This is a genomic window from Novosphingobium capsulatum NBRC 12533 (assembly GCF_001598375.1).
Taxonomy (GTDB): Bacteria; Pseudomonadota; Alphaproteobacteria; order Sphingomonadales; family Sphingomonadaceae; genus Novosphingobium; species Novosphingobium capsulatum.
This window is the reverse complement of the sequence record NZ_BCYV01000019.1, coordinates 1-56,671: the sequence shown is the minus strand read 5'-3', so window position 1 is coordinate 56,671 and position 56,671 is coordinate 1. Positions and strand designations below refer to the sequence as shown.

General features: G+C 66.9%; 49 protein-coding genes and 1 tRNA gene (1 of these 50 cut by a window edge). 25 read left to right on the top strand and 25 right to left on the bottom strand.

The annotated features are described in order from the left end of the window. The 3 genes from SCA01S_RS17015 to SCA01S_RS17005 form a co-directional block, all read right to left on the bottom strand. Window positions 1-1,277 carry the 5' portion of a sensor histidine kinase gene (locus SCA01S_RS17015; protein ID WP_062787757.1) on the bottom strand. The gene continues 88 nt to the left of window position 1, outside the view, so only the first 1,277 of its 1,365 coding nucleotides appear in the window; its start codon is at window positions 1,275-1,277; the stop codon falls past the left edge of the window. Next, a complete protein-coding gene (locus SCA01S_RS17010; protein WP_062787755.1) occupies window positions 1,274-1,948 on the bottom strand; it encodes a response regulator in 675 nt (224 codons plus the stop codon). Before SCA01S_RS17010 ends, SCA01S_RS17015 begins: the two co-directional genes overlap by 4 nt. Window positions 1,949-2,186: 238 nt before the next feature. Then, window positions 2,187-2,261 (bottom strand) — tRNA-Val (locus tag SCA01S_RS17005). A 112-nt stretch (window positions 2,262-2,373) separates the two neighbouring features. On the opposite strand from SCA01S_RS17005, the gene SCA01S_RS17000 reads away from it, so the two are divergent. Then, the gene (locus SCA01S_RS17000) at window positions 2,374-2,712 is read left to right on the top strand and encodes a DUF3297 family protein (protein WP_022675621.1); all 339 of its coding nucleotides are present in this window, start codon (window positions 2,374-2,376) and stop codon (window positions 2,710-2,712) included. 25 nt (window positions 2,713-2,737) lie between these two features. On the opposite strand, the gene SCA01S_RS21895 is transcribed toward SCA01S_RS17000, so the two are convergent. Next, entirely contained in the window at window positions 2,738-3,586 is an 849-nt protein-coding gene (locus SCA01S_RS21895; RefSeq protein ID WP_171793898.1) for a CHAP domain-containing protein, read from the bottom strand. A gap of 219 nt (window positions 3,587-3,805) precedes the next feature. Here SCA01S_RS21895 and der point away from each other — a divergent pair, with 219 nt between their 5' ends. The 7 genes from der (at window position 3,806) to SCA01S_RS16960 (ending at window position 10,662) form a co-directional block, all read left to right on the top strand. Further along, window positions 3,806-5,185: a ribosome biogenesis GTPase Der gene (der, locus tag SCA01S_RS16990; RefSeq protein ID WP_062787753.1), complete on the top strand. Its 1,380-nt coding sequence runs from the start codon at window positions 3,806-3,808 to the stop codon at window positions 5,183-5,185. After that, complete coding sequence (locus tag SCA01S_RS16985) at window positions 5,182-5,634, top strand: DUF983 domain-containing protein (protein WP_084391097.1); 453 nt, start codon at window positions 5,182-5,184, stop codon at window positions 5,632-5,634. Before der ends, SCA01S_RS16985 begins: the two co-directional genes overlap by 4 nt. Window positions 5,635-5,824: 190 nt before the next feature. Then, on the top strand, window positions 5,825-6,130 hold the full coding sequence (locus SCA01S_RS16980; RefSeq protein WP_062787751.1) for a hypothetical protein: 306 nt from the start codon (window positions 5,825-5,827) through the stop codon (window positions 6,128-6,130). A 54-nt stretch (window positions 6,131-6,184) separates the two neighbouring features. Next, window positions 6,185-6,922: a response regulator transcription factor gene (locus SCA01S_RS16975; RefSeq protein WP_054132086.1), complete on the top strand. Its 738-nt coding sequence runs from the start codon at window positions 6,185-6,187 to the stop codon at window positions 6,920-6,922. A 13-nt stretch (window positions 6,923-6,935) separates the two neighbouring features. Beyond that, window positions 6,936-8,321 carry an ATP-binding protein gene (locus tag SCA01S_RS16970; RefSeq protein ID WP_022677422.1) on the top strand — a complete coding sequence of 462 codons (1,386 nt, stop codon included), beginning with the start codon at window positions 6,936-6,938 and terminating at the stop codon, window positions 8,319-8,321. Window positions 8,322-8,428: 107 nt separating this feature from the next. Next, a complete protein-coding gene (locus SCA01S_RS16965; RefSeq protein ID WP_062787749.1) occupies window positions 8,429-9,124 on the top strand; it encodes a carbonic anhydrase in 696 nt (231 codons plus the stop codon). Continuing rightward, entirely contained in the window at window positions 9,121-10,662 is a 1,542-nt protein-coding gene (locus SCA01S_RS16960) for a SulP family inorganic anion transporter (protein ID WP_062787747.1), read from the top strand. The genes SCA01S_RS16965 and SCA01S_RS16960 overlap by 4 nt, the downstream gene beginning before the upstream one ends. Window positions 10,663-10,865: 203 nt before the next feature. Here SCA01S_RS16960 and SCA01S_RS16955 read toward each other — a convergent pair whose 3' ends face one another. From SCA01S_RS16955 to SCA01S_RS16945, 3 genes are all read right to left on the bottom strand, one after another. Continuing rightward, the gene (locus SCA01S_RS16955; RefSeq protein WP_062787745.1) at window positions 10,866-11,744 is read right to left on the bottom strand and encodes a TorF family putative porin; all 879 of its coding nucleotides are present in this window, start codon (window positions 11,742-11,744) and stop codon (window positions 10,866-10,868) included. A gap of 212 nt (window positions 11,745-11,956) precedes the next feature. Then, window positions 11,957-12,853: a pirin family protein gene (locus SCA01S_RS16950; RefSeq protein ID WP_062787743.1), complete on the bottom strand. Its 897-nt coding sequence runs from the start codon at window positions 12,851-12,853 to the stop codon at window positions 11,957-11,959. A gap of 96 nt (window positions 12,854-12,949) precedes the next feature. Continuing rightward, window positions 12,950-14,314, bottom strand: a complete 1,365-nt coding sequence (locus SCA01S_RS16945; protein ID WP_245652733.1) for an APC family permease — start codon at window positions 14,312-14,314, stop codon at window positions 12,950-12,952. Between the two features lie 159 nt (window positions 14,315-14,473). Between SCA01S_RS16945 and SCA01S_RS22730 the strand changes: the two genes are divergently transcribed. Together SCA01S_RS22730 and SCA01S_RS16935 are read left to right on the top strand one after the other, a co-directional pair. Then, on the top strand, window positions 14,474-16,867 hold the full coding sequence (locus SCA01S_RS22730; RefSeq protein WP_062787739.1) for a TonB-dependent receptor plug domain-containing protein: 2,394 nt from the start codon (window positions 14,474-14,476) through the stop codon (window positions 16,865-16,867). Then, window positions 16,864-17,748 carry a homocysteine S-methyltransferase family protein gene (locus SCA01S_RS16935; protein ID WP_062787737.1) on the top strand — a complete coding sequence of 295 codons (885 nt, stop codon included), beginning with the start codon at window positions 16,864-16,866 and terminating at the stop codon, window positions 17,746-17,748. The genes SCA01S_RS22730 and SCA01S_RS16935 overlap by 4 nt, the downstream gene beginning before the upstream one ends. Before the next feature lie 35 nt (window positions 17,749-17,783). Here SCA01S_RS16935 and SCA01S_RS16930 read toward each other — a convergent pair whose 3' ends face one another. After that, window positions 17,784-18,455, bottom strand: a complete 672-nt coding sequence (locus tag SCA01S_RS16930) for a helix-turn-helix domain-containing protein (RefSeq protein WP_022675447.1) — start codon at window positions 18,453-18,455, stop codon at window positions 17,784-17,786. A gap of 113 nt (window positions 18,456-18,568) precedes the next feature. On the opposite strand from SCA01S_RS16930, the gene SCA01S_RS16925 reads away from it, so the two are divergent. After that, window positions 18,569-19,756, top strand: coding sequence for a cupin domain-containing protein (locus SCA01S_RS16925; protein WP_062787820.1), 1,188 nt, complete (start codon window positions 18,569-18,571; stop codon window positions 19,754-19,756). 6 nt (window positions 19,757-19,762) lie between these two features. Beyond that, entirely contained in the window at window positions 19,763-20,305 is a 543-nt protein-coding gene (locus tag SCA01S_RS16920; protein WP_062787736.1) for a pseudouridine synthase, read from the top strand. A gap of 188 nt (window positions 20,306-20,493) precedes the next feature. Here the strand turns inward: SCA01S_RS16920 and SCA01S_RS16915 are convergent, their stop codons facing one another. Further along, the gene (locus SCA01S_RS16915) at window positions 20,494-23,757 is read right to left on the bottom strand and encodes a DUF3857 domain-containing protein (protein ID WP_245652731.1); all 3,264 of its coding nucleotides are present in this window, start codon (window positions 23,755-23,757) and stop codon (window positions 20,494-20,496) included. A gap of 270 nt (window positions 23,758-24,027) precedes the next feature. On the opposite strand from SCA01S_RS16915, the gene SCA01S_RS16910 reads away from it, so the two are divergent. The 6 genes from SCA01S_RS16910 (at window position 24,028) to SCA01S_RS16885 (ending at window position 29,471) form a co-directional block, all read left to right on the top strand. Further along, on the top strand, window positions 24,028-24,678 hold the full coding sequence (locus tag SCA01S_RS16910; RefSeq protein WP_062787734.1) for a hypothetical protein: 651 nt from the start codon (window positions 24,028-24,030) through the stop codon (window positions 24,676-24,678). Between the two features lie 417 nt (window positions 24,679-25,095). Continuing rightward, window positions 25,096-27,090: an SPFH domain-containing protein gene (locus SCA01S_RS16905; RefSeq protein ID WP_157089026.1), complete on the top strand. Its 1,995-nt coding sequence runs from the start codon at window positions 25,096-25,098 to the stop codon at window positions 27,088-27,090. Window positions 27,091-27,225: 135 nt separating this feature from the next. Beyond that, window positions 27,226-27,852: a TetR/AcrR family transcriptional regulator gene (locus SCA01S_RS16900; RefSeq protein ID WP_062787732.1), complete on the top strand. Its 627-nt coding sequence runs from the start codon at window positions 27,226-27,228 to the stop codon at window positions 27,850-27,852. A 54-nt stretch (window positions 27,853-27,906) separates the two neighbouring features. After that, the gene (locus SCA01S_RS16895) at window positions 27,907-28,350 is read left to right on the top strand and encodes an SRPBCC family protein (protein WP_062787731.1); all 444 of its coding nucleotides are present in this window, start codon (window positions 27,907-27,909) and stop codon (window positions 28,348-28,350) included. A gap of 22 nt (window positions 28,351-28,372) precedes the next feature. Next, entirely contained in the window at window positions 28,373-28,801 is a 429-nt protein-coding gene (locus SCA01S_RS16890) for a VOC family protein (RefSeq protein ID WP_062787729.1), read from the top strand. A 1-nt stretch (window position 28,802) separates the two neighbouring features. Next, window positions 28,803-29,471, top strand: a complete 669-nt coding sequence (locus tag SCA01S_RS16885) for a glutathione S-transferase family protein (protein ID WP_062787727.1) — start codon at window positions 28,803-28,805, stop codon at window positions 29,469-29,471. Between the two features lie 51 nt (window positions 29,472-29,522). Here the strand turns inward: SCA01S_RS16885 and SCA01S_RS16880 are convergent, their stop codons facing one another. Then, window positions 29,523-30,005, bottom strand: coding sequence for an Lrp/AsnC family transcriptional regulator (locus tag SCA01S_RS16880; RefSeq protein ID WP_022678075.1), 483 nt, complete (start codon window positions 30,003-30,005; stop codon window positions 29,523-29,525). Window positions 30,006-30,186: 181 nt separating this feature from the next. Here SCA01S_RS16880 and SCA01S_RS16875 point away from each other — a divergent pair, with 181 nt between their 5' ends. Both SCA01S_RS16875 and SCA01S_RS16870 read left to right on the top strand, forming a co-directional pair. Beyond that, complete coding sequence (locus tag SCA01S_RS16875) at window positions 30,187-31,494, top strand: aminotransferase class V-fold PLP-dependent enzyme (protein ID WP_245652729.1); 1,308 nt, start codon at window positions 30,187-30,189, stop codon at window positions 31,492-31,494. Beyond that, on the top strand, window positions 31,491-32,480 hold the full coding sequence (locus tag SCA01S_RS16870) for an ornithine cyclodeaminase family protein (protein ID WP_062787725.1): 990 nt from the start codon (window positions 31,491-31,493) through the stop codon (window positions 32,478-32,480). The genes SCA01S_RS16875 and SCA01S_RS16870 overlap by 4 nt, the downstream gene beginning before the upstream one ends. Window positions 32,481-32,555: 75 nt before the next feature. Here the strand turns inward: SCA01S_RS16870 and SCA01S_RS16865 are convergent, their stop codons facing one another. Then, a complete protein-coding gene (locus SCA01S_RS16865; protein WP_062787723.1) occupies window positions 32,556-34,823 on the bottom strand; it encodes a TonB-dependent receptor in 2,268 nt (755 codons plus the stop codon). Between the two features lie 284 nt (window positions 34,824-35,107). Here SCA01S_RS16865 and SCA01S_RS16860 point away from each other — a divergent pair, with 284 nt between their 5' ends. Next, window positions 35,108-36,646, top strand: coding sequence for a M61 family metallopeptidase (locus SCA01S_RS16860; protein WP_157089025.1), 1,539 nt, complete (start codon window positions 35,108-35,110; stop codon window positions 36,644-36,646). Continuing rightward, on the top strand, window positions 36,643-38,121 hold the full coding sequence (locus tag SCA01S_RS16855) for a S10 family serine carboxypeptidase-like protein (RefSeq protein WP_157089024.1): 1,479 nt from the start codon (window positions 36,643-36,645) through the stop codon (window positions 38,119-38,121). The genes SCA01S_RS16860 and SCA01S_RS16855 overlap by 4 nt, the downstream gene beginning before the upstream one ends. Here the strand turns inward: SCA01S_RS16855 and SCA01S_RS16850 are convergent. The 14 genes from SCA01S_RS16850 to SCA01S_RS16790 all read right to left on the bottom strand — a co-directional run bounded on the left by SCA01S_RS16850 (window position 38,052) and on the right by SCA01S_RS16790 (window position 54,940). Further along, the gene (locus tag SCA01S_RS16850; RefSeq protein WP_062787719.1) at window positions 38,052-39,356 is read right to left on the bottom strand and encodes an APC family permease; all 1,305 of its coding nucleotides are present in this window, start codon (window positions 39,354-39,356) and stop codon (window positions 38,052-38,054) included. The genes SCA01S_RS16855 and SCA01S_RS16850 overlap by 70 nt on opposite strands. After that, window positions 39,353-40,849: a S10 family peptidase gene (locus SCA01S_RS16845; RefSeq protein WP_062787717.1), complete on the bottom strand. Its 1,497-nt coding sequence runs from the start codon at window positions 40,847-40,849 to the stop codon at window positions 39,353-39,355. Before SCA01S_RS16845 ends, SCA01S_RS16850 begins: the two co-directional genes overlap by 4 nt. Next, the gene (locus SCA01S_RS16840) at window positions 40,839-42,947 is read right to left on the bottom strand and encodes an amidohydrolase family protein (RefSeq protein ID WP_062787715.1); all 2,109 of its coding nucleotides are present in this window, start codon (window positions 42,945-42,947) and stop codon (window positions 40,839-40,841) included. The genes SCA01S_RS16845 and SCA01S_RS16840 overlap by 11 nt, the downstream gene beginning before the upstream one ends. Next, window positions 42,944-44,467 (bottom strand): S10 family peptidase, encoded by a 1,524-nt coding sequence (locus SCA01S_RS16835; RefSeq protein ID WP_084391092.1) that lies wholly within the window; start codon window positions 44,465-44,467, stop codon window positions 42,944-42,946. The genes SCA01S_RS16840 and SCA01S_RS16835 overlap by 4 nt, the downstream gene beginning before the upstream one ends. A gap of 28 nt (window positions 44,468-44,495) precedes the next feature. Further along, entirely contained in the window at window positions 44,496-46,253 is a 1,758-nt protein-coding gene (locus tag SCA01S_RS16830; protein ID WP_062787713.1) for a M61 family metallopeptidase, read from the bottom strand. 24 nt (window positions 46,254-46,277) lie between these two features. Then, window positions 46,278-47,474 (bottom strand): pyridoxal phosphate-dependent aminotransferase, encoded by a 1,197-nt coding sequence (locus SCA01S_RS16825; RefSeq protein WP_245652727.1) that lies wholly within the window; start codon window positions 47,472-47,474, stop codon window positions 46,278-46,280. Between the two features lie 337 nt (window positions 47,475-47,811). Then, window positions 47,812-48,243, bottom strand: a complete 432-nt coding sequence (locus SCA01S_RS16820; protein ID WP_022677811.1) for a lysozyme inhibitor LprI family protein — start codon at window positions 48,241-48,243, stop codon at window positions 47,812-47,814. Window positions 48,244-48,820: 577 nt separating this feature from the next. Continuing rightward, window positions 48,821-49,003, bottom strand: a complete 183-nt coding sequence (locus SCA01S_RS22340) for a hypothetical protein (RefSeq protein WP_148291817.1) — start codon at window positions 49,001-49,003, stop codon at window positions 48,821-48,823. Window positions 49,004-49,107: 104 nt separating this feature from the next. Then, window positions 49,108-50,097: a c-type cytochrome gene (locus SCA01S_RS16815; protein ID WP_167542921.1), complete on the bottom strand. Its 990-nt coding sequence runs from the start codon at window positions 50,095-50,097 to the stop codon at window positions 49,108-49,110. Between the two features lie 236 nt (window positions 50,098-50,333). Continuing rightward, the gene (locus SCA01S_RS16810; RefSeq protein ID WP_167542920.1) at window positions 50,334-51,677 is read right to left on the bottom strand and encodes an APC family permease; all 1,344 of its coding nucleotides are present in this window, start codon (window positions 51,675-51,677) and stop codon (window positions 50,334-50,336) included. Window positions 51,678-51,892: 215 nt separating this feature from the next. Further along, window positions 51,893-52,684, bottom strand: coding sequence for a hypothetical protein (locus SCA01S_RS16805; RefSeq protein WP_062787711.1), 792 nt, complete (start codon window positions 52,682-52,684; stop codon window positions 51,893-51,895). Between the two features lie 157 nt (window positions 52,685-52,841). Further along, complete coding sequence (locus tag SCA01S_RS16800) at window positions 52,842-53,744, bottom strand: hypothetical protein (protein ID WP_062787710.1); 903 nt, start codon at window positions 53,742-53,744, stop codon at window positions 52,842-52,844. Window positions 53,745-54,077: 333 nt separating this feature from the next. Further along, window positions 54,078-54,569 carry a DoxX family protein gene (locus tag SCA01S_RS16795; RefSeq protein ID WP_062787708.1) on the bottom strand — a complete coding sequence of 164 codons (492 nt, stop codon included), beginning with the start codon at window positions 54,567-54,569 and terminating at the stop codon, window positions 54,078-54,080. Between the two features lie 92 nt (window positions 54,570-54,661). Next, window positions 54,662-54,940, bottom strand: a complete 279-nt coding sequence (locus SCA01S_RS16790) for a BufA1 family periplasmic bufferin-type metallophore (protein ID WP_022677817.1) — start codon at window positions 54,938-54,940, stop codon at window positions 54,662-54,664. Between the two features lie 178 nt (window positions 54,941-55,118). On the opposite strand from SCA01S_RS16790, the gene SCA01S_RS16785 reads away from it, so the two are divergent. From SCA01S_RS16785 to bufA2, 3 genes are all read left to right on the top strand, one after another. After that, entirely contained in the window at window positions 55,119-55,655 is a 537-nt protein-coding gene (locus tag SCA01S_RS16785) for a sigma-70 family RNA polymerase sigma factor (RefSeq protein ID WP_062787707.1), read from the top strand. A gap of 1 nt (window position 55,656) precedes the next feature. Continuing rightward, window positions 55,657-56,298, top strand: coding sequence for a DUF1109 domain-containing protein (locus tag SCA01S_RS16780; RefSeq protein ID WP_062787705.1), 642 nt, complete (start codon window positions 55,657-55,659; stop codon window positions 56,296-56,298). 87 nt (window positions 56,299-56,385) lie between these two features. Then, window positions 56,386-56,652, top strand: a complete 267-nt coding sequence (gene bufA2, locus SCA01S_RS16775) for a BufA2 family periplasmic bufferin-type metallophore (protein WP_028658260.1) — start codon at window positions 56,386-56,388, stop codon at window positions 56,650-56,652. The last annotated feature ends 19 nt before the right edge of the window (window positions 56,653-56,671 follow it).

The following is a 56,671-nucleotide window of genomic DNA, read 5'->3' as shown; positions in this document are numbered from 1 at the left end:
TGGGCGATGCGCTGCACGATCGACAGGCCCAGCCCGGCGCCGTCGCTACGGCGATGGTCGGCCCGCCAGAACCGCCGCGCCAGGCGCGTGGCGTCTTCCTCGGTCACGCCGGGGCCATTGTCGGCAACGCTGATCTGCGCCGGGCGGGCAACGCTGACTTCGATCGCCGTGCCCGGCGGGGTGTGCAGCCGCGCGTTGTCGAGCAGGTTGGCAATGGCCATGGCCACCAGGCCGGGGTTGCCGTGGGTCATTACCGTCTCTTCAGCGCCGAACAGCGCGATGCTGCGCCCGCCCGCCAGCACATCGGGCGTGCGATCGGCCACGACCGCCACGGCCAGCCCGGCCAGGTCGAAACGCTCGAACGCGGGCGCGGCATCGTGCTCCAGGCTGGCCAGATCGCGCAACTGGTCGAGCACGTGGGCCATCCGCGCGATCTGCGCCAGCGCCTCGTCGCGCGCCGGCTCCGCAGCCATGCGCCCCACTTCCAGCCGCAGGGTGGCAAGCGGGGTGCGCAGTTCGTGGGCCACGTTGCCGGCAAATTCCTGCTGCAGCGCCAGGGCTGCCTCCACCCGGTCGAGCAGGCCGTTGATCGCGCTGACCATGGCGGTCGCCTCGGCCGGCAGGCCCGCCGCATCGAGCCGGGCGCCCGGGTCCTGCGGGGCCAGCTGCGTGGCGGCCCGCGCCGTGTGGCGCATCCGCCGCAGCAGTGGCCACAGCATGGTGATATTGGCCAGCGGCATCAGCAGCAGCAGCCCCACCAGCCAGACCAGGTAATGCGCCAGGAAGCTGCGCACCACATCGTCGACCACGGCGCCAGGGCGGGTCTGGTCCTGGGTCACGAGGATGCGCACGTTGTGGTTGGCAAATGCCCGCGGCACGCTCAGGCCAACCAGCGGCCCGCTGGTCAGGGCTTGCTCGTGCCAGGCCCGGGGCGGCTGCGGCCAGATATCGGGCAGGAAGAACGGGCTGTGGGCCAGAACCTGTCCGCGCGCATCGATCACGGCAAAGGCGCGCCCGTCATAGCCGGTGGCATAGATCGCCATCTCCTCGCGCGGCAGGGCCACCTGCCAATGGCCGCCTGGTGCGGGGATGACATGGCGCGCCACCAGTTCGGCCTGTTGGCGCAAGGTGTCGCGCTCGATCGCGCGGACGCTGCTTTCCAGCACAGTGCGCGCGGCAAAGGGCATGGCCAGGCTCGCCACCACAATGGTGATGCCCTCCACCAGCAGGATGCGCGTGAGCAGCGAGGTCGCCGCGCGGCGTACCAGCCGCTTCATGCGCGTGGCTTGATGATATAGCCCACGCCGCGCACCGTCACGATCTCCGCCTCGCCCTGCGCGGCATCGAGTTTCTGGCGCAGGCGATGGACATAGACCTCGATCGCGTTGGAGCCGAGCGGATCGTTGGCGCCGAACAGCTGGTCTTCAGCAAGGCGCTTGGTCACCACCTGTCCTTCGCGGCGCAGCAGGAGGCCGAGCAGCCCGGCTTCGCGCGCCGAAAGCGCAACAACCTGTCCCCCGACCTTGAGCGAGAGATTGTCGAGATCGAAGACCAGGTTGGCGCAGGCGATTTCACGGCCCTGGAACGTGCCGTTGCGGCGCAGCACGGCGCGCAGGCGGGCGAGCAGTTCATCGGGCGAAAAAGGCTTGGCCATGTAATCGTCGGCGCCTGCGTCCAGTCCGGCGATGCGCGCCTGCACCTCTCCCCGCGCGGTGAGCACCACCACCGCAAGGCCATGCCCGGCGCGGCGCAACCGGGCGAGCAGGGCCAACCCGTCGCCATCGGGCAATCCCCGATCGAGCACCAGCGCGGCATAGGTATTGGCGGCCAGGAACAGCTCCGCCTCCTCGCTGCTGGCAGCATGATCGACAGTCAGCCCGGCACCGGCCAGCCACGCTTCCAGCGCACGGGCGAGGGGGGCATCGTCTTCGACAAGCAGTATGCGCATGCAGGAACCCGGTGATGTCTGGCCACAACAACGGACAGCCCGCCCGGCCCTGCGCCGCCGCTGCCGCATCAGGCGCGCGCTTGTACCTGTGCCAAACGCACGGCGCTGCAAATCCCTGCGCGATGCATCCGGATTGGTATGAATTGGGCGGTCGCCGGCTGGCGTGCGAGAAGGCGACCAAGCGTGATGCAGGACATCACCTGCCGTGACCATAAAATCCGGATCTGTTGGGATTTTATGGTGGGCGCGACAGGGATTGAACCTGTGACCCCACCCGTGTGAAGGGTGTGCTCTACCGCTGAGCTACGCGCCCGCCGAAATGGCGTCCCCCGGTGGTCGATCGTGTCGGCCCCGGGGTGTGGAGGCGGCCTCTAACGGCGTTGCGCAACGTTGACAAGTGGGCATGTGAAGATATTTCGCTCCCCATGACCGATCCAATCGAAACGCCCGAAAACGCGGACGCCGTCGCCGCTCCTTCCACCGCACCTGCCACGTCCGGCGCCGATGTGCCGCCCGATCGCCTGGCGATCAACCCGCGCAGCGCGTTCTTTGACGCCGACAAGCTGGGCCGTGGCGTGGGCATCCGCTTCAAGGGCACTGTGCGCAACAATGTCGAGGAATATTGCATTTCCGAAGGCTGGGTGCGCGTGCAGGCCGGCAAGACCATGGACCGCAAGGGCAACCCGCTGACGCTCAAGCTCTCCGGCCCGGTCGAGGCATGGTATGAAGACCTGGGCGAAGACGCCCCGGTGGCCAAGGCCTGATCTTTGGGTTGTTCGGGTGCCGGCGTTAGCGCAGGCGCCCGATCCCCATGCCGGCGCTGCCCACCCCGGCGCCGCCGGTGCGGCTGGCAATGATGCGGCCGATGGGATCATCGTCGCGCGCTAGGCTGGCCTGATCGCGCCGCGCCGGAGCCGGCAGTGCGGCACTGGCCGCAATAGTGGCCTGCGCCATCCTGATCCGCGCCGTGGTGCGCACGGGCGCGGCCGGTTTTGGCGCTGCCGTTTCCACCGCAACGCCACTCAGAAAATCGCTATCGATCCGGCTGCGCGCCGGGGCCGTGGCGCGCGTGGCCATCAACACCTGGCGCTGCACGGCCGGCTGCATCATGCTGCGCGGCGCAGCGGTCGCACTCGCCAGGCGCAGCGGCGTGGCGGTGCCGAGGTGGCGTGCTGGCGGGCGATTGTAAATAAAGCCGTCGACCGGCCAATGCGTGGTGCCCAGGCCCTGGATCGGCGCATACCATACGCGCACCGCGCTCCAGTCGTTGGCGTCGGACACATCGACCGCGCGTACATCGTTTTCCTTTTGCCCGCGCGTGCCGTTGATCGGTGACCAGTTGGCATGGCGCAGCAGCACGGTGCGCGAATCGATCACCCGGCTGACCATGGCGACATGGCCCAGGCGCATCGCGCCATAGGGATGGAAGCTCATCACAGCGCCCGGCTTGGGCGTGAAACCGCGTTCATAGCGGCCCTCGGCCTGGTCCCACCAGGTGTGCGCATCGCCGAACAGCTGGATGCCCGAAACCTGCCGGGCATAGGGCACGCATTGCAGGTAAGGCAGCGCGCCGGCGGTATCGGCCGGTGCGCCATCGGATTGATCCGGGCCGGGAATCAGGGCGATCGGGGCGGCCATGGCAGCCCCTGGAGCGATCATCCCGGCGATCAGTGCCGCCCCCGCGGCCAGGCCCAACGGCCCTGTTCTTGTCCACCACACCATGCGGCGGTTGTGCCGGCAAATGGTCAATGGCTGCCTGACCGGCTTGGTTAATGGCGGTTTTACGAATCGCGGCCAACCGGGCCTGGTATGCAACGCCCGCTTGCCTTTGGCGCCAAGCCGGGCCAACGGGGGCCTATGCGTCCCCAGGTTATCATCATCGGACGGCCCAACGTGGGCAAGTCCACTCTGTTCAACCGGCTTGTCGGCAAAAAGCTGGCGCTGGTTGACGACCAGCCCGGCGTCACCCGTGACCGTCGCTTTGGCGATGCGTCGCTGCTGGGCCTTGAATTCACCATCGTCGACACCGCCGGGTGGGAAGACGAAGATCCCTCCAGCCTGCCCGGCCGGATGCGGATGCAGACCGAAGCATCGCTGGAAGGCGCCGACGTGGCGCTGTTCGTGATCGATGCCCGTGCCGGCATCACCCCGCTGGACGAGGAAATCGGCCGCTATCTGCGCGGGCACGATATTCCGGTGATTCTGCTGGCCAACAAGGCCGAGGGCCGCGCCGGCGATCATGGCCTGTTCGAGGCGTTCTCGCTCGGCTTTGGCGATCCCGTGGGCGTTTCGGCCGAACACGGCGAAGGCTTGGGCGACCTGTTCGAGGCGCTGCTGCCCCATTTTGCCGAGCAGGAAGCCGAGGACGAGGAAGAGGCCTCCGACGAGGAGGCCGAGTACGACCCCAAGGCTGTGCTCAAACTGGCCATCGTCGGCCGCCCCAATGCCGGCAAGTCCACGCTGATCAATCGCTTCCTGGGTGAAGATCGCCTGCTCACCGGGCCGGAAGCGGGCATCACCCGCGATTCGATCGCCATCGACTGGAACTGGACCGATCCCAAGGACGGCGAGGAACGCCCGATTCGCCTGATCGACACGGCCGGCATGCGCAAGAAGGCCCAGGTGGTCGACAAGCTGGAAAAGCTGTCGGTGGCCGATGCCCGCCGCGCGATCGATTTTGCCGAAGTGGTCGTGCTGCTGCTCGATGCCACGCGCGGGCTGGAACACCAGGATCTCAAGATCGCCTCGATGGTGCTGGAAGAAGGGCGCGCCCTGCTGATTGCCATCAACAAGTGGGACGTGGCCGAAGATGCCAGCGGCCTGTTCAACGGCGTGCGCCAGGCGCTCGACGATGGCCTGGCGCAGGTGCGCGGCGTGCCGCTGGTGGCTGTGTCGGCCCGCACCGGCAAGGGGCTGGACACGCTGCTGTCGGCCGCCTTTACGCTGCGCGATGCCTGGAGCAAGCGCGTGCCGACCGCTGCGCTCAACCGCTGGTTCGATGATGCGCTGGCGGCCAACCCGCCGCCCGCGCCAGGCGGCCGCCGCATCAAGCTGCGCTATATCACCCAGGCCAAGACGCGCCCGCCCAGCTTCGTGATGTTCGGCACGCGGCTCGATCAGCTGCCCGAAAGCTATCGCCGCTATCTGGTCAACGGCATCCGCCGCTCGCTGGGGTTCGAGGCGGTGCCGATCCGGCTGACGCTGCGCAGCCCGACCAACCCGTTCGCCAAGAAATGACCCGCAATCCCCCGCGCCGCCTGGCAGATGCCCTGTGGCGCGGGGCGCGGGGCCATTGCCCGCGCTGTGACGAGGCGCGCCTGTTTGCCGCCTGGCTGCGCCCAGTGGCACAGTGCCCGGCCTGCGCGCAGGACTGGCGCGGCCATAGCGCCGACGATTTTCCCCCCTACCTCGCGATCCTGGTTACCGGCCACGTCATGGCGCCGGTGATTATCGCGCTGGGCCTACACACCACGCTGTCGTGGCCGGTGATGATGGCCGTGTGCCTGACCATCACGGTGACGATGGTGCTGGGCCTGTTGCAACCGGCCAAGGGCGCGGTGATCGCGCTGCAATGGTGGCTGGGCTTGCACGGTTTTGCCGGCGCACCGGGCAAGGCCCTGGCGCCTGGCGCTGCGTCGACGCGCGAAAATGCCGCGATCGAGACACGCCCGCGCAACGAAACGTAATCGCTTTAACAGCTTCGTCCCTATGCCGCGGCCTGCCGCATCGGCGCTTTGCTGCGGCATGGCGCGCAGGATGGACATGAAGGCGCAATCTTTTCTTGCGCAGCAACACTTCTTCACGAAGCCGCACCCATCGCGCAAAAGGCATGGTGTTACCCCGGACGCGACCAATTTCTTGCGGAGTGTCCCCCTCATGATCCTCGCTTCCTTCCTCGCTCTGGCGACGCTTTCGGCTCCGGCTGCCCCGCTGCTGGCCGCTCCCACTGCCGCTGCTCACCCGGCCCCGGTGTGCCAGGGCGCGCCTGGCCGTCCCGCGCTGTGCCGTCCCGCTGCCGTCGCTACGCCGGTGGCAGAACGCAGTGATGCAGCCGCTGGCCGTGTCGCCGTGGTGGCCTGCCATCCCGATCCGGGCAAGAACCGTGGCTGTTTCCGCCGCACCGCGATCGGCACTGATGCTGCCCTTGCCCAGAACGCCGTGGTGCGCGAGGATGCGCGCTGAGGCGGCGGTATGACCGAGCCTGGAACCAAAGGAGCGCCATTGCGTAGCACAGCCATGCTGGCCACACGTCTTGCCCCCTCCATCGTGCTTGTCGAAGACGATGGCCCCCTGCGCACGCTGACTGCCCGCGCCTTGCGCGAGCATGGCTATGAAGTGCGCCCGGCCGCCACTGGCGCGGAAATGTGGGTGCTGCTCGATAGCGCCCCGGCCGATCTCGTCGTGCTGGATATCATGCTGCCGGGCACCAACGGGATCGAGCTGTTCCGCAAGCTGCGGCGGTTGAGCGACGTGCCGATCATCTTCATTTCCGCCCGTGGCAGCGAGGAAGATCGCGTGCTCGGCCTGGAACTGGGCGCGGACGACTATCTCGCCAAGCCGTTCGGCACGCGTGAACTGGTCGCCCGCGTCGGCGCTGTGCTGCGCCGTGGCGGGCAGGGCGGCGATGGTCTGGCTGCGGCCGAACCGGGCGAACGCGCCAGCGAAATCCGCTTCGATGGCTGGACGCTGTCGCTTGCCCGCCGCGAACTGCATGCCCCCGATGGCGTGATGGTGGACCTGACCGGCGCCGAATTCGATCTGCTCGCCACGTTCGTGGCGCAGCCGCAGCGCGTGCTGGGCCGCGAACGCCTGATCGAGCTGTCGCGCACCCGCCTGGGTGACAGTTCAGACCGCAGCATCGACGTGCTGGTGTCGCGCCTGCGCCGCAAGTTGACGGCGGCCGGGGGCGAAGCCCCGATCGCGACGGTGCGCGGGGTTGGCTACATGTTCAAGGCGCAAGTCACCCGCACGTGATGCAGCGCCGCTCATGATTTCCCGGCGCCGGCTGTCGCTGCGCCGGGCCATGCGCCGCTTCGGTTTGCCGGAGCGGCTTTTGGCCATTCTGGTGCTGATGGCGGCGATCGATTTCGGCTCCAACGCCGTGCTGTTCGATCGCGCCAGCAACTTTGCCCTGCGCAGCGATGACGCGGCGCGCATTGCCGAAAACCTGGTGATCGCCAGCCGCGCGCTGGAAGCAGAAGAGCCGGCCGACCGCCCGGCGCTGGCCGAGCGATTGTCTTCGCCGCGCTTTTCCCTGGCGTGGAAACCGCGCCTGGCCCACGGCGACGATGCGCTTTCGCTCGACCGGCTGCGCGCGCAGGTGCTCGATGCCGCGCCCGAACTGGCCTCGGGCGATCCGCGCTTTTCGCTGAAATCGCTCGCTTCTCCCGGATCGGTAAACGGGGCGATGCTGCTCAAGGACGGCTCGGGCGTGGTGTTCCGCACCCAGGCGAGCGAGGCCTGGACGCTCAATGCCGGACGGCTGGCGGTGCTGCTGGTGCCAACGCCCTTGCTGGTGGTTCTGGCCTGGGTGCTGTTTCGCGCCACGATTCGCCCGCTCAAGGCGCTGGTATCCGCCACCGGGCGGGTTGGCGCCGGCCCGCCCGAACCGCTGACCGAGCGCGGCCCGGACGAAGTGCGCCGCCTGATCCGCGCGTTCAACCGCATGCAAAGCCGCATCTATCGCCAGATGCTCGATCGCACGCAGTCGATGCTGGCGATCGGTCATGACTTGCGCACACCCCTTGCGCGGCTGCGGCTGCGGCTGGACGATGCCGGCATCGACCGCGAAACCCAGGCCGACATGGTCCACGACATTGACGAGATGATGCACCTGCTCGCCTCGCTGCAAGCCTATGTCGAAGGGGAAGGGCGGCAGATCCCGGCAGAGCCGGTGGACCTGGCGGCCATGGCGATGACGCTGGTGGACAACGCCTATGACCAGGGGGGCGATGCCACCTATGACGGGCCAGACCGGCTGGTGATCCAGGCGCGCGCGGTGTCGCTGCGCCGTGCGCTGGGCAATCTGGTGGAAAACGCGCTGCACTATGCCGGGCATGTGGAAGTGATCGTGCGCGCCGATGGCGATTGGGCCGAAGTGGTGGTGGCCGATCGCGGCCCGGGCATTCCGGTGGACCGGCTGGATGAAGTGACCCAGCCGTTCGTGCGCCTGGATGCGGCGCGCGGGCGCGATACGCCGGGCATGGGGTTGGGCCTGGCCATCGTCAAGCGCGCGATCCGGGCCGAAGGCGGCACGCTGATTCTCGCCAATCGCCGCCCCGAACCGGGCGAGACCGGGCCGGTCAGCGGCCTGGTCGCCACGGTTCGTCTGCCGCGCAAGGCCGGCTACCCTGCTGCCAAGCCAGGGAAATAGTTCCTTACAGTTGCGACGGCTGCGGGCAAAGACATCCGCGTACCTCTTGCATCAAGCGCAACGGCATTCGCCCCGCGCATCAGATATTCAAGAGGAGGTACCTCCCCATGAACGAACTTATCGGCCGGGTTTTCCGTTTCGAAAAGACCGTCTTTCCGCAGAGCAGCGAGCTTTATGGCCAGCTTTCTGCCCACGGCCAGGCGCCCAAGGCGCTGATGGTGTCCTGCGCGGATTCGCGCATCGTGCCCGAGCAGATCATGCAGGCCCAGCCTGGCGACCTGTTCGTGTGCCGCAACGCGGGCAACATGGTGCCGGCCTATTCGACGATGAACGGCGGCGTGTCGTCCACGGTGGAATATGCCGTCGTCGCCCTGGGCGTGCGGGACATCATCGTGTGCGGACACTCTGACTGCGGCGCGATGAAGGCGCTGGCCGCGCCCGAGCCGCCGCAGGGCATGCCCAACGTGGTCGCCTGGCTGCGCCACGGCGCTGCGGCCGAGCATGTCGTGTCGAGCTGTTCGCCGCACCTGCACGGCAGTGAGCGCGTGCGCGCGGTCAGCCTGCAGAACATCATCGCCCAGATCGATCATCTGCGCACCCATCCGTCGGTCTCGGCCGCGATCGCGCGCGGCGAAATGTCGCTCCATGGCTGGTTCGTGGATATCAGCGCCGGCCAGGTGCTGGGCCTGGATGGCGATACCGGTGAATTCGTGCCGCTGCGCGAAGATCGCCCGCTGCCCGTCGCCCTGGCGGCCGCACCGCGCTTTGCACGCGAACCGGCCCTGGCGGAGGCGGCCGAATGAGCCAGGCAGCAATCGCTGCATCGCCCGAGGCTGCCCCCACAAAGGGCGGCCTCGTTCGCGATTTCACCGCGTCGATCGTGGTGTTCCTGGTGGCCATGCCGCTGTGCATGGGCATTGCCATCGCCTCGGGTGTGCCACCGGAAAAGGGCTTGGTGACCGGCATCATCGGCGGCATTGTCGTCGGCCTGCTCGCCGGCTCTCCCTTGCAGGTTTCCGGCCCGGCGGCGGGCCTGGCCGTGATCGTGTTCGAATTCGTGCGCGACAATGGCCTGTCCGCGCTGGGCCCCGTGCTGCTGGTTGCCGGGCTGATCCAGCTGGTGGCCGGCGTTGCCCGCCTGGGCGGCGTGTTCCGCGCCATTTCCCCGGCGGTGGTGCACGGCATGCTGGCCGGCATCGGCGCGCTGATCGTGGTGGGCCAGTTTCACATCCTGTTCGATGCCAAGCCGATGTCCAACGGCCTGGCCAACCTGTCGATGATCCCGGCGCGCGTGCTGGGTCTTTCGCCGTTCGATTGGCGCGCCAGCGAAATGGCGCTGGTGCTGGGCCTGGTGACGATCGTGGGCATGCTGGGCTGGGACAAGCTCAAGCCCAAGGCGCTGTCTCTGGTGCCGGGTGCCCTGATCGGCGTGGTGGCGGCCACGGTGCTTGCCGCCGTGCTCGGCCTGCCGGTGGCGCGCATTGCCGTGCCGGATTCGCTCAGCGCCGCATTTGCCGCGCCGGGCGGCGCGTTCCTCGATCCGCTGCTGGCCAAGCCGGCGCTGCTGGTCTCGGCCGTGGCCATTGCCTTTATCGCCAGCGCGGAAACGCTGTTGTCCGCCGCAGCCGTCGATCGCATGCACAATGGCGTGCGCACCGACTATAACAAGGAACTGCGCGCGCAGGGCATCGGCAACCTGCTGTGCGGCATGGTTGGCGCCCTGCCGATGACCGGCGTGATCGTGCGCTCTTCGGCTAACGTCCAGGCCGGTGCGCAAACCCGCTGGTCGGCCGTGCTGCATGGCGCGTGGATCCTTGGCTTTGTCGCGCTGCTGCCCTGGCTGCTGCGCGAAGTGCCGATGGCTGCGCTCGGCGGCGTGCTGGTGGTGACGGGCTGGAAGCTGGTCAGCCTCAAGCATGTGAAGCACCTGTTCACCCACTATGGCCCGCTGCCCGCGGCCATCTGGGCGGTGACCTTTGCCTTGGTCGTGACGACCGACCTGTTGACCGGCGTGCTCGTGGGCATGGCGCTGTCGCTGGTGGAACTGCTGCCGCATGTGAAGCACCTCAACCTGGGTGTTCACGCCCACGATCATGGTGACGCCACCAACGTGGAACTCAAGGGTGCGGCCACCTTCCTGCGGCTGACCAAGCTCAACGCCGTGCTCGAAGACCTGCCGGCCGATCGCCGTGTCCACCTCGATCTCGGCCGGGTCAAGGCGATCGACCACACCACTGCCGAAACCCTGCGCGAATGGCTCGCCCGCCGCCGCCAGCAGGGCAACGCGGTAACCGTCTCGGGCCCCGAGCCGATCCTGCGCGCGGTGCCCCACGCCGCCTGATCGCGCAGAGCCCCTGTCGAACTCCTGAGCCCACCCCCATCCCGGCTCATGGATGGCGCACCACGCGCCGCTGCCCCCACGGCCTCTGGCCTGTGGGGGCAGTTTCGTTGAGCCAGGCCTGCGACAACGGCACATAAAAAAAGTCCCCCGCCAGCTTGGGGGCTGGCGAGGGACAGTCGTGCGTACCTGGTGGAAAGGGCGGGTTAGAAGTTGACCGTGGCCGACAGCACCACGCGCGAGGACGAGATCGAGGCGCCGTCCTGGACCTGATACTTGGTGAAGTTGGGCCGCAGATAGGCGGCATCGGCATCGCTGATGTTGGTGTCGATATAGGCAATGCCCAGTACCACCTTGCCCAGCGCCAGGTCGGCGCCCAGCAGCCAATCGGCATAGGAACCGGTCGGCGCCACGCTGGTGCCATTGGGGCCGAGGCCGGGATTGCCCTTGGAATAGCCGAGGTGGGCCTTGAGCGTGACCGGGGTAGTCGGGATTGCGCCGCTCACATCGCCCCAGACATAGAGGTTGTCGTTCTTGGCACCGGGATGTTCGGGCGTGCCGGCGACGTAGCTGGCGCCCGAATCATACCACTGACCCAGCGCCTGCTGCTTGGGCGCATAGGCCACGCCGGCCAGTGCCGAGACCGGGCCGACAGTGCCCGACAGCTTGACGAAGGGTTCGGCAAAGTCGGTCTTGGCCGCGCCGCCCGGATACATATACCAGGTCAGGCCAACGTCGAGCGTGGCCGGGCCGAACGACTTTTTGAAGCCGCCGATCGCGTCGAGTTCCAGGTTGGGGCCACCGAACGTGCCCCAGCCGGCCAGGTTGGAGCCCCAGGTGCCGACGTAGAAGCCGCTTTCATGGGCGATGGTGACGCCGGCCTGCAGGGCAAAGCCGTTGTTGGATTGCGACACGCCGCGCAGGCGATAGTCGGTCACCACGGCGGCGCTGCCGGAAATGGTGATGGCCGAAGGCGGCGCGGTGTCTTCCGCCTTGGCCGCGCTGGCCAGGGCCATGGATGCGCCGGCCAGCGTGGCGGCCAAGGCGATACGGCCGGCCCGGCGGCGTGCAGAGCGTTGAATCATCGGAACTGTCCTTCCCTCACGGTCATCGAGAAACGGTTCCGCCTGCGTCTCGGCGCCTGCCCGTCTCGGACGATGGCAAGGGAAAGCCCGGCCATCTCCGGCAGCAGGTTGCGCCGAGATGACCGGGGTTAGGCTGCGATGCTGTCTGTTCCTTTTCCCTTATGCAACGAAGTATTGCTGTGTTTCTGCTGTGGCTTTTGCGTCACAGCCACTTATTCGGGCAGCGGAATGAACTCGTGCTCTTCGGGAACATGGGCAAAGCGGTCTTCCTTCCAGTCTGCCTTGGCCTGTTCCAGGCGATCGGGCCGCGACGAGACGAAGTTCCAGAAGATGTGGCGCTTTTCGGGAAACGGTTCGCCGCCCATCAGCATTACCCGCGCGCCGGTCGTGCTTTCGATCACCACTTCGGCGCCGGGCTTGAGCACGATCAGCTCGCTGGTGGCGAAGCCGCCGGTCTGGCCGCCCACGCTGATTTCGCCACTCACGACATAGAGCGCCCGCTCCACGTGATCGGCCGCGACGCGATAGCGTCCGCCCGGCGCTATCACCAGTTCGGCATAGACCAGATCCGACAGGGTCTTGACCGGCGAGGTCAGGCCATCAACCTGCCCGGCGATCAGCGTCAGGCGGGTGCCATCGACCTCGCCTGTGGGGATTTCATCCGCCTTGTGGTGGGCAAAGGCGGGATCGGTTTCCTCGGCATGGGTGGGCAGGGCAACCCAGGCCTGCAGGCCGAACAGCGGGCCGCCGCTGCTGCGCATTTCCGGGCCGGTGCGTTCGGAATGGGTGATGCCGCGCCCGGCGGTCATCCAGTTGACCTCGCCGGGACGGATCGCCTGGACCGAGCCGAGCGAATCGCGGTGCAGGATTTCGCCTTCCACCAGATAGGTCACCGTGGCGAGGCCGATATGCGGGTGCGGGCGCACGTCGAGCCCTTCGCCACCGGCAAAGGCGGCCGGGCCCATCTGGTCAAAGAAGATGAACGGCCCGACCATGCGACGGTGGGCCGAAGGCAGCGCGCGGCGGACCTTGAAGCCTTCGCCCAGATCGCGAACCGGGGGCAGGAGGGCAAATTCGATGCCCGGCACATCGGGGGTGCGGATGGTCATGGCGGTGTTCCCAAAGCTGGCGCCCGTGACGGGCTGTGAGGCCGGTTTAAAGCGCGCAGCTATTCAAGGAAATACCGATAAGGCTGGTCGAATTGTTCAGCTTTGTTGGACGGCTTGGGCAGTCCTCCCGCGCCGCTGCACCAGTTGGCCCAGCACCAGGCCCAGCAGCAGAACGGCGGCCCCGGCCAAGGCACCCGGCCCCAGCTGGGTGAGCGAAGACCACAGCATGGCGGCCGACAGCGCCATGAAGGCCAGCGGAAACAGCGGGAACAGCGGCGTTCGCACCGGCCAGTCGTGCGCCTTCATGGTGCGGCGCAGGCGGATCAGCGCGGCCATGCCCAGGATCACGAACAGCCAATAGACCGGCGTCATGTAATCGACCATGGCGCCAAAGCCGCTTTGCGACAGGCCCGATACTGCCGTCAGCAGCAGGGAAAACCCGCCCACCGCCAGCGTGGCGCGCGCCGGCGTGCCGCGCGCATCGTGCCAGTTGCCCAGCGCGGACAGTGCCGGCAGGTCTGCCGCGGCAGAAGCGGTGACGCGCGAACACACGATCAGCGTGGAATTGATGCTGCTGATCGCCGAGATCGCCACGATCCCCACGGTCAGCCACGCGCCGGCCGGGCCGAACGCGGTGCGCGCCAGATCGGCGCCGGGCGCGGTGCTGGCGGCCAGGCCCGCCGGCCCCAGCCCGCGCAGCAGCGCCCAGTTCATCGCGCAATAGATCAGCATCAGCAGGGCGAGCGCGCCGATCACCACCACCAGCATGGCCCGCCGCCCGCCGCGCACCTCGCCCGACAGCGTCGCCATGTCGCTCCACCCGCCATAGGCCAGGAACACATAGATCAGCGCCACGCCCACGCTGCCGCCACTAGCCAGCGGCGCGCCGGCGGCGGGCGCGGGCACGAGCAGGCCGGCCGCAGTAACACAGGCAAAGCCGGCCGCCACCAGCGCCACCAGCAGTGCCTGGGTGAGGAAACCCAGCCTGACATGCACGAGGTTGAGCGCGGTGAGCGCCGCCACGATCGCCAGCGCCAGCACGGTGCGCCCGGCATGGCCCAGCGGCCACAGCGCGCTGGCATAGTCGGTCAGCAGATGCGCCATCAGCGCGATCCAGCCGGTGTGCATGATGGCAAAGCGCGACCAGGCATAGAGCGCCGCCACGCGCCCGCCCCAGGCCCGGCGCAGGAAACTGTATTCGCCGCCCGAATCCGGAAAGGCCGCCGCCATTTCGACATAGCATAGCGCGCCCACCATGGTGACCAGCGCGCCGGCTACCCACAGCAGCAGCACGTGCCCGCCCGGCGCATTGGCCGCCACGGTGGGCGCGGTCTTGAGGCTGTCGGTCGACATGACCATCCCCAGTGCCACCAGCATGGCGTGGCCGACGTGGAGATGGGCGCGCGGGCCTGAGGATCGGTGTCCGGACGAGGCAGGGCTGGAAGGGGGCAGATCGGTCAAGCAGGCACTTTCCGCAGGCTGGGGGCCACGAGCAGCGCACCTAGTGCGCGATTGCCACAGTCCGTGCAAGGATTGGCATGTTTTGAACTGCTCATTTGACCGAATAATACTCAAGTCATTAGGTGGATTTTTCCGACGTCCAACCGATCCGGGGTTTTCGTGGCACTTTCCGTCGTTTCCTATCGCGCGCCGCTGCGTTTGGCGCTGGTCTCCCTTGGCCTCTCGGCCAGCAGCATGGCGCTGGCCGCGCCCCAGGCACCGGCACCAGCCACCGATGCGCCGGCTGCCGACATCGGCACCAGCGGCGATGCCATCATCGTCACCGGCACGCGCGAAAGCGGCCGCCTGGCCCGGCAGAGCGCCACCCCGATCGACGTGGTCAAGGCCGATACCCTGACGGCCACGGGCCAGTCCAACCTGGTCGATTCGCTGCGCAGCGTGCTGCCTTCGTTCAATGCCCCGGCCGTGGGCTATGACGTGGGCGCCTTGGCGCGCACCTTTGCGCTGCGCGGCCTGTCGCCCAGCCAGACGCTGATCCTGGTCAACGGCAAGCGCCGGCACCTTTCGTCCAGCATCTATGCCGATAGCGATCCCTCGCAAGGGTCGAATGTCGTCGATCTCGACATGATCCCGCTGGCCGCCGTGGGCCGCGTGGAAGTGCTGCGCGATGGCGCGGCGGCACAGTATGGGTCAGATGCCATCGCCGGGGTGATCAACGTCATCCTCAAGGATGATGCCAATTCGGGCGGCGTTTCGGTGCAGGGCGGCAAGTACTATGCCGGCGATGGCACCTCGATCCAGGCCAATGCCGACAAGGGCGTCGCTCTCAAGGATGGCGGCGTGCTGCATCTGTCGGCCGGCTATCGCTATCAGGATTTCACCAACCGCAGCGGCGACAGCGGCGGCGTGCAGCCGGCCAAGGTGCAGGGCATGCCGCGCTCGGTCGTGGTCAGCGGCGGCTATGACTATACCCGCCCGCTGGGCGAAACCCTCGATTTCTACAGCTTTGGCACTTATGCCTGGCGCAAGGCACGGGCCAATGAAAACCCGCGCCAGCCCGGCTGGTTTTCCGATGCGGTCGATGCGCTCTACCCCCAGGGCTTCACCCCGCAGGAAACGCTGAACGAACACGATTTCAGCGTGACCGGCGGCATCAAGAGCCACGGCGATTGGGCGGTGGACCTTTCGTCCACCTATGGCCGCGACACGGTCAAGCTGCGCAATATCAGCACGATCAACCCCGATCTGCTGGCCGACACCGGCAATGCCCAGACCGATTTCAACGTCGGTGGCTTTGCCGCGTCGGAATGGACCAGCAACCTCGATGTGAAGCACCAGTTCGACCTGGGGCTGGCCGGTCCGGCGACGTTCGCGTTCGGCGCGGAAAACCGCTATGAAACCTATGAGATCCGTGCCGGCGAGCCGACCTCGTATTACAGCGGCGGGCCTCAGGCGTTTCCGGGCTTCCGCCCCAGCGACGCGGCCAACGTGCACCGCAACAGCGTGGCCGGCTATGCCGACCTGACGCTGCGCCCGGTCAAGGCGTGGGAGCTTTCGGGCGCCTTGCGCTGGGAGCATTACAACGGCGTGGGCAGCCGCCTCAACGGCAAGCTTGCCAGCCGCTATGACGTGACCGACCGCTTTGCCCTGCGCGGCAGTGTCAGCACCGGGTTCCACGCGCCGACCCTAGCGCAGCAGAACTATTCGGCCACCACGGTCACCACCGGCTACGCCTCGATCCAGCTGCCGCTCGGCTCGCCCGGCGCCAACCTGCTGGGCGCGCCCGCGCTCAAGCCGGAAACCTCCACCAGCGCCAGCCTGGGCTTTGTGGCAGAGCCGGTGCACGGCCTGTCGATCACGGTCGATGCCTATCGCATCGATGTGAAGAACCGGATCATTGAAAGCGCCTATCTCTATGGCGATCTGGCCCAGGCGGCGATTACCGCCAACGGCACGACGATCCCCGCCGGGCTCGATCCGGGCAATGTCAGCGCGGTGTTCTTCACCAATGGCGTCGATACCCGCACGCAGGGTGTGGACATGACCGCCAGCTGGGTGATGCCGGCCGGCGCGCTGGGCACGGTCCGCTGGGATGCGGGGCTTGCCTATGTCGATACCACGATCCGCCGCGTGCATGCTGCGCCTGCCGTCCTGGCTGACGCCGGTCTGGCGCTGGTCGATGCGGTGCAGCGCACCAACCTCACCACCGCCACGCCATCGTGGAAAGCCTCGCTGGCCGCGGCATGGAGCAGCGGCCCGTTGGATCTGACACTGCGCAACACGTTCTACAGCAATGCGCGCCAGGCGCAGGGCTATGCCGAGCCCTATTACATCATCGATACCGGTGCGCGCGTGATCACCGATCTCGACATCGGCTATCGCGTCACGCCGCAGGTGCGCGTGGGCGTGGGCGCGAACAACCTGTTCGACGTGCACCCGCGCATGATCCCCACCGACATTGGCCAGGCGCTCAACTACGATCGCTATTCCCACGTTGCGCCCTATGGCATCAACGGCGGATCGTATTACCTGCGCCTGACGGTGAACCTGTGAGCCTGGTGATCCTTGATGGCGGCACGGGCCGCGAGCTGGCGCGCTGCGGCGCGCCGTTCCGCCAGCCCGAATGGTCGGCCCTGGCGCTGATCGAGGCGCCTGACTTCGTGACCCAGGTGCATCAGCGCTATGTCGATGCCGGGGCCGATGTGATTACCACCAACAGCTATGCCGTGGTGCCGTTTCACATCGGGCAGGACCGCTTCGATGCCCATGGCGCGCAGTGGGCGGCACTGGCCGGCAGCCTGGCGCGCGCTGTGGCCGATGCCGCGCCGCGTGGCGTGAAGGTGGCCGGATCGCTGCCGCCGGTCTCGGGGTCTTACCGCCCTGACCTGATCGATCTGGAACGCAGCCGCGCGGTGCTGTCGGTCTTGGTGACCGCGCTGGCGCCGCAAGTCGATCACTGGCAGGCCGAAACTCTTTCGGCGATTGCCGAGGCGGAACTCGTCGCCGATCTGATCGCGCCCACGGGCAAGCCGCTGTGGCTCTCGTTCACCTTGGCCGATGAAGACCCGGCCGCAGCCCCGCAGCTGCGCTCGGGCGAAAGCGTCGAAGCCGCTGCGGCCGCCGCCCTGCGGCTGGGCGCCCAGGCGCTGCTGTTCAATTGCAGCCAGCCCGAAGTGATGGCCGCCGCCGTGGCCCAGGCCAAGGCCGCCTTGGCCGGCAGCGGGGTGGCGATCGGCGTCTATGCCAATGCCTTCCCGCCGCAGGGCGCCGATGCCGAAGCCAACAATGGCCTGAGCCCGATCCGCGCCGATCTCACGCCCCAGGGCTATGCCGCCTTTGCCCGCGCCTGGGCGGCCGAGGGCGCCACGATCCTGGGCGGATGCTGCGGCATCGGGCCCGAACACATCGCCGTGCTGCGCAGCGAACTGGGCTAACCTGCCGGCGGTTATCCCAGCAGCGCGAGGGTGCGTCAGGCCCCCGCCTGCCCGCGCGGATAGGCGATGATCGACAGATAGCGGATCGTGCCCGGCCCCATGGTTTCCGGACCATGCTGGGCCTGGCTGTCGAACAGCAGCGTGTCGCCGGGCTTGAGGTCATAGCGCCGGTCGCCATGGCGATAGGACAGTTCGCCCTCCAGCACGTGGATCAGCTCCGTCCCGGCGTGGGAAAAGCTGGTATAGGGGCTGGCCCGGTCCGACAGCGTGATCAGATAGGGTTCGATCACCAGATCGCCGCGCATCAGGTGGCCCAGCAATTGATAGACGTGGCCCGATTTGGTGCCGCGCCGATCGATCTTCACGCCTTCGCCGGCCGCCACGAACGAGCAGTCCTGCCGCTCTTCGGCCAGGGCGAACAGCGACGAGATCGGCGCGCTGAGCGCCTGGGCAAGCGAGTGGATCGAGGTGAGCGAGGCGGAAATCTGCCCGTTCTCGATCTTTGAGAGCATGCCGGTGGAAAGCCCGGCGGCGGTGGCCAGATCGGCCACCGACAGATCCTGCTGGCGGCGCAGTTGGCGCACGCGCAGGCCCAGCGCCTTTTCCAGCGCGCGGGGATCGTTGCTGGGGGCGCCCGATCCGGTGGTCAATTGTTCGATAACTGCTTCTGAAGGCTCTGCCTGTTCGGCTTTTGCGCGCTTGGCCATATCGTCTCCTGCTGGCCCTGCATGGAACGGCGGCACGGCAAATTCAAGCTTGGCAGCCCGGGTGACGGGCCACCTTTTGACAAGGGGCGGTGCATCGGCGCATGAGCGGCGCCATGCACCTTGCCCACTTCGACATCGCCCGGTTCCTCGCCACTGCCTGGCAAAAGCAGCCCTTGCTGATCCGCAATCCGTGGGGGGCGTGGCACAATCCGCTCGATCCCGATGAACTGGCCGGCCTGGCCTGCGAAACCGGGGTGGAATCGCGCCTGATCGTGCGCGGCGCGGGCGGGCCAGTGCTGGAACACGGGCCCTTGCCCGAAGACCGCTTTGCCAGCCTGGGCGCCGATCCCTGGACGCTGCTGGTCCAGGCAGTGGACCAGCAGGTGCCGCAGGTGGCCGATCTGATCGCGCCGTTCCGCTTCGTGCCCGATTGGCGGATCGATGACGTGATGATCAGCTATGCCACCGACGGGGCCGGGGTGGGGCCGCATTTCGACCAGTATGACGTGTTCCTGATCCAGGGACTGGGCCGGCGGCGCTGGCGCGTGGGGCCGCGCTGCGATGCCGCCACGCCGCGCCAGCAGCACGCCGATCTTGCCCTGATCGCGGATTTTGCCGCCACTGGCGATTGGGTGCTGGAACCGGGCGACATTCTCTATGTCCCGCCCGGCTTTGCCCACGATGGCGTGGCGCTGGGCGATGATTGCATGACCTATTCTATCGGGTTCCGCGCCCCCTCGCGCGCCGAACTGGTGGAGGGCTGGGGCGCCCATGTGGCCGACCAACTGGAAGCGGCGCCCGATCACGAGGCCGATCGCTATGCCGATCCCGATCTTGTCCTGCAGGATCACCCCGGAGAGATCACCCCGGCCGCGCTCGACCGGCTGCACGCCATGACGCTGGAAGCGCTGGGCGATCGCGCGGCCTTTGCCCGCTGGTTTGGCCAGATGAACACCCAGGCCAAATACGCCGATACCGACTGGCGCCCCGAAACGGCGGCAGACCCGGCCGATGTCGCCGCGCTGCTGGCGCAGGGCGTGGCGCTGCGCCGCAATCCGGCCCACCGCCTGGCCTATATCCGCGAGGGGGCCGGCACGCTGCTGTTTGCCGATGGCCAGGCCTGGCCCTGCGCCGACGTGGCCCTGGCCCAGGCATTGTGCGGCGGGGCGCTGGTGCTGCTCGATCCGGGCCTGGCCGGCGCGCCGGGCACCGCCGCGCTGGTGACCGCGCTGATCGACCAGGGCACCCTCGCTTTCGATGATGGCGAGGAAGAAGATGATGACAGCGATTGGGCGGATTGAGCACCCATGGCCCTGATCGCGTTCAACAAGCCCTATGGCGTCCTGTGCCAGTTCACCAACGAGAGCACGGGCCCGGCGCGGCCCACCCTGGCCGATCATATCACCATGCCGGGCGTCTATCCGGCCGGGCGGCTGGATCTCGATAGCGAGGGGCTGCTGCTTTTGACCGACGATGGCCGCCTGCAGGCGCGCATCGCCGATCCCCGGTTCAAGGCGCCCAAGACCTATCTGGTGCAGGTGGAGGGAGAGCCGGACGAGGCGGCGCTCACCGCCTTGCGGCGCGGCGTACGCCTCAAGGACGGCATGACGCTGCCGGTCGGGGTGCGCCGCATCGATCCGCCCGCGCTGTGGCCGCGCGTGCCGCCGGTACGCTTTCGCAAGAGCGTGCCCGATTGCTGGCTGGAGCTGACCCTGCGCGAAGGGCGCAACCGCCAGGTGCGGCGCATGACGGCGGCCGTGGGCCACCCCACGTTGCGCCTGGTGCGCTGGGCCATCGGCGCCTGGACGCTCGATGGCCTCGCGCCCGGAGAGTGGCGCCAGGTGGATTAGGCCGCTGCCAATCCGCGCTGCGTCGATCCATTGTGTGGGTTGGGAGCAAGGATTGGTGGTTGATTGCCATGGCGCAAATCATTGACCCGGGGTCCCGCTTTTCTGGTGGCCCGTCCTGCCAGAATGTCCGCAACCGGCGCGTCACCGGTCTTGGACCTCGTCCGCACCGCACATGGCGCGCGCGGCGCTCAGAATCCGGGCGGCAGTTGCATGCCATATTCGGCCCAGGTCTTGTCCACCCCCGGTGACAGGCTGCGCGCGCGGGACAGATCGGCCAGCGCGCGGTCGCGCTCGCCCAGGCGGGCATAGGCAAGCCCGCGCCCATAGAGCGAGGCGATCAGCGTCGGCGCCATGCGCAGCGCGGTGTCATAGTCGGCAATCGCGCCCTTGTTGTCACCCTGGCGCAGGCGCAGGAAACCCCGGCTGTCGATGAAATCGGGGCGGCCCGGCGCGAGGCGCAGGGCGTTGTCGCAATCGCCGCCGGCGCTATCGAGCGCAAGGTTGTGCGTGGCCTTGAACCAGCACACCAGGTTGTGCGCCTCCGGGTCTTGGGCATGGCCGGCCAGCGTGGTGCCGGCCAGTTGCAGCGCGGCGGCGCTGCGGCCTTGCGCTGCCATCATGTCCATCTGCGCGGCTGCCACCTTGAGCGAGGTGGGAGCGAGCTTGGCCGCGTGGGTGATATCGGCGGTCATCGCGTCAGTGGCGGCAGCGTCCCGCTCCAAGGCGGCGCGTTGCAGCAGGGCATCGATATTGTCGGGATCGCGCTTCAATGCGGCGGTCACGTCGGTCATGCGCCCGGCATTGTCGCTCACCGGCCGCATCGAAGCGTGAGTGAGCAGGTCGGCCGTCGTGCCGTCATGCGCCACCAGCCAGTCGGCATCGGCCAGGGCACCGGTGCGGTCGCCCTCCTGTGCGCGCAGGGCGGCGCGCAGGCGGCGCATGTCGCGCGCGTCGGGGTTCTTGGCCAGCAGCGCGTCGGCTCCCTCCAGTGCCTCGGTCGTGCGGCCCAGCATCGAAAGCGCGACCACGCGCACGGGCTGCAGCGGCAGATCGGGCGCGAGGACAAGCGCGGCGTCGGTATCGGCCAGGGCCGGGCCATATTGGCCCATCGCCAGGTGCGCGCTGGCTCGCCCGGCCAGAGTGCGCGGGTTGCGCGGATCGATCGCGATGGCGCGGTCATAGGCAGCGATGGCATCGGCCATCTTCTGCGCCTTGAGCGCGACCAGCCCCTTGGCCGCCCAGGCCATGTCGTATTTGTCGTCCAGCGCCAGTGCGGCATCGGCCGTCGCGGTGGCGCGGGCATCGCCCTGGCTGGCATAGGCAAAGGCCAGCAGCCCTTGCGCGATGGGCTGCTTGGCATCGACCGCCAGCGTCGCATTCAGGCCGGCGATGGCGCCGGGCATGTCGCCCCGGTCAAACGCCGCCGCGCCGCGCACCAGCCAGGCATGGGCCAGTGCCGGCTTGTCAGTGGCCAGGGCGGCCATGTCGGCATCGGTCGCTTCATACATCGCGGGCAGGCGGATGAACTGGCCATGGTTGCCCAGCTCAGCCATGCGGTCGCGCACCTTGGCGGCATCGGCGGCGGGCAATTCGGCCTTGAGAGCGCGGGTGTCGTTGTCCATCGTCACCGTGTCGCCATTCAGCGTCACACGACGGTGAAAGGCATAGAGGCCGCCCACGGTTTCATCCACGTCGCTCGCTTGCAGGGCAAAGTCCTTGCCGCCACGCGGCAGGCGCACGGTTTCGTGGTTGGCCCACCAATCGGGATAATCAAACGCAAAGGGCGCATCGGCCAGCAAGGTGCCCTCGCGCTGCACATCGGGTTTCCACCCTACGCGCGCGCGATCGAGTTCGTACCAGCGCATCGATCCGCTCGATGTCCACTCCATCTTGGCGGTGCCGGTCATGCCCAGCACATAATCGCCGCTGGCCTCGTCCAGAGTGGCCGTCACGGTTTGCGGGGTAACGAAATCATAGACATCGCGCCACAGCTTGCGCAGCTGGCGTTCGCGCTCGGCCGTGGCCAGGCCGGCATATTTCATCCGCCAGCGCGCCGCCGTATCGCCGCGCGCGCGCATTTCCGCCCGCGCCGGGGCGGGCACCTCCACCCCGGCCGAGGCATCGAGCGCAAGGCTGGTCACCACCTGCGGCGCGCTGGGCGCGGGCGGCACCATCGCCACCAAGCCGCTGCCTTGCGCCGTGGTGGGCAGGCCACTGGTGTAATTCGGCACTTCCAGCCGGTCGAGCCGGCTATCGCCCTGGCGCGTGCCGTCCAGCCAATAGCTGCGCCCGCCGATCTGCGCCTCGACCAGCACGTGATCGAACAGGTTCATCGCCGGCAGCCGCGCGGCCACGGCATCGCCGCTGTCGGTATCGACAAAGACCGGCCGTGCCGCGATGCCCAGTCCCTTGAGCAGTGCCACCAGCAGTGCGGTCTTGCCCTTGCAATCGCCAAAGCGGCGCTGCCACGTCAGGTCTGCCGGGGCGGGCACGAAACCGCCATCGTTCATGCCGATGAACAGATAGCGCACCTGTTCCTGCACCAGGGCCAGGGCCAGTTCGGCGCGGCGCACCGGATCGGAGCTGGCGGCGGCAATGCGCGCGATCTCGGCCTTGAGCGGGCTATCGGGTTTGAGCGTTTCGGCCGTCTCGAACAGCGCGTGTCCGGTGCGCGAGACGCTGGGCCAATCGGCAAATTCGGTCAGCTCCACCAGGTTGACCAGACCAAAGCGCGCGGGCGCGCCGCTGGGCGCCCGCTCGGTGGAAAAGTCGCTGGGTTCGGCGAGCAGTTCCATCGTGTCACCCTGCCGCGTCAGCTTGGGCTGCACCACGCCGGGCCAGGCGCGCCATTGCACCGCGCGGCCCACCGGCCAGGTCATCCTCAGGCGATAGTGGCCCAGCGGGAAACCGTCTGCCGGGCCCATCACCAGTTCGGCGCGGCCGCCGATCGCCGGATCGCGGCGCGTGCGGGTATAGGCCACATCGATTACATCGCCGACGCGCAGGTCATCGGGCTGGAGCGTGGCGGTCAGCTTGCCATCGAGCATCGCGTCTTCGAGGTTCTTTTCGCGGCGCACCACGGAAAGCGTGCTGCCATCGCCCAGCAAGTCGATCACGCTATCGCCGCGCAGGATGCGATAGCGGTGCAGCGTCAGCGTTTCGAGGCTCGGATCCCAGCTCAGTTGCAGGGCGGCATCGTCCAATCCCTGGGTGGTGGCAATGCGAAAGCGGTTGGCGCGATAGACGCTGCTGCCGCCATCGATCAGGCGGGCCTGCTCATCGATCAGCAGGTCAATCGTGGCGGCACCTTGCGCGCCGGCGCCGGTGGGCGTGATCGCGGCGCCGGGCGGCAAGACCCACGGTTCGGGCGGGGCAATGGCCGGGCGGGCCAGCGCCGCGCTGGCCGTGCTAGCCTTTCCCTCGGGCGCGGCGTGGGCGCTGATGGGTGCCACGCCCAACCCCAGACCCAGGCCCAAGCCCAGCAGGGCGAGCGCTGCACATGGCCGCGAAGAAGCGGCGGCCAGCGCCGCGGCTGCACGAAAAACCCCCAAGAATGCCCCCACCTTTGTGCCGCACGGTAACGGCAGATTTGTCTTTGTTGCCATTGCTATCGCCTGCGCCGGGAACCGTCCAGTCAGGGTTGGCGCGAAATTGCTTCAAGTTTCGCGGGAAGCGGGGCAGATGGGCCATGCCGCAGCGCGCGGCGCCTGGATCGATGCACGATGACCGCAGACAGACCGCCGGTTTACCTCGCTGATCAGTCGGCCGTGCTCGGCGTGCCTGCCCGTTCGGCCGGTCGCCCGATCCGGCGCGGACGGCTGGTGGCGGGCATTGCCCTGCATTTCCTGGCGCCCGGTTATGGCCTGGTGCTGGTGACCGATGCCGCGCTGGGCCATGCCCCGCATGCGTGGGCGGCCTGGTTGCCCCATGCCCTGCATCTGGGCGGCTGGTTCCTGGCCGCCTATGGCGCCGCGGCCGTGGTGGCAAGCGGCGTGGCGGCGCTGGCCGATCGGCGCCAGCGCGCGGTGGCGGCACCGCCGGCAGTGTCGTTGGCCCCGGCCCTGGCCGCAGCGCAGGGCCGCTTTGGCGCGGCGGCTGATGCGCAACTGGCACGCATCGCCAGCCTGGCCGCGCCCACCGAGGCCGGCCCGATCGCCCAGGATATCATCCGCCTGCTCGCCGCCAGCAGCGCCGCGCCCGCATCCGATCCCGGAGTGCAGCAAGGCACGGCCCAGGCCCTGGCAATCTTGGCCGATGCCCTGGAGCAGGACGTGCGCCAAAGATCAGGCGCAGCACAGGACCAGGCGCGCGTCATGGCGCGCTATATCGACCTCAAGTATCGGCCCGGTTCTGACGGGCAGGATACTGTGTGACATTGCGATTGTTGTGGATTTCGCTGTGAAAACGGCCTAGATGAGTCGGTGGCCGCATCGAGCGGCTTTTAACAGGGCAACAGCACCCATGGGTGTGCAATTCTTCCCTTCGGCCCGGCGCATCGCCCGGCTCACTTTCACCAAGCACAGGTTTGAAAGCCCAGGCCGCTTGCGGCCTTAACGGCGCACAGTCCGCGCCAGGCATCAACCACGCCTGACCGTGGCCGCGCGCCCATGCGCAACCGCACCACCCCATCCGCACCATTCCCGCACGCCGGTATGCCATGCCGGGCGCCATGCTTGCCCTAGCCGGGCCGGATAGCCGGCGCAGTTGGCAGGCATGCGTGCGGCCTGCTGTGAGGGTTGCGTCACCCCGGTTGCTGTTTCCCCTGATCCAGACTCCACAGGATGTCATCCATGCTTGATCCCATCATGCTCGGCACTGCTGCCGTGCTCGTCGTGTTCGTCTTCGTGCTGTTCGTGGCGTCGCGCTGCGTGCGCTATGTCGGCAACAATCGCGTGGCGATTGTCGAAAAGCTGTGGAGCGGCGCCGGTTCGATCACCGACGGGCTGATCGCTCTGCGCGGCGAAGCCGGGTTCCAGCCCGATGTGCTGCGCGGCGGCTATCACTTCTTCTTCCCGTTCCAGTACCGCATCCATAGCCAGTCGCTGGTGACCATTCCGCAGGGGCAGGTCGGCTATGTCTTCGCCCGCGATGGCGCGCCGCTTGGCCCCACGCAGACCCTGGCGAGCAATGCCCAGACCGCTGATTTCCTCGATGTGCGCGCGTTCCTGTCGGCCGGTGGGCAAAAGGGGCCGCAGCGCACGATCCTGCGCGAGGGCACTTATGCCATCAACACCGCGCAGTTCGTGATCATCACGCGTGATCGCATCCATGGCCTGATGCTCAATGCCAATGATGGTGATCTGTTCGGCCAGATGCAGACGCTGATCGCCGGGCGCGGCGGGTTCGAAGCCGTGGTGATCAAGGATTCGGCCGACCAGATCGGCATTGTCACCGTGCACGATGGCCCCGCGCTCAGCGCCGATCACATCATTGCGCCCGAAGTGGGCACGCAGCAGGGCGATGCCGCCACGTTCCACAACTCGTTCCAGGACCCGGAGAAGTTCATCGCCGCCGGTGGCCGGCGCGGGCGCCAGTTGCAGGTGCTGGTCGAAGGCAGCTATTACATCAACCGCCTGTTCGCCACGGTGGAAATGGTCGCCAAGACGGTGATCGAAGTGGGCCATGTCGGCGTGGTGATCAGCTATACCGGCAATGACACGGCCGATACCTCGGGCGATGATTATCGCCATGGCGAGCTGGTCGCGCGCGGGTCACGCGGGGTGTGGAGCGATCCTCTGCTGCCCGGCAAATATGCGTTCAATACCTATGCCGGCAAGATCCTGATCGTGCCTACCACCAACTTCATCCTGAAGTGGGAAAGCGACACGATCGGCCAGCACAAGTTCGACGAAAACCTGTCGGAAGTCTCGCTGATCACGCGCGACGCGTTCGAACCCACGCTGCCGCTGTCGGTGGTGGTGCATATCGATTACCGCAAGGCGCCGCTGGTGGTGCAGCGCTTTGGCGATATCAAGAAGCTGGTCGAACAGACGCTCGATCCGATGGTCTCGGCCTATTTCAAGAACATCGCCCAGAAGCGCACGCTGATCGAACTGCTCCAGGAACGCAGCGACATCCAGGAACAGGCCGGCGCCGAAATGCGGGCCAAGTTTGCCACCTACAACCTGGAAATGCAGGAGGTGCTGATCGGCACGCCGCGCGCCAGCGCCGGCAACGACCAGATCGAGAAAGTGCTGCAACAGCTGCGCGAACGCCAGGTGGCCGAAGAGCGCGTGACCACCTATGAAAAGCAGCGCATCGCCGCCGAAGGCGAAAAGGCGCTGCGCGAGGCCGAGGCGCGCGCCAACCAGCAGACTGCCATCACCCAGTCGGAACTCTCGATCATCGTGCGCGAAAACGAGGGCAAGGCGGCCCTGCGCCAGGCGACGCAGCAGGCCGAGCAAACCCGCACCCTGGCCAAGGCCGAAAGCGAGCGCGTGCGCATCATCGGTGAAGGCGAGGCGGCCAAGATGATCGCCCTGGCCGCGGCCGATGCCGAACGCATCACCAAGACCGGCCTTGCCACCGCCGAAACCATTGCCCGCCAGGCAGAGGCATCGGGCGGCGCGCACAACCAGCTCACGCGCCAGATCGTGGAGCGCCTGGCCGATGCGCTGGAAAAGTCGGGCGTGGACATCGTCCCCCGCATCCAGATCAGCACCGGCGGCGAAGCCAGCGGCATCGCTGGCGGCCCGCTCGCCGCGCTGATCGGCATGATGCTGGGCGAAAAGGGCCGGGACATGCTGGCCAGCGACGCGGCGGCAGAGCCCGTGCAGACTCACTGACGCATCCCGCACGGTCCCGCTCCAACGAAACGGAACGGGGCCGTTTCATTTTTCGGGGTAGCTCGGAGTAGGCGCTGTGCACATGCGCGTAACCGCGCGTTTGACGACATACCAACCGGTTGGTATGTTTTGCCCATGTCGAGTCGAGCAGCCTCATCTCCCAACAAGCGCAATGCGCGGGCGCACCTGCTCGACGCGGCGACAAAGCTGATCCGCGAAAAGGGCTTCACGGCGACCAGCGTCGATGAACTGTGCGCGGCAGCGGGTGTGACCAAAGGGGCGTTCTTCCACCATTTCGCCTCGAAGGAAGCGCTCGGCGTGGCTGCGGCAAACAACTGGGCGGAAACGACCTCCGCCCTGTTTGCCGGCGCTCCCTATCACCTGCCTGCCGATCCGCTCGACCGCGTATTTGCCTATCTCGATTTCCGGCGTGACCTGGTGTCGGACGAGATTGCCGCGTTCACCTGTCTGGTCGGCACCATGGTGCAGGAGGTGCACGGCACCAGCCCCGCCATCCGCCAAGCCTGCGAGGCGAGCATCTTCGGCCACGCGCAAAGCCTGGTGCCCGATATCGCCGCAGCATTGGCGGCGCATAATGTCCACGGCGTTCAGCCGATCGACCTGGCGCTGCATTTCCAGGCGGTTCTGCAGGGCGGGTTTATCCTGTCGAAAGCCAGCGGCGACCCGGCGCATGCGAAGGCCAGCGTCGCGCATCTCAAAGCCTATGTGGCCATGCTGTGCGAGGTGCCCCTGCCTCAATGAAGCGACACAATGAAGAGGCCCAATGAAGAGGCCAAACCAAGAGGAGAGCCTGACATGCCCGGAACCGTCCATCTTCACCGCGTCTTGCCTGTCAAACCCGACAAGGTCTTCCGTGCCTTTACCGAGGCACAGGCGTTGGCGGCATGGTTGCCCCCTTATGGTTTTACGGCCGGCATCGAACATTTTGATGCGCGCGAGGGCGGCCGCTTTCGCATGGTGTTCACGAATTTCACCACCGGCGGATCGCATGGTTTCGGCGGTGAATTTCTGGAATTCGTGCCTGGAAAACGGCTGCGTTATACCGACCGCTTCGATGATCCCAACCTGCCCGGCGAGATCGTCGTCACGGTCGACTTCACGCCGGTATTGTGCGGAACGGCGCTGAGCATCGAACAGGCCGGCATTCCCGACGCCATCCCAACGGAGATGTGCTATCTTGGCTGGCAGGACTCGCTGGACAAGCTCGCGCGCCTCGTCACCCCTGAAATCAGCCAGTAATCGCGTTCAGAGGAAACCAGCCATGTCCAAGATGATTTTCATCAACCTGCCGGTAACCGACCTGAACCGGTCGATGGCATTCTACGCCGCCATCGGTGCGACCAACAATCCGCAGTTTACCGACGAGACCGCCGCCTGCATGGTCATGAGCGACACTATCCATGTCATGCTGCTGACCCACGACAAGTGGCGGCACTTCACGACCAAGCCGATCGTGGATGCCCATGCCAGCGCGCAGGTGCTGCTGTGCCTGTCTGCCGACAGCAAGGATGCGGTGAATGCCTACGTCGAGCAGGCCAAGGCCAACGGCGGAAAGGCTGACCCGACGCCGACGCAGGATTTCGGCTTCATGTTCGGGCGCAGCTTTGAAGATCCTGATGGCCATATCTGGGAAGTGATGTGGATGGACATGGCCGCTGCGTCGGCAGCCATGCAGCAAGGGGCAGCCTGACATGCCGATCGATCCGCAAGCCGCCATCGAAATCACCGCCTACGACTGGGTGCCCGAAATGGCGCGCGGACGGGTCAAGGATCTGCGGGTGCGATGGGCACTGGAGGAAATCGGCCTGCCCTATCGCGTCCGTCTTGTCGGCGGGGCGGGCACCGAAAAATCCGCAGAGCACCTTGCCGAGCAGCCCTTTGGCCAAGTTCCGGTCTATCGCGAGAACGGCCTGACCCTGTTTGAATCCGGGGCGATCCTGATCCACATCGGCGAAAAGGACGAACGGCTGCTGCCCCGCGACCCCGCCGGGCGGGCGCGGGCGATCGGCTGGGCGTTCGCGGCGCTCAACAGTATCGAGCCGTTTCTCGGCACGCTGACCATCTTGCGCTTCTTCGCCGATGGAAAACCGTGGCAAGACGAAGCCAAGGCCGCGGTGCGCCCCTTGGCCGTCATGCGGCTGGCGCAACTGGCACGGGAGATCGGGGATCGCGACTGGCTGGAGGATCGCTTCACGATCGGTGACTTGCTGATGATCGACGTGCTGCGCAATGTTCCAGAACCCGGCCTCGTGGCCGCCCACCCCAACCTGGCCGCCTATGTCGAACGCGGCAGGGCGCGCCCTGCTTTCCAGGCGGCATTGGCGGCGCAGATGGCCGTGTTCCAGCAGGCGCGGCGATGACCCTTCTCCGTTCGAACGCAGGATCGCGGGCACGGCACCACGCCGGGATCGTCACACGCTGGCAAAACCGCGCACGGGAATGGCTGTGGTGTGCTTCAGTTCCGACAGCGTGACGGTGGACACGATGTCGATCACGCCGGGCAGCTTGAGCACCACCTTGAAGATGAATTTCTGATACCATTCCAGCGATTGCGCGATGACCTTGATCAGGATGTCGCGCTCGCCGAAAATGGTGTGGCACTCCAGGATTTCAGGCGTGATTTCGATCTTGCGCAGAAAATCCTCACGCTGCTTGTCCGACAGCGCGGCCATCTTGAGCGTGGCGAAAACAATGATCGCATCGCCCAATTGCTTGCGATCGAGCAGGGCGACCTGGCCCTTGATATAGCCTTCCTCGCGCAGCCGTTGCAGCCGCCGCCAGCACGGCGATTGCGAAAGGCCCACCTTTTCAGCGAGTTCGGTGGTGGAAAGGCTGGCATCCTGCTGGATCTGGTCGAGAATCTTGAGATCGATCGGGCTGAGTGGTTCGGCCATGCGAAAATTCCTGCAATTTGCGCAATGGCTATCTGGGTTTTGAGCCAGAACAAGATTAAATCGACGAAATGCATGGTCATCCTGCATGAACGCCGCGCTGTGTCCCTGCCCGGCATGGTTATGCGCAAACACGCTGCGAAACGGCATGAATTGGCAGCGGCGCGCGGCTATGCAGGGCACCATGGCATATCGGCAGGGCAAAGAGGCGATGGCGGGCGCGGGGCTGACGCGGCGCCAGGCGATGCAGGGGCTCGGCGCGGGCGTGGCTGCCGGCATGGCAGTGGGCCCGCAGGCTGCGCACGCCGCGGCGGCGGCAACTGCACCAACCGTCATCGCGCCAATCGCCACCACGCTACCGGCCCGCGCTGCCTTTGCGCCCACCAGCCTGGCCTACCTCGACAACGGATCGCAGCACCCGCTGAGCCTGGGTGGCCAGGCGGCGATTGAGGCATATCTCGCCAAGCGGCGGCTGGACCCGGCGGCACAAGGCTATGATCTGGACGAGGCCGGCCTGCTGGCCAAGTTTGCCCGGCTGATCAACGCCGATGTCGATGAAGTGACCTATGTGCAAAGCACCACGGCGGCCGAGCAGATGGTGCTGCGCGCCCTGGACCTGCCGGGTAACGGCGGTGCGCGCGTGGTGACCGACACGCTCCATTTCTTCGGCTCCATCCCGCTTTACGAAGAAATGGCGCGCCAGGGGGTGAACGTCACCTGGGTGCAGGCGGTGGATGGCCGCATCCGCATGGAGGATATGGCCAGGGCGCTTGCCGGTGGGGCGCGGCTCGTGGCACTTTCGCAAGTGTCGACGATCAATGGGTTCGAGCATGACCTCAAAGCGGTGTGCGACCTGGCCCATGCCCATGGCGCGCTGGTCTATGCCGATATGATTCATGCCGCCGGCTGCGTGCCGGTGGACGTGAAAGCCAGCGGCGTCGATTTCGCCGCCTGCGCTTCGTACAAATGGTTGATGGGCGATTTCGGGCTGGGGTTCCTCTATGTGCGGCGCGATGTCTGGCCGCGCCTCAAGCGCTGTGCCTATGGGTACTACGGCATCGATACGTTCCAGCCGCATATCTATCCGCTCGATCCGCCGGGGCAGGCGGTGGCCGACTACGCGTTTGCCGACAATGCCACCGGCCGCTTTGCCCTGGGCACCCACAGCCACGCGGTGATCGCGCAACTGCACCATTCGCTCGACTGGATCATGGCCACGGGCGTGGCGCGCATCCAGGCCCATGCGCAAGGGCTGGTAGCCCGGCTGAAAGCCGAATTGCCTGGGCGCGGCTATACGGTCATGACCCCGCCCGAATGCGGCGCCCCGATCGTGACAGCGATCTGCGCCGATGCCCGCGCCAGGATTGGCCCGGCAATGGCGGCGGCGGGGGTAAAGCTGACGCTGTCGGCCTACCGTTTTCGCCTGACGCCTTCGGTGCAGAACGACGATGCCGACATAGACCGGTTCCTGGCGGCCCTGCCGCGCGCATGAAAGAGGCCAAGATGGCGCAAGACCTGGTGTTCATCGATGGCGAGCGCGTGCATCGCCTGCTCGATTATCCTGCCTGCATCGCGGCCATGGAGGCGGCGATGCGCGCGCTTTCGGCCGGCGCAACGCGACAATTGCCGCGCACCATGATCCACATGGGCGAGGGGCGCACCTTTGCCCAGATGACCGCGAGCCTGGCAGACGATGGCATGTTTGGGGCCAAGTTGATCAGCGTGTTCGCCGATCCGGCCCGGCCGGGCCAGCGCAGCCATCGCGGCGTGATCACCCTGTTCGAGCCGGCACAAGGCCATCCCGTGGCCGTGGTCGATGCTGAGGCGGTGACTCACATCCGCACCGCCGCGGCTACGGCCGTGGCCACGCGCGCCCTGGCCCGCGCCGATGCCCGCGTGCTGCTGATCATGGGCACCGGCGGGCAGGCCCATACCCACCTGGCCGCGCTGCCGCTGGTCCATCGTTTTGAGCGCATCCTGATCTGGGGCCGCGATCCTGCCCGCGCGGCGGCTGTGGTGCAGCAATGGCAGGACCGCTTGCCCGTGGCCGTGGCACCAGACGCGCAAGCGGCAGTGGCGCAGGCCGATGTGATCTGCACCGTGAGCGGCGCTGCCCAGCCGATCCTGCTGGGGCAATGGGTGCGGCCCGGCACGCACGTCAACCTGGTGGGATCGAGCGCGCCCGGCCCGGTGGAAGCCGACACCGCCCTTGTCGCGGCCGCGCGCTATATCGCCGACAGCAAGGCCAACGCGCGAGAGGCTGCTGCCGAATTCCTGGTCGCCCGCGCCGCCGGTGTGGTGGATGACGCCCATATCGTGGCCGAGATCGGCGAGGTGCTGCTCGGCCAGGTGCCCGGGCGCCGCGATGCGCGTGATATCACGCTCTACAAGTCGCTCGGCCACGCCGTGCAGGATATCGCCGCCGCGCAGTTGCTGCTGGAGCGCGTGCGGGCGGGTGGGGAAAGTCAGTCTTCCTGAAACGGCAAATCCGCTGCCTCCGTGGAATGAAGGCAGCGGACCGTTGCGACCCGAATGTTTCGGGGGATTGGCCGTTCAGAAGGAACCGGCAAACTGCACGCCGACCGTGCGGGGCGGGATGTAGCGGCCATAGGGCGCGGTGGTGCCGTTGCGGTTGATCGCATAGAGCACGGCGCGTTCGTCGGTCAGGTTGCGCGCAAAGATGTTGACGCTCCACCCAGCATCGAGCGCGACACCGGCGCGCACGTCGAGCTGGCCATAGCTGGGCAGCATCTGGCGTTCGCGGCCGGCCGCGGCGAGGCTGTTGAGGAAATCGCCCGGCCGCTTGCCCGTCCAGGCATAGTTCACGCTCAGCGAGCCGTTGATGCCTTCACCCAGGCGCACTTTCTGATCGAGCCCGATATTGGCAGTGAACCGCGCCGAGTTGGGCAGGCGATCGCCCTTGGCGCCAACCAGCGCGGAACCGCCATCGGTGGCCGCCGGCAGCGCCTGGGTCAGCACGGCATCGGTGAACGTGGCGTTGCCGCTGATCGCGCCGCCGGTCCAAGGCCGCACCGTTCCGGCCAGTTCCACGCCCCGGCTGCGCGCCTTGGCGCCGTTGGTGGTGAACGTCAGCTCGTTGGCCGAGGTGTTCTGCAACTGGATGCGGCTCCAGTCGATCTGGAACACCGACAGGTCGAAATCGAGCTTGCCCTCCAGCACCGAACCCTTGGCGCCCGCTTCATAGTTGACCACGCGGTCAGAGCGATAGGTGCCAGGTACGCCATCGGCCAGGGTATTGGTGCCACCGGGGCGATAGCCATTGGCAACGCGCGCATAGACCATCACGTCGCGCGTGATGTGCCAGCTGGGCGAAACCAGCCAGGTGAACGGGCTTTCCGAGGTGCGGTGTTCTTCGCTGCTGGAAAAGCCGAAGATGTATTGCGCGACGCCCGTGGTGGCGACGGTGGAAAGGTTGTCCTGCTTGTTGTGGGCATAGCGGCCGCCCACTTGCAGATCGAGGCCGGGTGCAAGGTGCCCGGTCACCGTGCCGAACGCCGCCAGTTCGCGATAGGTGGAAGGCCCGGCGCCGACATACGGCGTGTCTATCAGGCTGCCACTGGCGTTCATCAGCAGCATGGTTTGCGAAATATTGGCGTGCTCGACCGAATAGAACCCGCCGAGCATCCAGTCGAGTGCCGTGCTGTTGCCCGACAGGCGCAGCTCTTGCGAGAAGCGGGTGGCGCGGTGCGAATTGGTCAGGAACACCGACGACAGGCCGGGGTAATAGCGGCCGAGCAAACCGCCGAAGATGCTGGTGAGATCCTGGTAGGGCACGGATTCGTTGACGTTCCAGCCGGTGACCGAGGTGACCTGGACTTTGCCCAGATCGAGCACGGCGCGCGCCGAATAGACATCGAACTGGCTGCGGCTGGGCTGGCCCAGCACGCGGGTGACCGAATAGGGATCGGCGTTGACGCTGTTGAAATCGGTGTCGGACTTGAAATCGACCAACCCGCTGTTCTCGGTGCGCAGGCGCTGGCGAATGGCGCTGAGCGTGATCGTCAGGTTATCCACCGGGCGCAGCAGCAGCGCGGCGCGGCCGCCCCATTGGCGCTGGTGGTTGGCATTGGCCAGGAATTGCCCGGTGTTGCTGTCGGTGTTGTCCACCCAGGCCGGATCGCGGCGATAGAAGCCGCTGACCGCCAGCGCGACGCGGTCCTTGATCAGCGGCACGTTGAGCGAGCCACGCAGCGAATTGCCTTGGCCGCCATGGGCCACGGTGGAAACGCCCGCTTCCACCCGCCCGGTAAATTGCGTGGTGCTGGGGTCTTGCGTCACGTACTTGATGATGCCGCCCAGGCTGGCCGCACCATAGAGCGTGCCCTGGGGGCCGCGCAGCACTTCGATGCGCGAAAGGATCGCCGGGTCGAAATCGGGAATGTCGGTATCGCCGTTGGCGGTGGCCGAACCGAAGGGCACATCGTCAACCAGCACGGCCAGCGTGGGATTGGTGGCCCCGCCGGTGGTAATGCCGCGCAGCGACAGGCTGTGCACGGCCTGGCCGGAATACTGCAGGCCGGGGATGCGGTTGAAGTAGTCCCGGATGTTGGTCAGATTCTGCTCGGTGAGCGTGTTGGCCGACAGCGCGGTGACCGGGGCAGGCACATCGATCAGGCGCTGGCTGGTCTTGAGTGCGGTGACGATGATCGTATCGCCCGGCTCTTCTGTGCTGGCCTGCGGCGCGACCGGCGTGGCGGTCTGCGCATGGGCACCCAGGGCCAGGCCGCCGGACAGAATCGGCGCCAGGGTCAGGGCCAGGGCGGATCGACGGCGGAACGCGCCGGTGGTGTTGGTCTGCATGGATGCCCTCATGTTCTGGTTGGTTCGTTATCGGCAAGAACACCACAACGGAGCGGGAATTTTTATTTGGATATGGCGTGGGCTGACCGGCTGCCGATTATATTTATGCGTGAAAGCGCTCTTGCGGGGTGTGAGCCGTGCCGTGGCCCCTGGCGCGATTCACCTGCATCGCTGGCACTTGCCGCATAATCTATGTCGCCCACGACCAGGATGGGCGCGCGAAAGACACGCACTGCCCGGGCCGCTACGCTAGGCTGCGCAGCATCATCATAGCGAGCGCCGCGATGCCCCAGTTTCAAACCGTGCTTTCCATCCGGGCCCTGCTGCCCCTGGCTGCTGCCCTGACCATGGGCACAGCGCCGCGCCAGCCAGACCAGCTTGCCGTCACGCTGCGGCCCGACATGGCCGATGGCGCGGTGGCGGGGGTGGCCGTGGCGATGGACTTGCCCGCGCCGGCAGACGGCACGCTCTTGCTGGCAGCGCCGGTGGTCTATCCCGGTGCGCCGGGCGTGGCCGACCGCCTTAGCGGCCTAGCCGTTACCGACGCGCGGGGGCCGGTGCCCTTGGCCGTGAGCGAGGATGCGCCGGTCAAAGGCGGGTTCCCATGGTATCGGCACTGGCGCGCCACCCGCGCGGTGCAGGGGCAAGTGGCGATCCGCTATCGCGCCGCCGTGATGCCGGCGGGTGGGCCCGGTGGGCCGGCCTTTGGCCTGCGCGCCGTGGGCGGGGGCCTGGCAGCATCGGGCGGCGGGTTCCTGCTGCTGCCGGAAAACCGCGATGCGCTACCCGCGCGATTGCACTGGGATCTTTCGGCCATGGCCAAGGGCGCGAGCGCGGCGATCTCCTATGGCGCGGGCGATGTGGTGGTGCCCGGTGGCGCGCAGGCGCTGGCCGATAGCTGGTTCATGGCCGGGCCGCTGGGCCACTGGCCGGCGACCGGCACGCGCGACGGCTTTGCCGGGACCTGGCTGGGCCAGCCGGTGTTCGATGTGCCCACTGCGCTGGCGCGGGCCGGGGCGGCGCACCGCTATCTGCAAGGGTATTTCCCCCACCTGAAAGGCCAGCGTGCCTATCGCATCTTCGTGCAGTTCCGCGACGCGGCGCCCTATGGCGGTGGCACCGCGCTGGATCAGTCGTTCATGCTCTCGCGCGGGCCGCTGGCGCCGGGTGAACAGAGCGAAATGCCCAGTTCCCTGTTCTTTCACGAGATGATCCACCAGTGGACCGGTCAGATCGACGCACCCAGCGGCATTTCCAGCTGGTTCTCCGAAGGGCTGACCACCTATTACGAAGACGATCTGCAATGGCGCGGCGGCTTTGAAAGCGCCGATGCCTATCTCGCGGCGGTCAACCAGCTGGCGCGGCGCTACTTCACCAGCAAGGCGCGCAACATGGCGGCGGCCGATGTGGTCAAGATCGGCTTTGGCGATGAAGAGGTGCGCCACATCGTCTATTACCGCGCGGCGATGTATTTCCACGATCTGGACGCGCGCATCCGCGCCCATAGCCAGGGCCAGCGCACGCTCGAAAGCGTGCTGTTCCCGCTGTTCCTGTCGCGCGAGCAGGGCGTGCGGTTCGATACCGAGGCCTGGCTGGCGGCGATCGTGCGCGAGCTGGGCGACGAGGGCGAGCGCGATCGCTTCAAGCGCCTGATCCTGGATGGCACGGACACGCTCGATCCGCTCCCCGATGCCTTTGGCCCGTGCTTTGCCCGCGTGGCGGCACAGTGGGACACGCCCCATGGGCATGTCGATGGCTGGCAATGGCAACGGGCTGCGCCAGCGGGGCAACGGGCTGCGCCGCCCGCCGGGGTATGCCGGTGAACCGGGCGGCCCTGGCGCTGGCGCCACTGCTGCTGGCCGGCGCGCAGCCCGCGCCAGACGGCCCGATTGCCCCGGTGACGAGCCATCACGCCCTGGCCACGCCCGCCGGGCGGCTGGACTATGACGCCGTGTTCGAGCAGCAGGTGTTGCGTGGGCCGGATGGGCAACCGGCGGCCACGATTTCCACGATCGCCTATCTGCGCAGCGGCACGGCCGATGCCATGCGGCCGGTGATCTTTGCGTTCAACGGCGGGCCAGGTGCTTCCTCCTCTCCGTTGCATATCGACGCCATGGGGCCGCGCCGGCGCGAGGGCGCTGGCCTGGTCGACAACGCCGAGACCCCGCTCGATCGGGCCGACCTGGTATTCGTCGATCCGGTAGGCACCGGGTTCAGCCGCCCGCTCACGCCTGGCGGCGGTGCCCCGTTCTGGAGCGTGGCCGGTGATGCGCGCGCCATGGCCCAGGCGATCACCGGCTGGCTTACCGCGCATGGCCGCGCGGGTGCGCCGGTCATCGTGGTGGGGGAAAGCTATGGCGGCACCCGTGCGGCGGCGATGCTGCCCTTGCTCAAGGGCGTGAACCTGGCTGGGCTGGTCCTGCTGTCTCCCGCCCTGGCGATCGGGCCGCAGGGGGACAGCGAACTGGTCGAGGCACTGCCGGCCATGGCCGTGGCCGCAGCGGCCCATGGCAAGGGTGCGCTTGCCGGCCTTCCCCCGGCGCGCGTGGAAGCGCGCGCGGCTGCCTTTGCCGCCGGCCCCTATGCCCGCGCCCTGCTGGCGGGCAGCGCCCTGGCCCCGGCAGAGGAGGCGCGCGTGGCGATGCAGATGGCGCGGCTGATCGGCCTGCCACCGGCCACGATCCGCGCTGCACGCCTGCGGGTGGACGTGGAGATGTTTCGCGCCGCGCTGCTGGCCGGCAAGGGCCAGGTGGTGGGCCGGCTCGACAGCCGCATCGCCGCGCCGCGCCCGGCGCAGGTGGCTGGGCGGCCATCGGCGGCCAGCGATCCCGCGCTGGGGCTGGGCGCGAGCAATGTGATCGTGTCTGCCGCGCTGGGCGATTACCTGCGCCGCGAACTGGGTGTGCACACCACGCGCGACTATGTCTCGCTCACGCTGGACGTCAATTTCCAGTGGCGCTGGCCGCGCATGGAGGGGGCGGACGGCGATGAGGCCGATCGCCGCCCCGATCTGCTGGGCAACCTGGCCCAGGCCATGACCGACCATCCTGCCCTCGAGGTGACGCTGGTGGGGGGCTATTACGATATGGCCGTGCCGCTGATGGCGACGCGCGACGCGCTGCGCCATGCCTGGCTGCCGCGATCACGGGCGCGGCTGGTGGCCTTGCCGGCAGGGCATTCGGTCTTTGCCGATGCCCCCGGCCGCCGGGCCATGCGCGCGATGATCGATCAGCTCTTGCGCGCGAACGCGAACCACCAGGCCAGCCCCAGGACCAGCCAACCGCCCACCAGCAGATAGGGGCGCGGATCGGCTTCCACGCCAAACGCCGCAATGGCCAGCGCCGCCACCACGCCGGCTAGGCCGATCAGCGTGACCGTGGCCGGCGCCATGCCCAGCGCCGCGCGGGCATGGATTTCGGGGTGATGGCGGGCAACCACCGTGGCCGACCACGAACAGGCGGCGTATTTTAACATGGTCGGCAGATTGACCGCGAGCAGTAGGAACACCAGGCTTTGCGGCAGGAGCATGCCGGCCATGGCGCAGGCCCAGGCCAGCAGCACGGCCACGTGCGGCGTGGCAAAGCGCGGGTGGACGCGGCCAAGTGCGGTGGGCAGCGCGCCGCTGCGCCCCATAGCAAAGAGGCTGCGCGAAAAGGTCAGCGCCAGCGCGTTCATCGACTTGACGATGGAGAGCGTGGCGGCGCCCACGATCAGTATCGTGGCGGCCGGGCTGCCCATTACCACGCGCGCGGCGTCGAGCAGCGGCGCCTTGCTGGCGGCCAATCCGGCCGGGCCGACGAGGCCTAGCGCCGTGGCCGCCACGGCGCCATAGACCAGCGCCGTCAGCGCGATCGCCAGCGCGATGCCCAAGGGCATGGTGCGGGCGGGGTTGCGCACTTCTTCGCCGATTTCCACCGCGCTTTCGATGCCCAGGAACAGGCTGATCATCAGCGGCACGGCAGCAAGCACCTGGGGTAGCGGCACCGAGAGCGGCGCGCCCATCGTGGCCACGCGCACATGCGGCAGGCCAAGCGCGACCAGCAGTGCCAGCACCACCAGCAGCAGGGCCATGAGCGCCGTCTGCGCCTTGGCGGCAAGGGCAACGCCGCGATAGTTGAGCGCAAAGACCAGCGTGATCAGTGCCGCCATGGCGGGCAGGGGCGGCAGCGGCACGACCATGCCGAGATAGCCGACCAGTACCTGGCTCAGGATCGCCATGGCGCCCACGTTGGCCACGATGCGCATCCAGGCGATGAGAAAGCCCACCGCCGGATGGATGAAGCGGCGCGGCCATTCATACGATGCGCCCGATACCGGCAGGGCCGAACCGAGATAGGCATAGGCCAGGGCAAAGATCAGCATCGGCAACGCCGCAAGGCCGATCGCCGGCAACAGGCCTGCCCCGGCGACTTGCGCGGTCGGTCCCAGGATCGTGAAGATCGAGACCCCGATCGCAGTGCCCGCGCCGAATGTGACGACACCGACCAGGCCCACCGATTTGCCGAGCTGGATCGGGGCTGCCGGCGCGCTCATCGCAGGCTGCCCGTGATGAAGGCGCGCAAGTCTGCAGCCAGGGCCTGGCGCGCCTCGCGGCCCAGATAGGCCATGTGCCCGGCGGGATAGGTGCGGAAAGCGACGCGGTCTGCCGGCGCACCGGAATGGGCCATGGTATCGCTTGCCGTGCCCAGTGGCGTGACAAGATCATAGAGCCCGGTGCCGACCAGGACGCGCAGCGCCGGGTTGCGGTTCATCGCCGTGGCAAGATCGGTGGCATAGTTGCTGGGCGATGGCCCATAATCCCACGCCCCGTTCACATCGCGAAAGGCAATCGCCTTGTAGGGCTGTGGCAGGGTGATCTTGAGCGTGTCGTGGGCATAGGCGTCCCACGCGGCGACAAAGCCCGGCACATATTGCGCCATGGCCGGGTCATCGGCCACCGGGTCTGGCCCCGCGGCGGCCAGCGGCAGGGTGAAACGCGCATCATAGAGCCCGGTGCGCCGTCCCTCGGACGCCAGCAGCAGGCGGGCAAACGCCGCGCCCGACAGGCGCAGGTCGTTGGCCAGGATCGTTTCGGCGGGCAGGCCGACAAGGCGCGCCATGGCGTGTGCCACGGCGGCGCGGCGCGCGGGATCGAGGCGCGACCCGGCATGCAGCGCGCCGAGATAGGTGTCATCGACAAAGGCCTGCGCCGCATCGACCTGGCCCTGCGGGGTGCAGTCTGGCGCCACCTTGTGGAAATGGCATGCCGTGGCCGCCAGGCTGGGCAGGATGCCGAGATAGCCGCGATCGTCGCCCGCCGCGCCATGGGCCATGTCCATCGCCTGGCCCAGCAGGATCACGCCGTTCAAGCTGATGCCGTCCATCTGTCCGGTCTGGGTGGGGCCGCCGGCCAAGAGCCGTGCCACCACCGCCGCACGCACCGTGCCATAGCTTTCCGACAGGATGTACTTGGGCGCGTTCATCCGGCCGTGGCGGGCCAGCCACTGTTCCATCACCTGCACCGTGGCCACCGCGTCCTGTTCCACGCCATAGAACATCGCCGGAGTGCCATCGGCCAGGATGCGGCTGTAGCCGGTGCCGGGCGGATCGATCAGCACCAGGTCTGCCACGTCGAGCGGGCTGTCGGCATTGGCCACGGTGTGGAACGGAGCAGTGGTCTGGGGATGATCGGGATCGTCGAAATCGATGCGCTGCGGGCCAAGCATGCCCATGTGCAACCACAGAGAGGCCGAGCCGGGCCCGCCGTTGAACACGAACAGCACTGGCCGGCTGGCATCGGGTTTTGCGGTCTTCCCGCCGGCTTTCAGATAGCTGGTGGCAAAGACGCTGGCGGCCGCCTTGCCATCGGGGCTGCGCAGGATGAATTCCTCTTCCGCCGCCACATAGGCCATGCGCGTGGTGCCGAACGTGCCCTGGCCCTTGGTAATGAAAGCGCGTGGGCCGGCGTCCTGAGCCTGCGCGGGCAGCGGGGCGGCGAGCGGGGCGAGCGCCAGGGCAGCGGCCAGGATCAGGCGGTCAATCGGCATGGTCGGCAATCTCGTATCCAAAGGCGGAACGGGCGGTGAGCCCGGCGTCCTGGCTGGCCAGGGCTTCCTTGGCGGGGTGAAGCGGCGGTGGCGTGGTGAACGGGGCAATGCCCAGCGCGGTGTAGATCTCGCTGGGGAAATAGGCGACCCCGCCGCGCAGCACCAGGCGCGGGCGGCGGATGGCGGCGATGTCTTCCACCGGATTGCCCGGCACCAGCACCAGATCGGCCAGCTTGCCCCGCGCGATCGTGCCCAGTTGCCCCTCGCGCCCGAAAAAGCGCTCGGCATCCAGCGTACCGGTGCGCAGCGCCTCTGCCGGGGTAAAGCCGGCCTGCACATAAAGCTCCAGCTCGCGCTGCACGGCAAAGCCGGTCGCTTCATCGGTCCCAGGCAACAGGACGATCCCGGCGCGGTGCAACATGCCGATGGTTTCCAGCACTTTGGCAAAGCCACTGTGATAGGCCGCATCGGTGGCGGCATCGGGCAAGTTGACGAACGAACGCTTGCGATAGCGCTGGAAGCCGATCGGCATGTGGCCGAGGAAATCCTCCTGCCCCGGCGGCACGTGCCCGGCGCGGCTGAGCATCAGCTGTTCGAGAATCGAGGCCGTGGTATCGAGCGCGACATGATGCTGCTGCATCAGCCCCACGGTGTGCTGCACGGCGGGCGCGGCAAGATCGAGGCTGCCGGCGCGGGCCATGGCTGTCAGGCGCAGGGGCGTGCGGCTGTCTTCGCCCGGCTGCAAGATCCAGCCGAGCATCAGCTGGTTGACATGGGCGATGGAATCATAGCCATCGGCAATCACCCGATCGGGCGTGTCGAACGCGGGGACATGGCCGGTCACTTTCAGGCCGAGGCGGTGTGCCTCGGCCGCGATCGGCGCCACCCAATCGGGGTTCATCGAGTTGTAGATCTTGATTTCGGCATAGCCGCGCGCCGCGTACCAACGCACGTTCTTGAGCGCTTCGTCCACGCTGACGGGAATGAAGCCGAAGCGCGCCGAATAGGGGCTGCGCCCCTCGATAAAGCCATTGGGCACGATGCGCGGCCAGGCCACCTGCCCGGCATCGACGCGGGTGATCAGGTCTTGCAGGAAGGCATTGTCGTTGCCCATGTCGCGCGTGGCGGTAACGCCAGCGGCCAGATAGAGCAGGCCGGAGGGCAGCGTGGCATGCGAATGCATGTCGTGCAGCCCCGGATAGACCGTGCCGCCCTGGCCATCGATCACCGTCTCGTCGGCCGGATCGGGCGCGGCGGGGTCTTCGGGCAAGACCTGGGTGATCGTGTCGCGCATCACCACCACGGCCGACAGGGCAGAGCGGGTGCCGCTGACCGGATCGAACACGTGGACGTTGCGGATGCGCAGCGGCGTGGCAAAGCGGTGCGCCAGTTGCTGTTGCAGGGCCAGCGCGCGCGCCGTTTCCAGCTCGGTCGCCAGCTTGGCGAGCATCGGCACTTGCGCCTCATAGCCGGCGCGGATCGTGGTGCCATCGGCGCCGGGGCCGAACACGCCCGCCAGCCGGCCGGTCGTGTCGAGCAGGACATAGCCGGGGTTGAGCTGCACCCCGGTGATGCGCCAGGCGGTGACCGGCAGGGCAGCCTTGCCACTGCCCAGCGCGAACGTGCGCACCGCCTGCGCGCAGACCCGGCCCGAGGGCAGCACGGCCAGGCAATGGTCTGGCCGCCCCATCGCCGCGCGGGCATAGAGCGCCAGGGCATAGGGGCTGTCATCGTTGGCGATGTACAGCGGCGGGCGGGCAAAGGCCTGGCTGCCGGCGTCGGCCTGGCTTTTCCAGCGCGCCTCCTGCCCGGCATAGGCATAGCTTTCATCCACCGTGCCGCCCATCAGCGAGGTGCCATGGATCGTCCAGCTGGTCGGCACGCCCGAGGGATCGAGCACCAGCTCCTCGTGATGCTTGGGCCCGCGGCCATTGTCGTCCACGCGGTAGTCCACGGCCACGCGGTTGCCCTGGGTGTGGATCTTGAGCGAGCCGACGGTTTCGCCGTTGGAGACGATGACGAGGTTCTCGTCCGCCGCTTGCGCCGCATGTGGCGCCGCTGCGAGAGCGAGGGCGAGCGGGAGCAGGGCGCGGCTCATCGCGGCGCCTGCCCGGTTTGAGCACGAGCAGTCTTGCTGATCAGCATGCGGATGTCGTTCCCCAGGGCCTGGGCCGTGGCGGCCACCGAATAGCCGGTGTGGCCCCCGTCGTAATAGCGCAAGGTCACGCGCTGCGGGTCCCAGCCCGATTGCGTGGCGAGCAGCTCGGCCCCGCCCATCGTGGTCTGCGTATCGTAATAGCCGTTGGCGACCAGCACCTGAAAGCGCGGGTTGGCCGCCATCATCGCGGTGATGCCCTGGTAATAGGGCCAATCGGCAAAGGGACTGGTGCCCGATCCCCAGCCCCACTGGTCAAACCCTTCGACGGGAGCGGACAGGACATAGGGCTGCGTTTCCGCCACCTTGAGTTCGTCGTGGCGGTAGCGCTCGAACAGGCGGGCCAGGGTATCGGTAATTGCTTCCGACGCATCGGGGGCGCCGCCCTGCGCGGGCGCGGCCATGGTATAGCGCGCGTCCATGCGGCCCAGCACGAGGCCCTTGTCCTTGAGCAGTTCGACGCGATAGCGTTCCTTGGATATGCGCAAGTCGTGCGCCAGATACCAGGCGGCCGGGATGCCGGTGAACGCGGCCAGGCGCGCGGCGACGCGGGCGCGATCGGCCAGCGGCGCGCCGCTGCCCTGATAGAGCACGGTCAGGTAATCGCCTTTGGCAAAGGCGCGCGCGGCGGCGAGGAAAGCGGGCAGGTCCATGCCCCGGAATGCCGGGTCCTGCCGATCGGCCCGGCCATGATACCACGCGATCGCCGCCAGGGTGGGCAGCGAGGCGACATAGCTGGTGACATTGGCGGGGCGCTGGGCATATTCGATGATATTGGCCGCCTGGCCATAGAGCACCACGCCGGCCAGCGGCAGCGGATCGGGGCCCTGCGCCAATTGCCGCGCGATTTCGCAGGCGCGGTTGGTGCCATAGCTTTCGCCCAGCACATAGACCGGCGCGCCGGTTCGCCCGTGGGCGGCCAGCCAGGCGCGGATGAACGCCGCCACTTGCGCCGCATCGGCGCGCACCGACCAGAATGCGTGCGGATCGGTGCCCGGCGCCACGGTACTGAACCCGGTGGAAGCGGGATCGACGAAGACCAGGTCGGCAGCATCGAGCGGCGAGGCGGGATTGTCTGCCAGGGTGACCTTGGCCGGATCGGCGGCGATGTCATCTGGGAAGGCCGCCCGCCGCGGGCCAAGGCCGCCCACGTGGACATAGGCCGAGGCCACGATCGGCCCGCCGTTGAACGCGAACAGCACGGGCCGCGTGGCAGGGTTGGCGCCATCGCGCAGATAGGCGAAGCTGACAAGGCGGGCCGCGCCATCCACGGTCTTCACCTCGGTCGCCTCCACCTGCGCGGTATAGGCCAGGGTCTGCCCGCCGAACGTGCCCTTGTGGTGGGTGATCACCGGCGCTGCCAGCGCGTGCCGGGCGGTTTGCGCGGGTGCCGGTGAAGTCGGCTGGGCGTGCAACGGCGCAGCGGCGCTTGCCAGGACGAGGGGAAGCAGCAGGGCGCGCATCGGGACAACCTTTCTCAAAGGGCGCATCTCAAAGAGCACAGGTCGTGCCAGGGGAAACCGGCACGCGCTGCCACTGCCAGGCATCGACGGTTTCGCCGCGTGGCAGGTAAGTAACGGTAAAGACACGACCATCGCGGCGCAGGCGCAGGGTCAACTCCTGCGTCTGCTCGCCCTGGATGCCGTCCTGCGGCACCGGATCGACGATCTCGTCGCCATCGCGCACACCGGCCAGCGCAGCGGCAGAGCCGGTCACCAGGCCTCGCACCACCCGCTTGGGCTCGGCGAGAACGTCCGTTGCAAAGCCCAGCTCATAGCGGCGCAGGCGGGTGGTGGTGCGGGCAAAGCACGGGCCAAAGGCGTCGGACGCCGGCAGCGGCACGGCGCCATCCAGGAACGCGCGAAAATCGGCCACGCCTTGCGGCCCCAGGTGCTGGGCCAACTGGTCTTCCCAATCAGCGTTGGCGAGGGTCGCGCCGGCCTTTTGCCGGGCCAGCAGGGCAAGGACGAGCGTGTCGAGATTCTCGCGTCCGCCGCTCTTCTGGCGCAGGGCGTGGTCCACCGTGGCGAAATAGAGCATGCCGCGGTCATAGGGCAGGGTGCGGATGCGGGTATCGGCCCAGAACCGTGCCGGCACTTGCGCGTTGGGCACGCTGGCCATGGCGCTGGTGTAATAGCGCGCGGCCGTCCAGTTCAGATCGTGCAGGAACGCATCGGCATCGATCATGCCAAAGCGGAACGGCAGGCGCGCCTGGTAGAACGTGGCCAGTCCTTCGCCGAACCACGCGGATTCAAGGCCGCCGGGCCGGGTGACATAGGGCTGGAACGTGTGGAACATTTCGTGCGCCAGCGTGATGCGGATGCTGGCCAGGTCCGCGCCGCGCCCCGTGCCGAACGTGGTGACGAACGCATGGTGGAGGCCCACCCCGCCGCCCGCGTTGATCGGGTTGTAGCGCAGGAACACGCCATAGGGCGCGGGCCGGGTCTGCCCGAACATCTGCCGGTAATGGCCATGGAGCGCACCGGTCCACGCCAGCAGGGCGCCGGCATCGAAGGCCGGGCGGCCTTGCCAGGCGCCGAAAAAGCCATCTTGCGCGTGACCCGTCGGCCAGGTGCCGATCGGACCGGCCATGAAGAAGCTTTGCCGCAGGGCGCTGGCGTCGAGTGGTTCTGCCGCCGTGACCGTTCCTGCGCCCAGCGAGCTGACGCCGCGGCTGCCCTTGGGCGCGCCCGACAGATCAAAGCCGAACGTGGCGCGCCAGCGCGTGGTGCCGGGGGGCAGCAGCAGGAAAACCTGCCCGGCGGCGGAAACCGCGCCACCATCGGCGCTGAACGCAAAGGGCGGGGCGGGGCCGCGCGGTGGCAGGCTGGCCTGGGCAGGCAGGCGGTACGAGACGACGAGGGTGCCCCGGACCGCGCGCGGCGCCAGCCATTCCCGCCCTGGCCCGCCGCTCACCGCATCGCCATCGGCGCTGTCGGCCAGCACCGCATCGCGTGGACGCAAGAGCAGCGGCCCGGCCGCGTCGCGTGCGTGCAGCGGGCCAAGCAGGCTGGCCACGGTATCCACATTGCTGGCCACCAGCGGCAATTGCAACACCGGCGCACCAGCCTTGGCAGTCAGGCCGGACAGGCGCAGCGTAATCTCCACCGTGCCCACGCGGTCTCGGTCGGCCACATCGGCGCGCGGGGCAAAGGTGACCGTCAACGCGGGCGGAGTGGCGCGAGCCGGTGCAGGCAGCAGCACGGCTGCGGCCAGCAACGCGGCCAGGGAATGGGGCAATCGCGGCATTGGCAGAAATCCCCTGTTGCGTGGTCAGATTGCCAAGCGGTTGCCTGCTGCCTGGCGCAGGGCCGCTTCCAGCGCGGCAAGGCCGGCGTCAAGTTCGGCATCGGGCAGGCAGAAGCCGATACGGATGTGTCCGGGCTGGCCAAAGAATTCGCCCGGCGCCACGATCACCCCGCTTTGCGCGATCAGCATTTCGGAAAAGGCGTGGGTATCGGCAATGCCGGGCAAAGCGGGAAAGCAGATGCAGCCGGCATCGGGCAATTCACCCGCCATCAGTCCGGCATCCACCATGCGGGCAAACCACGCGGCAAAGCGGGGTCGCGCGCGCGCCACATGGCTGCGCCAGTGATCGGCAAAGGCGTCGGCGCGCAGCATCACTTCGGCAGCGACCGCGTGCGACAGGGTCGAAACCCCGAATTCGGCGCGCGCGGCATAGTCGCGCAGGGTGGCCATCACGCCGGGCGCACCCACGATCCAGCCACAGCGCAACACGCCCAGGCCGAAAATCTTGGTCAGGCTCGACAGGCTGATCACCGCCGGCGAAAGCGCGCAGGCCGGGCCGGGGCGGCTGGCCTTGTCGGCATAGTCGCCATAGACTTCGTCCACCACCAGCAGCACGCCGCGTGCCTGTGCCAGGTGGGCAAGCGCGACCAGGGTATCGCGCGGGATGCCCATGCCCGAGGGATTGTGCAGGTCAGACACCACGATCAGCCGCGTTTCCGGGCGAAGCGCGGCGGCAACCTGGTCCACGTCGATGCCGAAATGCGGGGCGGGGCGCGTGAACGTATCCACGCCAATCCCCTGCACTTGCGCTGCGCCGGCAAACAGATCGAAACCCGGCACTTCCACCAGCACGCGATCACCAGGCCGGAGCAGCGCGCGATAGAGCAGGGTGAGGCCGCCGGTGGCGCCGGTGGTGCACAGCACCTGGTCGATATCGACGCCATGGCTTTGCGCCAGCATCGCGCGCACGAACGGATTGCCGTCACCAAAGGCGCTGACATAGCGCGGTGAAAAATCGGGTTCGACTGTGGCCAGAACGGCCTGGCGCAGCAAGGCGCGCGGTTCGGGCACCGCGCTTTCAAACAGGCTCACGATCGGGCGCGGCGCCTGGCGTGCCAGCGCCACGGCGGCGGCAACCCATTGGGCATAAGCCATCGGCGCGGGGGCGATGGGCGGGGTGGCCAGATCGGGCGTGGCATCAGGCAGGGCGGTGCAGGTCATTGCGCCGATCCTATCGGGCAGGCGTTGCGCTTGTTATGCGATCTGTGCCCGCCGCGCGGGCGCCAGCGCATAATCCTTGTTGCCAGGGCGGCAAAGCCGGTCAATGCCGCCAATGCAAGTGCCGCGTAAGGCAGGCGTGGCGCTGGCCAAGATGGATCGCGGCAGAAGCGCGCGCTCACCTGGCGCCAGGCGAAACGGCGCGACGCCGGGCTGCTGGGTGATCGCGAAACGTTGCGGCTCGATGCCGAACGATGGGGCTGTTCGCGTTAGGCGCGGCCTTTGTAACCGCCATTTTTCTCTGCCACCTCGCGGGCGGCATGATCACCGCGTTAACGGCCTACTCGTCGATCCTGAAAATGCGCAGTTGCGCTTCCAGTTCGATCGCGCGTTGCCTGACGATCGCCGTGTGGTCGGCGGCCTGCATCGGCACGTACATCGTGCCCTGTCGCGTTGCAAACAGTGCGTTGCTTGCCTGGATATGCGCGTCACGAAAGCGCAGCCACGCGCGCTGCGCCTCGCGCAGTTTACCCGCCGCGTCGTTGGGCAAGGCGTGCAACAGCGCGCGGTAGGCCGCGCCCATGCGCTTGTCGTAGGCGTCGCGGGCAGCGACCTCGCAGCCGACCTGGCCGGCCGTGGATCCGTTGCTCGCGCCATCCAGGCAGCGCCGCGGCTCGGTTTCGGTCTTGTCCGCGCGCTCCACGGCGTGGGCAGAGGCAGCGTATGGTGTGGCAACGAAAACGGCCAGGTGCGCGATTTGGCGAATCTCCATCAAGGCCTCTCCTCTCGATTGCGGCCTAACCTCTAGCTTTCCAGATGCCCACTGATCGAGGCATTTGCTGCGGTTCGAACGCGATAGGGAGTGTAAACCGTTCCAGACCTGCTTGCCCGCCGGCTGTTGGTCTTCGCATCGCAAAAAGGGTGCTCAAACGCACGTTGCCCCGCCGAATGGCAGAGGCCAATACCTATCAGGATACCCGTATGGCTTTCGATTGGTGCCGAACGCGCCAGAATAGCGCCGCGCGAAAATCGCGGAGAAACTGGCCGATGCCAGCCATTCAGCGCATGCGCAGGGAGATTTGCAAGAGAGAAAGTAGCGCCAGGAGAGGACTCCCATTCACGCCCATTTATGCCTGAATTCCGCCACTTTTTGTGAGGATCTTCTGCTTGATGCCCTAAGCGATACCCTCAGAAATTATCTTGGGCAGGTTCGAGTTCTTGATGCTGCCGAATCGCCCTGCCGATCGCGTCTTTGCTGCTGTCCTGCTAACGCCTGTGCGCCTCTTACTCCACCCGAACCATCGGAGCACTTCATCAGTACTGCGTGGAGCGAGACCAGCGGTGAATGCTCAATTACGCGGGGATGATAGAGCGCGGTAGCGATCACCGGCTGGATCGAGGTGCTTGGCATCGGGTGAAAGCGAATTGTAGTAGTGGTATTGGCTTCGGCCGATGTCATGCCTAGCGCCACCAACCATGCGCTCTGCGCGATCGCGCACCTCAGGCGAAAATTTGTTCCGGGTCTTGCTCATAACGAAAGCTCCTTTTCACAAACAGGAGCCTTCGGAAAAGCCAGGGCGGTCCAGTTCGTGCTCGCTGCCTGGCAGCACGACTGTGACCACACCGACATTACGGCCTAGGGCTGTAGTGAGGCAAGGTAGGCGGAAACGTCCCTGACGTCTGCTGCGGACAATCCCCGGGCAACTACCTTCATGGGCGCAACCCCCGGATTGGCACGTGCTCCGGTCCGCATATCCCACAACGTACGCGCGACATAGCCGGCTGGCCGTCCGGCGATAGGCGGCGTCATGCCTATGCCCTCCAGGCGTTCGCCGTGACAGCTCTGGCACGGCATCCCCCCGCCACCGCCGGTCATGACGATGCGTCTCCCGCTGTCGATTGCCCCCAACGGGGCATAATCGGTCATCACCACATGATCGTCGTCGATCATCATGCGTCGCAGGTCACTGGACAATTCGACAACGCGGTTGCCGATCGGCTCGGTTCCTCTGCCCGGAGCGACATTGAGCCAGCCATATTTGTCGGGATAGGTCTGCGGCGCCGTAGTGCTCTCGACGACTTTTACCCAGCGCGACCTCGGCAGTTGCGAAAAGTATGTCGCCGCCTGTCTGAGTTCCGTCGGCGAGACCGCTTTTGCTACCTTGATCATCTCGGCCGTGCTGGGCTGCCCGCGTGCGGCTGACCGGCGATCGCCGTTTCGAAACGCCATGACTTGCTCGATGATATAATCGGCTGGGAGGCCGGCCAGATCCGCAGAGGCGGGAAAGCCTGCCCCGTTCAACAAATGGCATTCTGCGCATGGCGTGAGCCCGGCCCGTCCGGGACCGCCTACGACCGCTGGAGCCGGCGGGTGATCCTGTGGGTGCCAGTCGATCGGCCTTGGCGCTGCTTCCATCTGCGCGCGGGATAAGACGAGCGGGCTGCCGGGCACGCGAAACGGCCCCGTGCCAAGCGGCTGTCCGTAGGTCGACGTCGGACCGTGCGGATAGGCCCATGCCAACGCCGATATCGGGTCAGCATCGCGTTGGCATGCCGATACCAAGATCAAGAGTGCGGCGGCCAAAACTCCCGGTCGAGCTCGCTGCCGAGTCTTGCGCATCGCCATGCTCATTTCGCCCCGTACCGTTGCGCAATCATAACAAGCCTGCGCAGGTTGATAAGTCGCGCGTATTCGCGGGATCTAGGCGATGTGGAATTTGTCCACGCCGCCTAGGTAATGGTAGGTCTTTCTACGACGTCTCACTGCCGCTCGTAAACGAGCATGACTTTTTTGGCGGGTGCAAAGCGATCGCCTGATCGTTGAGCCTTCCGCATGATTTCGGCTTGATCATTCTTTCATTGCTATGAGACCGCAGCGCGCTCGCGCCCACGCCGCGCTGAGGAGAGCATAAGTGCGACGATGCCGCCAGCCCCCGCTATCAGCAGCCCAAGGCACGTGCTGCGCACGTCGGACAGCGCGATCATCAGCAGGATTGCCAGGTCCATGAACAGGGCGAGCGCTGGCAGAAACGGGTAGCCTATCGCGCGGTAGGGCCGGTTCAGCTCTGGCTCGCGCCGCCGCAGCTGAAAGAACGCCAGGTCCATCGCGGCGGTTACTGCCAGCGCCAAAGTCCCCATCAGCATGAAGATTGTCTCGTATCGCCCGGTAAGCACCAACAGGACAGCGACCCCAGCGAATGCCAACAACGCAAGATCCGGCGTGCCGCCAGCGTTGACGCTGGTCAGGAAACGCGGGGCGTAGGATGCCTTGCCCAGCGCGAACAGGACGCGCGTGCCGGGCATGATCCCGCTGTTCATGCAGACGACCAGCGTGGCGAACGCCACAGCCGACAAGATTCTGATACCCGTTGTACCCAGGGCGCTGCCAAGCGCCAGTTGCGCCGGGAATGCTGCGCCCGAAAGCTTCGCCAACGGCAGGGCGTGGCCAAGGCCCAGCAGCATGCCGACGTACAGCGCGCCAAAGGCAATGACCGACCAGCCTAGCGCGCGCGGCACGGTACGGCCGGGATCGGCGGTTTCTTCGGCGAAATAGGCGGCGTTGTTCCAACCGACATAGGTGCCGTAGACCAGCTGATAGCCGATGATCAGTCCCCCGGCGGTCCAGATCGGGGCCTTCGCCGGCACCAATGCTGCCACTGGCGCTGCGGTCGGGGCAACAACGAACAACAGGACAATGATTCCGATGACCAACGCCGCCTGAACCAGACTGGCCGTCATCTGCGTCCTTTCGCCAGCCACGACACCGCGCCAATTGATCAGTGAGAAAACGATCAGCAGAATCGCCGCGCTTAGCCTCGGGTCCGGCGCGATGATCGGCCATACAATCGCCAGAAAGATCGGCGCCCCCGCCGCAGCCTGCGCGGTGCCGGCGATACAGCTTAGCGCGTCCGTCCAGCCGATCACCATGGCGGCCGTGTCGCCAAATGCCCGACGTGCGACGACGACGCTGCCGCCCGACAAGCCGATGGCAGTCGACACTTCTGCCCATAGATTTGCCGACAGCAGTGACTGCGCCCCCACCGCGACGATCAGCAACACGGCAAGACGGACACTGCCGGTCTGCGCAATCACATTGCCTGGGCTGCGAAAGATGCCGCTACCGACCATATTGCCGAGCCCGACAGCGAGCGCGAACGCGGTCCCGAGCACGCGAAGCAGGCCCGATGAGGTTTTCACAGAGTACACCAGATCACCCCCCAGGGCTGGGCCTGATTTGCGAACCAGGTCGCGGACCAACCGCCTGTTGACGCATCGCTTAATCCTGCGCGTTCGATGCAATCCGGCCTGCGCATGTCAGCCCCCGCGGTGTCGTCAGTTCATCTTGGTGATCGGGGGCGGAGGCGAGCTGCCACTTGCCGCCGCGGCAACAATGACGATCCTCATTGTGCGACCCCTTCTGGTCAGCTCTTGTGCGCGGTCAGACGGTCGACAGAGCCGAGCAGTTTGTTGTCATTGCTGATTGCCAGCGTCTTGCCGTCTGCGAGCACGGTCAGCGTGCGTACGATCCCGATCTGCCCCTGGCGCCGAAACGTCTCGATCAGCGTGCGCGGGCCATCGCGTGTCACCGACACCTCTCCGGGTATGTCCGTGCCGGATATCGGCACGAACCCGCCGCCGATCGTCGCTGCGAACGATTGGCCGGTGGAGTTACGCTGGGACATGACGTTGCCGTTGACGGTGATAGTGAAGCGGGTCTTTTCCGAGCTCGGATCGGCGATACTGGTGGTGCGCCATGCACCCGATGTCAGATGTGCGGCGGGATCCGCAGTCCCCGTGCGAACCTGGACTCCGGTCTCTTTGGTCGTCTTCCCGCTGGAGGCGCCGCCAATGACGACGGTGTAGGTCAGCGTCGCGCCATCGGGTGAGGCAACGTCGGTCTCATCGTGCACCACCCGGCCACGGAGGCGCTCGACCATCCGCATGGTGCGGGGGTCGATGATCGTCACCGATGCTTCGTCAAGGCTGGTCTGGCGGGCCACCGGATGGAACGCACCATCCGCAGGGATCGTGTATGACGGGACACAGCTGTCGCAGGTGAATTGCCCGTCCTTGACCGTCACCGTGAACGGCTTGTTCGAAAGCTGCGCCGACGAAAGATCGAGTACCCACTCGCCGTTGAAAACGCTCTGCTCCGCAGCAGACGTGCTCGACGCCGCACAGAGGAGCGCGACTGCTGAAAGGAAGTGCTTCATAGAGCCCCCACCGAGTTAATTGCGTCAGGATAAGCTTACGCGGCCGGATGAGCGCTCGACGTGATTAACGACGTCGTCTTTCTGTGGCCTGCCCAAGCGATATCCCAGCGGCGTGATTTCGGTGATGGAACATTTTTGATCAGCTCGTGATCGAGGTTCAGGCGGCGATGCCGTCGCGATCTACGTTCTTCTGGTCGCTAACGTCGCGGAATGTGCGGGCAACGGCTCCGAGATAGACGATCATCTTCGTGGCGAAGACCCACTCGATCATGTCCTGGCCGGCGTCGGTAAAAGTTACCGCTCCGTCGTTTAGTTCGATCAGCTGTGCCTCTACGGCGGATTGGAAAAGACGCCGGATATGGGGGCGGGATACATGAAAGCGCCGCGCTGCCGTAGCAACTGCAAAAGGGATCGAACCGGTCGGCGGGAAGCTATCGCCCGGCGCTTCGCTCACGAGCTGGTTGAGGATTTGGGCTCCGGCGTGACGATGCGAGAAAACCTGGAAGTAGTTGTCCACGTCGTGTCCCTGCGCGCTGCTGTCCAGAAACCCTTGCGTCAAGTGCCGCACCAAGGCGTGAAAGGTGCGGGGATCGTCCAAGGCGCCAGCCACCTGCTTTGCTGCCGGTGCAATCCAAGCGGTCGCCTCGACAACCTGACGAAGATGAGCGGTGTAGGTATTCAGGAATTTGTCGGTCGGGAGGTAAACGGCCGGGGAATGCGAGGGACGTGCCGGCCTCACTTCGATAAACCGAAGATAGTCCATGTAGATAAGAAGCAAGCGCGCCCGGCCGGGGCTAGCGAGCCCAAGCTGTGTCATCAACTCCTTCAAGCGCGGCAGGGTTATGCCGCCCGAAACGTGAAGCATCGCCGTGCACAAAGCGGCGACCTTGCGACCTGCATCCTTGAGTATGCCGGCGATAGCGGGGTCGGCGTCAGCGCTTTCGAGCATTGCCCGTGCTAGCCAGCGGATGGCGCTGGGATAGCCTGGATTGGCGCGTAGACGCACATAACTTTCCAGCGGAATGATCGCGCCGGTATCCCAGGACAGCAAGTCCGTCATTTGATCCTCTAGCGCTCAGACTCGATCAGGGCGATCGGCTTTAGATGTAGTCGGCGCTCTGATCATCAGAGAGATACCCGAAAACGCGGAATTCGCTGGGAGTTTTCTCGCCGGGCACATTAACAGCCTTGAGGGATGATCTGACGACTTCTCGGTCAGCAGGTGTTTCAACCTGAATATCGACATGCAGAATGGCATCATATGCTAGCCGGAACCGAGGTCAGGATAAGCTCCGGCATAGCAACTTTGGTATCGCGCTCAAGGCGCATCGCGCCTCTCCAGCATCCTTGCACGGGTGATTACCGCCGCCAGGATGCGTGGACGTCACAGAAGTTATTCGGCGCGTGATCCGGGGACATTGGTGTTCTTGCTGGTCGGCACCGGCACCCGGCGCCACAGCAGGTGATCGAGGGACAGGGTTCCACCACCCTTGGCCAGCAGGGGCAACAGCAGACCGGCCCAGCTCAGATGGGTGGGCCAGGCATCGGGATAGACGAACACTTCGATCACCAGTGTCATGCCCAGCAGGCCGAGCGCCCCCAATCTGGTAAACAGGCCAAGGAACAGCAGCAGCGAGAACAGGTGCTCCGAAATCGTTGCGGCATAGGCGGCGAGGTGTGGTGGCACGAGCGGCAGCGCATAGTCGCTGGCAAAGAGGTCGAACGTGCCGTCGGTGATGGTGAACCAGCCTTCCACCTTGGCGCGGCCCGACAGGAAAAAGATGGCGCCCGCGCCCAGCCTCGCCACCAGCAGCAACAGCCATTCGGGAAGCAGCCGCCGCGCCTGATCGGTGGCGTGGTGGCAAAGCGAGATCAGCGTGGTCATCGGCTTGTCCTTGGTCGTTCGGCAGACATGGCAAGGCGGCCCGGACAGTGCGGATGGCAGCGTCCGGGCACCGGTTGGTTGAGAGGGCTGGTTCAACCGCGCGGCGTGAGCGAGCCCATGCCGTGGGGCGTCTTGATCGACGTGCAGGTGCCGATCTTCACCGCTTTCCAGGCGTTGCCCTGATAGTCCTTGACCGAGGTGCCGGCGCAACTGGTGCCGGCACCGGCCTTGCAGTCGTTCTTGCCGGCGAGCGCGACGCCATAGCACTTCTCGGTCTTGGGAGCGTCGGCGGCCTGCGCGCTCGCCCCGGCAATGGTGGCCGAGAGGGCAACCGAGAGAGCGACGGCAGCGGCGGCTTGGGTGATGGTCATGATCAAGCTCCTTGGGAATGAAGGCGGTCAGGTGCGGCGCGGGCGGCGATCCCGCCCCGGCCGACAGGGAGCATTTCGGCGCGGGTGGACAGTCGGTTACAGAATATATTTTCGACGATGGGCCGCTTGCGGTGTAACCATCGGCGGGTCTGGCGCGAAGCATGGCGTGGGAGCCCACATGCAAGCGAACGAAGCCCAGTTGAAAGCGTGGATGATTGGCGGTCTGGATGGCGATGCGGCCAGCCAGGCGCAATTGCTGCGCGCGCTCGTTCCTGTGCTCGAAGCGTTCTACCGCCGCCGCATGCGCGATCGCCGCGACGACATCGACGATCTCGTGCAGGAAACGCTGATTGCCGTTCACACGCGGCGGGCGACGTTCGACCGGGAGCGCGCGTTCGGTGGCTGGCTGTTCGCCATTGCGCGCTACAAGATGGTCGACCACTTCCGCCGCTGCGGCCGAACCTGCCCGATCGAGGGGCTGGACGACATTCTGGTTGCCGAGGGGTTCGAGGAGGCCAGCAGCGCGCGGATCGATATCGACCGCTTGCTGGACGCGCTGCCGGCCAAGCAGTCGCAGGCGATCCGCGCCACCCGCCTCGACGGACTCAGCACGCACGAGGCGGCGGCGCGGGAAAGGATGGGGGAATCTGACGTGAAAGTGTCGGTGCATCGCGGCCTGAAAGCGCTTGCGGCCCGTATCAGAGGCGAATTGTAGGATGAACACCGACCAACTGATCGATGCCCTGGCGCGCGAGGTGACGCCCGTGCCGCGCCATGCCGTGGGGCGCCGCCTGGCCATTGGTCTTGCCGCGGGGGGCGTGATCACGCTTGCGCTGATCGCCTGGCTGCTAGGGTTCAATCCGCAGCTTGGCGCGGCCATCCGGCACTATTCGTTCTGGATGAAATGGGGCTACACCGTGTCGCTGGGCATCTGCGCGGCGCTGGCCACGGCGCGCCTCGCCCGGCCCGATAGTGGCCGGTTCGGCTGGTTGTGGCTGATGGCGATCCCGGTCCTTTCGCTGGTGGCGATCGGCTTGTTCGAAATGAGCCGGGTTCCGCCCGCCCAATGGCTGGCGATGTGGCTGGGGCAAAGCTGGAGCGTGTGCTCGTCGATCGTGTTCCTGCTCTCGGTGCCGATCTTTGGCGGGCTCTTGTGGTCGTTTCGGCGCCTTGCCCCAACGCGCCTGAGAGCCGCCGGCGGCACCGCAGGGCTGACGGCGGGATCGTGGGGCGCAACGCTCTATTGCCTGCACTGCCCCGAAGTGTCCGCGATCTTCGTGCTGACCTGGTATACCCTGGGGATTGGCCTGGCGGCGCTTGCCGGCGCCATCCTCGGGCCGCGTCTGCTGCGCTGGTAATCTTTTTTCGCCGCTGTAACCGCAGCCGGCACCCTGGCGAATAACCCCATGCCACTTTCGGCAATCGCATTTCCCAGGAGCGCTATGATGAACACTCTCAATTCGGGCCTGAGCCTCGCTGCCACTGCTGCCGTCGTGGCCGTGGCGGCCGCGGCTGTTGCCACCCCGGCGATGGCAGCGAGCGGCACGGCCGTGGTCCACTGCTATGGCGTCAATAGCTGCAAGGGCACGTCGGACTGCAAGTCGGGCAACCATGACTGCAAGGGCCAGAACGACTGCAAGGGCCAGGGTTTCAAGGCTCTGTCGGTCAAGGCCTGCAAGGCCGCTGGCGGCAGCCTGACCGAGCCCAAGTAAGCGCCGCGACATCCACCCC

Excerpts from the sequence above, each read along its gene's own strand:
- SCA01S_RS17010 (WP_062787755.1), bottom strand. The coding sequence starts at position 1,948 with ATGCGCATACTGCTTGTCGAAGACGATGCCCCCCTCGCCCGTGCGCTG.
- SCA01S_RS17000 (WP_022675621.1), top strand. The coding sequence starts at position 2,374 with ATGACCGATCCAATCGAAACGCCCGAAAACGCGGACGCCGTCGCCGCT.
- SCA01S_RS21895 (WP_171793898.1), bottom strand. The coding sequence starts at position 3,586 with ATGGCCGCCCCGATCGCCCTGATTCCCGGCCCGGATCAATCCGATGGC.
- der (WP_062787753.1), top strand. The coding sequence starts at position 3,806 with ATGCGTCCCCAGGTTATCATCATCGGACGGCCCAACGTGGGCAAGTCC.
- SCA01S_RS16985 (WP_084391097.1), top strand. The coding sequence starts at position 5,182 with ATGACCCGCAATCCCCCGCGCCGCCTGGCAGATGCCCTGTGGCGCGGG.
- SCA01S_RS16980 (WP_062787751.1), top strand. The coding sequence starts at position 5,825 with ATGATCCTCGCTTCCTTCCTCGCTCTGGCGACGCTTTCGGCTCCGGCT.
- SCA01S_RS16975 (WP_054132086.1), top strand. The coding sequence starts at position 6,185 with ATGCTGGCCACACGTCTTGCCCCCTCCATCGTGCTTGTCGAAGACGAT.
- SCA01S_RS16970 (WP_022677422.1), top strand. The coding sequence starts at position 6,936 with ATGATTTCCCGGCGCCGGCTGTCGCTGCGCCGGGCCATGCGCCGCTTC.
- SCA01S_RS16965 (WP_062787749.1), top strand. The coding sequence starts at position 8,429 with ATGAACGAACTTATCGGCCGGGTTTTCCGTTTCGAAAAGACCGTCTTT.
- SCA01S_RS16960 (WP_062787747.1), top strand. The coding sequence starts at position 9,121 with ATGAGCCAGGCAGCAATCGCTGCATCGCCCGAGGCTGCCCCCACAAAG.
- SCA01S_RS16955 (WP_062787745.1), bottom strand. The coding sequence starts at position 11,744 with ATGATTCAACGCTCTGCACGCCGCCGGGCCGGCCGTATCGCCTTGGCC.
- SCA01S_RS16950 (WP_062787743.1), bottom strand. The coding sequence starts at position 12,853 with ATGACCATCCGCACCCCCGATGTGCCGGGCATCGAATTTGCCCTCCTG.
- SCA01S_RS16930 (WP_022675447.1), bottom strand. The coding sequence starts at position 18,455 with ATGGCCAAGCGCGCAAAAGCCGAACAGGCAGAGCCTTCAGAAGCAGTT.
- SCA01S_RS16925 (WP_062787820.1), top strand. The coding sequence starts at position 18,569 with ATGCACCTTGCCCACTTCGACATCGCCCGGTTCCTCGCCACTGCCTGG.
- SCA01S_RS16920 (WP_062787736.1), top strand. The coding sequence starts at position 19,763 with ATGGCCCTGATCGCGTTCAACAAGCCCTATGGCGTCCTGTGCCAGTTC.
- SCA01S_RS16910 (WP_062787734.1), top strand. The coding sequence starts at position 24,028 with ATGACCGCAGACAGACCGCCGGTTTACCTCGCTGATCAGTCGGCCGTG.
- SCA01S_RS16905 (WP_157089026.1), top strand. The coding sequence starts at position 25,096 with ATGCTTGATCCCATCATGCTCGGCACTGCTGCCGTGCTCGTCGTGTTC.
- SCA01S_RS16900 (WP_062787732.1), top strand. The coding sequence starts at position 27,226 with ATGTCGAGTCGAGCAGCCTCATCTCCCAACAAGCGCAATGCGCGGGCG.
- SCA01S_RS16895 (WP_062787731.1), top strand. The coding sequence starts at position 27,907 with ATGCCCGGAACCGTCCATCTTCACCGCGTCTTGCCTGTCAAACCCGAC.
- SCA01S_RS16890 (WP_062787729.1), top strand. The coding sequence starts at position 28,373 with ATGTCCAAGATGATTTTCATCAACCTGCCGGTAACCGACCTGAACCGG.
- SCA01S_RS16885 (WP_062787727.1), top strand. The coding sequence starts at position 28,803 with ATGCCGATCGATCCGCAAGCCGCCATCGAAATCACCGCCTACGACTGG.
- SCA01S_RS16880 (WP_022678075.1), bottom strand. The coding sequence starts at position 30,005 with ATGGCCGAACCACTCAGCCCGATCGATCTCAAGATTCTCGACCAGATC.
- SCA01S_RS16875 (WP_245652729.1), top strand. The coding sequence starts at position 30,187 with ATGGCATATCGGCAGGGCAAAGAGGCGATGGCGGGCGCGGGGCTGACG.
- SCA01S_RS16870 (WP_062787725.1), top strand. The coding sequence starts at position 31,491 with ATGAAAGAGGCCAAGATGGCGCAAGACCTGGTGTTCATCGATGGCGAG.
- SCA01S_RS16865 (WP_062787723.1), bottom strand. The coding sequence starts at position 34,823 with ATGCAGACCAACACCACCGGCGCGTTCCGCCGTCGATCCGCCCTGGCC.
- SCA01S_RS16860 (WP_157089025.1), top strand. The coding sequence starts at position 35,108 with ATGCCCCAGTTTCAAACCGTGCTTTCCATCCGGGCCCTGCTGCCCCTG.
- SCA01S_RS16850 (WP_062787719.1), bottom strand. The coding sequence starts at position 39,356 with ATGAGCGCGCCGGCAGCCCCGATCCAGCTCGGCAAATCGGTGGGCCTG.
- SCA01S_RS16845 (WP_062787717.1), bottom strand. The coding sequence starts at position 40,849 with ATGCCGATTGACCGCCTGATCCTGGCCGCTGCCCTGGCGCTCGCCCCG.
- SCA01S_RS16840 (WP_062787715.1), bottom strand. The coding sequence starts at position 42,947 with ATGAGCCGCGCCCTGCTCCCGCTCGCCCTCGCTCTCGCAGCGGCGCCA.
- SCA01S_RS16835 (WP_084391092.1), bottom strand. The coding sequence starts at position 44,467 with ATGCGCGCCCTGCTGCTTCCCCTCGTCCTGGCAAGCGCCGCTGCGCCG.
- SCA01S_RS16830 (WP_062787713.1), bottom strand. The coding sequence starts at position 46,253 with ATGCCGCGATTGCCCCATTCCCTGGCCGCGTTGCTGGCCGCAGCCGTG.
- SCA01S_RS16825 (WP_245652727.1), bottom strand. The coding sequence starts at position 47,474 with ATGACCTGCACCGCCCTGCCTGATGCCACGCCCGATCTGGCCACCCCG.
- SCA01S_RS16820 (WP_022677811.1), bottom strand. The coding sequence starts at position 48,243 with ATGGAGATTCGCCAAATCGCGCACCTGGCCGTTTTCGTTGCCACACCA.
- SCA01S_RS22340 (WP_148291817.1), bottom strand. The coding sequence starts at position 49,003 with ATGAGCAAGACCCGGAACAAATTTTCGCCTGAGGTGCGCGATCGCGCA.
- SCA01S_RS16815 (WP_167542921.1), bottom strand. The coding sequence starts at position 50,097 with ATGGCGATGCGCAAGACTCGGCAGCGAGCTCGACCGGGAGTTTTGGCC.
- SCA01S_RS16805 (WP_062787711.1), bottom strand. The coding sequence starts at position 52,684 with ATGAAGCACTTCCTTTCAGCAGTCGCGCTCCTCTGTGCGGCGTCGAGC.
- SCA01S_RS16800 (WP_062787710.1), bottom strand. The coding sequence starts at position 53,744 with ATGACGGACTTGCTGTCCTGGGATACCGGCGCGATCATTCCGCTGGAA.
- SCA01S_RS16795 (WP_062787708.1), bottom strand. The coding sequence starts at position 54,569 with ATGACCACGCTGATCTCGCTTTGCCACCACGCCACCGATCAGGCGCGG.
- SCA01S_RS16790 (WP_022677817.1), bottom strand. The coding sequence starts at position 54,940 with ATGACCATCACCCAAGCCGCCGCTGCCGTCGCTCTCTCGGTTGCCCTC.
- SCA01S_RS16785 (WP_062787707.1), top strand. The coding sequence starts at position 55,119 with ATGCAAGCGAACGAAGCCCAGTTGAAAGCGTGGATGATTGGCGGTCTG.
- SCA01S_RS16780 (WP_062787705.1), top strand. The coding sequence starts at position 55,657 with ATGAACACCGACCAACTGATCGATGCCCTGGCGCGCGAGGTGACGCCC.
- bufA2 (WP_028658260.1), top strand. The coding sequence starts at position 56,386 with ATGAACACTCTCAATTCGGGCCTGAGCCTCGCTGCCACTGCTGCCGTC.